The organism is Streptomyces sp. NPDC056224 (assembly GCF_042267665.1).
In the GTDB taxonomy this organism is placed as follows: Bacteria; Actinomycetota; Actinomycetes; order Streptomycetales; family Streptomycetaceae; genus Streptomyces.
Window position 1 is genome coordinate 708,864 of record NZ_JBHJTK010000001.1, and the last position, 46,869, is coordinate 755,732.

Consider the following 46,869-nt stretch of genomic DNA (forward strand, 5'->3'; position numbering starts at 1 on the left):
ACCCGCCGGACCCGTCGCTCCCCCATCCGGGCGGGGCGGTGACCCCGTCCGGCATGGCGCCGGGACCCGCGACGCCGCACGGTGGATGCTGAGAAGTGCGAACGTCAGTACGGCGGCGAGTCCGATGCCGATGACCCCGGCCTGGCCGGCGGAGCCGTTGTCTGCTCCGGTGGCTGCCGGCCTTCGGATTCCTCGCGGGCTGGAGTCGCTCACGGGCCTCTCCTCCGGGGTTGGAGGCTGCCCGTGCGTGGCGATCGCACTGGCCCCCATGCTGCAGCGCTGGGATTGGTTGTTCCCGATGCCGGACACGCGGAGCGGGTGCGACGGGCCGGGCAGGTACGAGGCCATCCGGACGAGGGCCGCGGTGGCGGACCTGGCCGGCCGCGACGCCGCTGCTGTGGCGTACGCGCAGGAGACCCAGAGCCGTAAGGCCGTTGCCGAGTGCCTGGCGGCCACGACGACCCTGTGGCTGCCCGTGTACGGAACCGGGGCAGCCGTGCTGGTGGGTGCGGGTGCGTGGTACCGCGACCGGAGCCGGGCGGGGAAGGGTCCTCGGTCGCAGTCCTCCGCGCCGGGGCCCGTGCCCGCGGCAACGCGACTGACCGGCACGGAGTAGCCGACGCCCGCCGGGGGCCGCCCGGTGAAGGCGCGCGCGAAAGACGGCCGGACCGATCAGGAATCGAGAAGCGCCGGCCCCCGGGCCGAACTAACGTGGCGGCCATGGACATCACCATTCACACGACCGCCCTCCCGCACGACGATCCGGACGCCTCCCTGGTGTTCTACCGCGACATCCTCGGCTTCGAGGTCCGCAGCGACGTCGGCCAGGGCAAGATGCGCTGGATCACGGTCGGTCCCGTCGATCAGCCGGGTACGTCCATCCTCCTGGCACCGCCGGCCGCCGACCCCGGGGTCACGGAGGACGAGCGCCGGACCATCGTCGAGATGATGGCCAAGGGCACCTACGGCTGGATCCTGCTGGCCACCCCGGACCTCGACGGCACCTTCGAGAAGGTCCAGGCCGCCGACGCCGAGGTCGTCCAGGAGCCGACCGACCAGCCGTACGGCGTCCGGGACTGCGCCTTCCGCGATCCCGCGGGCAACCTGATCCGCATCCAAGAGCTTCGCTGAGCCGTCCGGCACCCGCACCCGATCCGCCCCCGATGGCCGGTGGCCGGTGGCCGCCCGGCCGTCGGCCGTCCGGGCATCAGCCCGTACCCGGGTGATCCGCGAGCATCGATGAAAGGAGTCCTCTCATGTGCCATCCCGCGTGGGGGCGCGCGCTCACCGCCGCGCAGCACCTGAACGACCTCGCGCGGCTGCGCCGCGTCCGCGACCGGATCGACCGGGAGTACGCGCAGCCGCTGAACGTCGAGGCACTGGCCCGGGGCGCGAACATGCCGGCCGGGGACCTCGGCCGGCAGTTCCGGCTCGCCTACGGCGCTTCGCCGTACGCCTATCTGACGGCGCGCCGCATCGAGCGCGCGACGGCGCTCCTGCACCGCGGGGACCTCAGCGTCACCGAGGTCCGTCTGACGGTCGGCTGTCCGTCGCCGGGGATCTTCAGCACCCGCTTCACGGAGCGGGTCGGCATCCCGCCCGGCACCTACCGGCTCCGCACGGCGGCCGCCGCGGCGGGGACGCCGCCGTACCCGACGGAAGGGCGGAGCGGACCGGTCAGGAATCGAGAAGCGCCGGCGACCGAGCCGCAACTAGCGTGACGGACATGAACCCGGCGCAAGAGAGGAAACCTGCCATGAAGAGCACGCAGACGTCCGCCGAGAGCACCAGCGCGGCCGACAAGGAGCACGACGGGTTCACGGACGAGGAACGGGGCGCGATGAAGGCGCGCGCGCAGGAGCTGAGGACGGCCGCGCGCCGCGGCCCGCGCGCGGCCAAGGCGGACGCGGAGGGCGAGGTGCTCGCGAAGATCGCCGAAATGCCGGAAGCGGACCGCGTCCTTGCCGAGCGGGTCCACCGCATCGTCAGAGCCACTGCGCCGGACCTCGCGCCGAAGCTCTGGTACGCAATGCCCGCCTATGCCAGGAACGGCAAGGTCGTCTGCTTCTTCCAGAGCGCGCAGAAGTTCAAGACGCGGTACGCCACGCTCGGCTTCAGCGACCTGGCGGATCTCGATGAAGGCGCCATGTGGCCGACGAGCTACGCCCTGACGGGGCTGACGGCCGCGGACGAGGCACGCATCGGCGCGCTCATCGGGAAAGCGGCCGGCTGAGGCCGGTGCGCGGCGCCCGCGGCCCGGCCCGCGGCCCGGCCGGCTGCGATCAACCGACGGGCCACCGGGCGTCCCGGCCCCGCATCCCCTCGCTCGGCCGTCCCCTCGTACGGCCGTCCCGTCGCTCGGACGGCTCCGCCGCTCCGGGCAGGGCGCCCGGAACCCGAGGCCCTGCTCGGCCCCCCTTCAGTCCACGAGCACGCCCGGGTTGAGGATCCCCCGCGGATCGAGCGCCCCCTTCGCGGCCCGCAGCGCGAGGGCGAAGGGCTCGGGGCGCTGGCGGTCGTAGCCCGGACGGTGGTCCCGGCCGACGGCGTGGTGGTGGGTGATGGTGGCCCGGTGGCGGTGCAGGACCTCGCTCGCGACGGCCTTGAGGTCGTCCCAGAGCGCGACCTCGTCACCGGGGCGGCCTGCGGCGAGGACGGTGAAGTACGGTGCCGCCCCGTCCGGATACACGTGCGTCAGGCGGCAGTTGACGGTCGCGGCATGACCCGTCGCCTTGCGGGCCGCTTCGCCGACCTCCGTGCGCACCGCGTCGATCAGGCCGGGGATCCGGTCCCAGGTGGCCGCCGTCTCGAAGGTCTCCGCGACGGCGCCCATCCTGGCCAGGCCGTCGCGGAGGTAGGGCATCCGCAGGAAGGCCGAGCGCCAGGCGCTCACGGCCGTGTCGCCGGCCGTGTCGCCGACCGCGTCGCCGGCCGGGTCCCCGCCCGGGGTCTCGTCCGGTCGGGCGGTTCCGTCGTAGCGGCCACCGTACGAGCGGGCCAGGCCGACGGCCTGTTCGAGCCGGGCGGCCACCGGCTCGTCCGCCGACTCGAACCCCAGGACCAGCACGGCGCAGCCGTCCCGGGCCGCGCCCGACAGTGCGGCCTCACCGGCGTCCAGCAGGCGGCAGTTGGCGGGGGAGAGATCGGACTGGGCGAGGGCGCGCACCGCACGGAGCGCGTCGTGGAAGCCGGCGAAGGCCACTGCGGCGGACGCCTTGTGGCGGGGGCGTACCTGCAGGCGGACCCATGCCTCGGTGATGATGCCGAGGGCCCCTTCGGAGCCCAGGAACAGACGGTCGGGGGAGGGGCCCGCTCCGGAGGCGGGCAACCGCCAGGAGCTGCTCGTACCGGCTGGGGTGACGACACGCAGGGACTGGACGAAGTCGTCGATGCGGGTGCGGCCGGTGGCGTAGTGGCCGCCGGCCCGGGTGGCGAGCCAGCCCCCCAGGGTGGAGAATTCGAAGCTCTGCGGGAAATGCCGCAGCGTGAGGCCGTGGGGCCGCAACTGGCCCTCCAGGCTCGGCCCGAGGGTGCCGGCCTGGATGCGCGCGGCCCGGCCCTCGGCGTCGACTTCCAGGACGCGGCCCATGGCGGTCAGATCGAGGGACATCACGGCCCGGTGGGCGTCGCCGCGGTACTCCACGCCCCCGGTGACCGAGGAACCCCCGCCGTACGGGACGACGGCGATCTGCCGGTCACCGGCCCAGTCCAGGAGGTCGGCCACGCCGCGTTCGTCCGTCGGGCGGGCGACGAGGTCGGGGATGCGGCCGGGGCGCCCGCGCAGGGCGCGCACCACGTCGCGGTACGCCTTTCCCATGGCATGGGCGGCGCGGTCCGCGGGGTCGGCGGTGACCAGGTGGCCGAGACTCCGCGGGGGTTCGGCGGCGGGGCTCCCGATGCCCAGGTCACGGACGCGGGGCACGGGGAGCGGGTGGCTGAGGGTGCCGGGGAGCAGGGCGCCCATCGCGGCGCATTCCGCGTCGTCGGGATGCGCGTCGGTCCAGCCCCAGCCCCACCAGGAGCGGGTACGGGACGTCGGCTGCGGGGTGGTGCCGGCCATGGGTGCGCTCCAGGGGTCGCAGTAATTTACCTACAGGTAAATTACCTACTGATAATATCCATGCATGGCAACCCCTTCTGCAAGAGCCGGTACCAAGGGAGTCCCCAGGCACCACCGTCGGCAGCAGATGCTGGACGCTGCCACGGAGGAGTTCGGCACCCGCGGCTACGCGGCCGCGTCGCTCCCCGCGATCGCCGCCCGCGTGGGCGTCACCAAGACGCTGCTGCACCAGTACTGCGGCACCAAGGAGGACCTGTACATCGCCTGCCTGGTCCCCGTCGCGGACCGGCTCCTGGACGCGATCCGCACGGCCATGGGCCCGGACGGGACGGCGCCGGACACGCCGCTGCGCGTGCTCCACGGCATCTTCGCCGCCCTGGAGGGGCAGCGGGAGGCGTGGTTCGTGCTGTACGACACCACCCTGCCGCCCGGCGGGGAAGCCGCGCGCCGGGCCGCGGAGTACTGGTCGGCCATCGACCGGCTCGCCGCCGGCGGCACCGCCGAACTGCTGCGTGCGGCCGGATCCGACGACCCGCTGGACGCCGACGCGCTCAAGTACGTCTGGCGGGACCTGGTCGCCACCCTCGTCCGCTGGTGGGTCAAGCATCCGGAGCAGACCCCGCGGGCCATGACGCAGCGCTGCGCCCGCCTCTTCGCGGCCGCCGCCACCCTCACCCCCGACGGCCGCCCCGGCTGAAAGCGGGCTCGTGGCGGGCCCCCGCACAATCGGACCGCGGCCGCGGGCGCTCCGCGTGGAACCGGGTCATCATGGCCGTGTCCGAGTCGGAAGGTGAGTCGTGCGCATGGACGAATCCCGCGGAGCCTGGGTCACGATCGGCGTCGTCGTCGCCGTCATCCTCTTGGACCTCCTGGCCATCGTCCTGATGAACACCGTGGGGCGATGACCGTGTGACCTCGATCCTCGACCCTCGGCCCCTCGGGGGCCACGGTGCGGCGGCCCCTGCCCGCAGGGCCGTCACGCCGACGGTTCGGGTCGCCCCCGGCTCCCACCCCACCCACCCCGCCCGGCCCATCGGACCGCGCGGCGGCGGGCCCTCGTAGCCGACCGCCCTGCTCCCGCCCCGGGGCCGGGTGCCGCACCTGCCCGCCGTGCACGGCCGTGGCGAGCCGCTCCCTGCGCCGGCTCCGCGCCTGCGGAGCCCCGACCCGAGCTGCGGTCCGCCCCTCGCCTACCCCTGACGCTCTGTCAATCATCCTTGCACAAGTGGCTGTTCATGATGCCCGCACCGGAATGAGGGGTGCTCGGGCCCTTGCTGTGCCGCCGCCGTTCGCGAATGATGCTCCCGGCGTGTCGGTCGATGGTGGTCGCGATCCGTCCCGCCCCCTGATTCCGACCGGCCAGGAGGCCTGTTTTGCGGACGAACCGTCACATCCGGAGATCCATCGTGGTGGCCGGCACCACGCTCGCGCTGGTCGTCGGCGTTTCCCAGGTGGCCTTCGCGGCGCCGCCCCCGGCCCTGCCCGCCCAGGCCGACGCCATCGAGCGGACCTTCCAGCCGGCCTACGACTACGACACCGACGGCTGCTACCCGACACCCGCCATAGGCCCGGACGGGGTTCTGAACGGCGGACTCAAACCCACCGGCGCCCTCAACGGCAGCTGCCGGGACGCCTGGGACCTCGACAACACCAACGGCTACTCCCGCTGGACCTGCAACAACGGCTGGTGCGCCGTGATGTACGCGCTGTACTTCGAGAAGGACCAGGCCGTCCCCGGCAGCAGCATCGGAGGCCACCGCCACGACTGGGAGCACGTGGTGGTGTGGATCCAGGGCGACGAAGCCAAGTACGTCGCCACCTCGGCCCACGGCGACTTCAACATCCACACGCGCGACCAGATCCGCTGGGACGGCACCCACCCCAAGATCGTCTACCACAAGGACGGCATCGGCACGCACTGCTTCCGCGCGGCGAACACCAACGACGAACCGCCCGAGAACCACCGCCGCGCCTGGCAGTTCCCCGCGCTCGTCGGGTGGTCGGGCTACCCCGCGACGGTGCGGGACAAGCTCATCCAGGCCGATTTCGGCAGCGCCCACTTCGGCCTGAAGGACGGTTCCTTCGCGTCCCACCTGGCCGAGGCCAAGCCGGCGGGCATCGCCTTCGACCCGTACCTGTAGGAGGACGGGCACCGGCCGCCGGTCCGGGCGGCCGGCGGCCCGCTTCACCGTGGCGGCGGTTCGTGGCTCCCCGCGTGCACCGTGCCCCGGCCGCTCCCGTCCTCCGCGAGGAATTCCGCCACAGCCATCGCGAAGAGGAGTACGAGTGCGATGACGATGATGACCAGGCCGGTCGGGTAGCTCCACAGGACGAAGGTCAGTACGGCCGCGGCGACCAGGATCCAGGTGATCGGGCCGCGGTTGTGTTGGACGAACGGGCCGACCGGGCCGGTGCGCAGGCCCGCCCGGTCCGCCGTGGAGCGGGCGGCGCCGATGCCCGAGTGCCACACCTGCCGTACGAGAGTGGCCCAGCGGCCGGGGCCGGTCAGCCAGGCGGCCAGCGCGATCACCACGCCGAGCACCACGGTCATCCGGACCGTCGTGCGGAGGTAGCGGGTCATCGCGTCGTAGATGCTCTCCGCCGCGGGCTGCGAGACGCTGTCCGGCAGTGCGTTCAGGTACACCACGCGGAAGACCGTCAGGGCCACGCCCAGCATGAGGGTGGCGAAGGCGAAGGCCAGGGCCGCCGCCACGAGAACGCGGCGGCGGTGGCGGGAGAGGAGCACACCGGCGGCGACCAGCAGCACCGAGAGCACCGGCAGCCAGGTGCCGGCGATCTGCAGCAGGCGGAAGTAGGTCTTGACCTTGCCGATGTCGTCCGACCGCAGGACCGTGAAGTCGGTGTGCACCTCGGGGATCTTCGCGGCCACCGTCATGCCGTCGTCGACGAGGCGCTGCTTGACCTGAGCGACGACCGGCCCCAGGTCGACGGTCACCGAGTCGTTCTTGATCTTCACCGCGCCGTCGCCGCTGCCCGTGAGGGCGTCCTCCACCGCCGTGTGGACGTGGCGGTTAGCGGCGGTCCAGATCCGCGCGAAGGTGTCGGAGGCGATGATGGCCTCCGTCTTGTCGTGGACGAAGCTGCGGACCGCGCTCTCGAGTGAGTCGCCGAGCTTGCCGAGTGCCTTCTCCAGGAGCGGCCGGTCGGCGGGCGCCGCGCCTTCCAGCAGGGCCGGGAGGTCGATGTGTTCCATGACCGCGTTGGTCACCCGGGTGGCCGCCGCCGCCTGGATGTCCGGGTCGGACGCGAGCGGGGCGACTGTCTGTACGTACCGGTCCGTGTCGCCGATCTCGCTCGACGCCCACGCCGCCACGGCTGCGAGCGGGGCGAGGACACAGCCGAGGACGATGAGCAGAGCGGCGAAGAAGGATTTCCACCGGTGATGGGTCTCCCGGTCCGCCTTGGCCGCCTCCAGCGCCGCCACCCGGGTGCGCAGCTGCTCCAGTTCGGAGCGCTCCGGGTCCGCGCCGGGGAGTCCCTCAGCACCTTCGTGCGTCATGGCGCGTCCTTTCCTGGCGGTGGGGTTCACCTTGCAGGGGATCGCGCCGGGCGGGTGGACGCGAGCGATCCGCGTCCCAATGGGTGAACGGGTGAACGAGGGGATCGGCCGGAGAGCCGACGGGTGGACGGCTGGACGGGTGAACGGCTCACCGGGAGGGCTCGCTCCGAGGGCGCCGCCCACCGCCGATGCCCTGCCGGTCGGCCGTCTGCGCGCCGGCGCGGCGGGCGGGGTCGGTGAACGCCCGCCGGACCGATTCGTCGAGGAGGACGAGTTCCGCGCGAACCGCCGGCAGGCGCTCGGCCGGCTGCGTCTCCAGCAGGTCCTCCAACAGCGCGCGGAGCCGCCTGCACACCTGGAGGGACGTGGCCCCGTACTCGCGGATCTCGGTCACGCCGAGCTGGAGGTAGTCCTCCCAGCCGCGGCCCGGCACCACCAGCCGCGGCCGGCCCCGGCCGTCGGCGAGCACGTACCGGCCGCGGAGCCGGGCCCGGCCGACCATGTGCAGGAACGTGTCGATGTGATTGAGCACCTGCACCGCGGTCGTGGGGTCGTTCACGGCGGGGGAGAGGGCGCGGATGGCGATGTCGACGAGGATGCGCAGGGCGAAGGCGGGATCCTGTTCGATGGTCCGCTCGGTCCCGAGGGCGACGAGACCGGTCACCCGCCGCGGGTCGGGAGGCCGTGCTGAGCCGTGGGCCTCGACGAGGGTGGTGCCGGGCGGCACGAAGTCGCCCACCTGGTGGGCCAGTACGAGGACGCAGTCGTGGCGGACGGCGGCGGCGATCAGCCCCGCCGCGTCGAACGCCTGGATGACCCCGCCCCGTTCGGACCGGATGCGGGTCACCGGGCCGGCCGGCGGCACGGACGCCTCGTCGCGTGCCGAGGAGCGGTGGATGCGTTCCGTCGCGCGGATGAGCACCTTGCCGCCCATGCGCCCGACCAGATCGGCGATGGCCACGGGCCGGAGGTTGTGGGTGAACCGGTTGAGGTAGATCAGCAGCAGTACGAGGCTCAGGGAGACGGCCACGCCGGACAGGGTCACCCCCAAGTCGGGGACGGAGTCCGCCTCGATCCTGCGCAACAGGGAAAAGGCGTACGCGAACGTCCCGGTGAACGTGGCCAGCACGGCCTTCTGCAGCCGGTCGCGGTACCACAGGCGCATGTAGCGCGGGGACAGCGTTCCCGTGGCCTGCTGGACGACGAGCACACCGATGGTCACGACGAACCCCAGCAGCGCGACCATGGATCCGACGACCGAGCTGAGCACGCTGCTCGCCGTCGTCGCGGAGTACTGCCAGTTGTCCGGCACCCAGCCCGCCGGCTCCACGTCGGCGAGCCACTCGGCGAGCAGCGCGCCCAGGACGAGTCCGATCAGGGGAACGATCCACAGGCTCGCCTTGGCGTACTGCCGCAACCGGAAGCGCGCCGCCCAGGACAACATCATCGGCTCCCGTCCGGTCCGCACCGCGCACCGCCGTCGGTTCCGGGAGCCGGCGCAAGGACCGGCGGCACGGGCGACCTCCGGATCCGGCGGTGCGATGCGGCCTGATCATCCGGTTCGCGCCGTTCCATGCTAGAGCCGATTCCAGGCGCCTGCCGGGCGGGCCCGGGACCGCCCGGCAGGCCCGCCGGGAATTCCGTGCCTAAGCTGACTGGGTGGCGTCGGAAGGGGTCCTCCCATGGCTGACTACCCGCTGATCGAAGATCACGGCCTGATCGGTGATCTGCAGACCGCTGCATTGGTGACCACGGACGGAACGATCGACTGGTTCTGCTGCCCGCGATTCGATTCCCCCAGCGTGTTCGGGGCGCTGCTCGACTGGGAGAAGGGCGGGCACTTCACCGTCAGACCGGCGGAGGGGACCTACACCACCAAGCAGTTGTACCTGCCGGACACCGCGATCCTCGTGACGCGGTTCATGACCGAGTCCGGAGCCGGCGAGGTGGTCGACTTCATGCCGGTGACCGGAGGGACGGCGACGGACCGCCACCGCCTGGTCCGCATGCTGCGCTGCGTGCGCGGCAGCATGACCTTCCAGATCGACATCGCCCCGCGGTTCGACTACGGCCGCAAGCCGCACACGCTGCACCTCACCCAGTACGGGGCGGTGTTCGCCTCGGACGACCTTGAGCTCACCCTCAGCGTGGTACGGGAGCCGGAGGACGAACGGTTGGTGCACAGGCTCACCGGCGAGCACGACCTGCAGGTCTCGCTCGCCCTCGAGGCCGGACAGCAGCGCGGTCTGGTCATGGAGTCGGCCGCGGAGGGCCCGCCGCGGGAGATCCGCGTCGCAGAGTTCCAGGAGCTCTTCGCCGACACCAGGCAGTACTGGCGGTCGTGGCTGCGCCAGTCCCGGTACAGGGGCCGGTGGCGCGAGACGGTGGAGCGCTCCGCAGTGACGCTGAAGCTGATGACGTACGCCCCCACCGGCGCCCTGGTGGCCGCTCCCACGGCCGGTCTGCCGGAGCAGTTGGGAGGCGAGCGCAACTGGGACTACCGCTTCACCTGGATCCGCGACGCCTCCTTCTCCGTGTACGCCCTGCTGGGGCTGGGGTTCACGGAGGAGGCGAGGGCGTTCATCGGCTGGCTGGGCGACCGGGTGAAGGAGAAGGCCGGCGGCGACACCGACACGGGACCGCTGAACATCATGTACCGGGTGGACGGTTCCTCCGACCTCTACGAAGAGACCCTGGAGCACTGGGAGGGGTACCAGGGATCCGCGCCGGTGCGCATAGGCAACGGCGCGGCGACGCAGTTGCAGCTGGACATCTACGGCGAGGCACTTGACAGCATCTCCTTCGCCCACCAGCACGGCATCCACCTGGACATCAAGGGCTGGACGTCGCTGCGCAGGCTGCTCGACTGGCTCGTGGACCACTGGGACCAGGCCGGTGAGGGGCTGTGGGAGACCCGCGGCGGGCGCCAGCACTTCACCTACGGCCGGGTCATGTCCTGGGTGGCCTTCGACCGTGCGCTGCGGCTGGCGGTCGCCCACGGCCGGCCGGCCGAGAGCGGCCGTTGGGCCGCCGAACGCGACAGCATCTACGAGCAGATCCTGGCCAAGGGCTGGCACCCGGAGCGCCAGGCGTTCGTCCAGCACTACGGCAGCGACGTGCTCGACTCGTCGCTGCTGCGGATGCCGACGGTGGGCTTCATCACCCCCGAAGACCCGATGTGGACGACCACCTTGGACGCGATGGACCGGGAGCTGGTCACCGACAGCCTGGTCTACCGCTACAACCCCGAGGCCTCGCCCGACGGCCTGCGCGGCTCCGAGGGAACCTTCTCCCTGTGCACCTTCATGTACGTCGACGCCCTGGCACGGGCCGGGCGGGCCGATCAGGCCAGGCTCGTGCTGGAGAAGATGATGACGTACGCCAACCACCTCGGCCTGTACTCCGAGGAGATCGCCCTCACGGGCCGCCAGCTCGGCAACTTCCCCCAGGCATTCACCCACCTGGCCCTCATCGACGCGGCCATCACGCTGGACGAGACGCTGAACCGGATGCGGCAGAACAGCCCTTAGGTCTTGATGTCCAAGACGGTACAGGGTCTGACGGGTTGCGGGCGGAACCCGCTGGGGAAAGGAGCGGCAGCGTCCCAAGTCCCCTTGGTACGGTGCACCGATGTCGTCGATCAAGAAGTTTCAGGTCACCTTCGACTGCGCAGAACCCGAGCGTCTCGCTCGTTTCTGGTGCGAGGTGTTGGGGTACGTCGTACCGCCGCCACCAGAGGGGTTCGCCACTTGGGATGACTTCAAGGGTTCGCAGCCACCTGAGCAGCGGGATTCATGGTTCGCCTGCATCGATCCCTCAGGTGTGGGCCCGCGGCTGTACTTCCAGCGCGTCCCCGAAGGGAGGACCGCCAAGAACCGGCTGCATCTTGATGTGCGGGTCGGCACCGGACTTGTGGGTGAAGAACGCCTCGCCGTACTCGAGGCCGAATGCGTACGCCTGGTCCCGCTCGGCGCGGTACACGTGCGAACGCTCTATGACGGCAACGATTCGTGCATCCCGATGCTGGACATCGAGGGCAACGAGTTCTGTATCGACTGAGCGTCTGGTGCGGGAGTCATCCCGTGAGGCCAGCGCCGGTCGGGCCACGGTCCTTGCGGACGGCGGGCGCCCCTCCGCCTTGCGATGCACGGCACCTGGGGGCCCCTCCCAGCGCTAGGGGGTGTCCGGCGGATCACGGCCGGGCCTTCGTGGGCCTCGACGAGGCGGCAGCGCTGCTGCCTGGCTTCGACCGGGCCTCCCCCGCCGGGATGACGATGATCGATCCGCTCCACGGCTGATCCACGGCGGACGCGGCCGGGGCGGCGGGCGTGGCGTCGGGATTTGTGCGGGTGGTCGGGTGATGATGGCGCAGTGCGACTTGATCATGTGTCCTATGCGGTGGCCCGCGACAGCTTCGTCTCGACCGTCCAGTGGATCGGATCGGCCCTAGGCGCCGGGTTCGTCGACGGGGGCGTGCACCCGCGATTCGGCACCCGCAATTTTGTTCTCCCGCTGAGCGGCGGCACCTACGTCGAGGTCGTCACCACACTCGACCACCCCGCCGCCGACCGCGCACCCTTCGGCCAGGCGGTCGCGCGCCGCGCCGCCGAGGGCGGCGGCTGGCTCGGTTGGGTGGTCTCCGTCGACGACATCGCCCCGGTCGAGGCCCGCCTCGGCCGCACCTCGGCCGAGGGCCACCGTGTCCGCCCCGACGGGTTCGACCTGAGGTGGAAGCAGATCGGCCTGCTGGAACTGCTGGAGGACCCGCAACTGCCCTACTTCCTTCAGTGGTTGGTCCCCATCGAGGAGCGCCCGAGCGCCGACCCGCGCACCTCCACCACCATCCACGGGGTCTCCATCGCCGGCGACGCCGCCTCCATCGCCGAATTCCTCGGCGAACCGGCCGACCACCCCCTCGACCAGATCGACGTCACCTGGGTCGAGGATGAGGAACCGGGCCTGGTCTCGGTCGAGTTCGCCACCGCCCACGGCCCCGTCACGATCTGACCAGGGCCCGACTGTCAACGGTCAAGGAATTTCCCGCTTTCGGCCGGTTCCGCGTCACGGAATTCCCCCACCTTCGCGGTCACGGTTCCCCAGGGGGACGGCGGTCGCGGACCTGGGCGCCATGCAGCCGTCGGGGCGGGCAGCCGTCTCCTGCTGGCGATCGGACTGACCACACCGGCGGAGGGCACCCGAAGCACCCCTGTTGGTGTGCGGGTGGTGCTCTCACGGGTGCTGTGGCGTGGCACGCAGCCCTTCGAGGAGTACGGCCAAGTAGCGGTGTGCGGTGTCGAGCCGGTCGGCGGGTGTGCCGCCGTGGACGTTTACGGAGTAGGCGATACCGCACATGAGCGGGACGAGGTCGGTGGCGGCCAGGTCACGTCGGACCGCCCCGGCGTTGCGCGCCCGGTCGAGGAGTGCGGTGCCGACCGACTGAAGCGTCTCTTTGAGTTCCGTGGTGCGTGGCAAGGTGTCGGTGGCTGCGGCGGCGACCGGGGCCAGGGACGCGTCGGTGACCTGTGCTTCGACGGTGCGGAACAAGAAGGCTTCGAGCGCGTGCCAGGGGTCGGTGTCGGCCAGCGCCTGCTGGCCGTGGGCGGTCAGTGCTTCTAGGCAGGGAGTGGCGACGGTCTCCAGCAGCGCCTCGGGGGTGGCGAAGTGGCGGTAGACGGTGCCGACTCCGAGTCCGGCGCGGCTGGCGACGTCGTTCAGTTGCAGGGGTGTGCCCTGGTCGATGAGGGCACGGGCGACAGCGACGATGCGGTCCCAGTTGCGGGCTGCGTCCTTGCGAAGGGGCGTCGTCATGGGGACATGCTAATCGGATGGCTCATCCGGATGATGCCGCCGCTGGTACCCGTGCCGCTTGGCGGGTCAGGTTGTCGTGAGGGGTGCGTGCCGTTCGCTGAGCCGGCGCACGTCCTGGGCGACGCGGGGGTCTGTGGCTGCGCGCAGAGGTTTCACCGGGTGGGTCTGGGCTCCGATGACGATGCCGGTCCGGCCCGTAAGGGTGGCGTCGGTGGCGGCGACGATCGAGGGCCGGGCAGCCAGGGACGCCGGACCCGAAGTGGAGCGCTCGAACTTGCGGCGTACCAGGGGCCACAGCAGCCGCAGGGCTGGTGAGACGATCTTCGGGTCGGTCATGGTGCCGTTGGTCATGTCGGTTGCGGCGCCTCCGGGGTCGGCGGCGAAGACAGAGACGGCCGTGCCTTGGAGTCGGGTGGCAAGGTCGAGCGTGTAGGCGAGGTTGGCGAGCTTGGCGCGGGCGTACCAGTGGAAGCCGTAGTAGCCGCCGGGCGGCTCAAGGGTGTCGAAGGACCGCTGCGCGAGCCCGACTGCACTCGATGTCACGTTCACGATCCTGCTGGGCGCGTCGGCCGTCAGCGTGGGCAGTAGCAGTTCCGTCAGCAGGTACGGCGAAAGGTGGTTGACGAGGAACGACGCTTCGATCCCGTCCAGGGTCTGTGGCTCCGGGAACATCGCGCCGACGTTGTTGACCAGCACGGTCAGGGGGTCGCCAGAGGTGGCGTGTTCGGCGGCGATCTGGTCGGCGAGCGCGCGCACCTGGTCGAGCGAGCCGAGGTCGGCGGGCAGGAACCGCGCGGGATGGGACGGGTTCATCGCGTTGATTCGGTCGACCGCCTGGGCACCCCTGTCGGCGTTGCGTCCGACCACGGTGACGAAGAACCCGGCGTCGGCCAGCCCCAGGGCTGTCTCCAGTCCGATGCCGGCTGTCCCCGCCGTGACCACAGCTGTCTTCTTCATGCGCTCCTCCACCCGGTTATGCGGATAGTTCATCCGTTTACCCGGACCGTAGCACACAATCGGATGACCTATCCGGTTACGGTTGCTGGGCAGCGGATCAGGCGCTGCCGAACGGCATGAAGCCGCTCCGATCCGAGCGCGCCGGACGACCTGGGCGCCCATCGGTCAATGCCCCCACCGGACACCTGGGGAATTGCGTGACGTTTGCCCTGGGGGATTACGTGACCGTCCACACCCCGACTGTCCGCGGGAGCAGCCGACTGGGGTTTCCTGGCTAGCTAGGCCAACGTCGCGGGTGTCGTGCCCCGGCCAGCGAGGAAGTCGGCCAGGGCATGGCACTGCTCGCCCTCGTGGGCGAGCTGCCGGGTAAGGACGTCGCGGTCGGCCTGAGCCAGACTCCTGCCCCCAAGGCCGCATCCGCACCATCCCCCACCCGGCCGATGGCCGGCGCCGGCGACAGCGTCAGTGACGAGGGACATGTCACCCGCTTCACTCCCTGGGTGCGGCCGCAGCCCCACCTCGTGGCCGTGTAGGTGAAATCAAGCTCTGGTCCACTCTCTGTGGAAGTCACGGAAAGAGACGTCAGTGGGGTGTGGTGGTGTGGCCGGACTCTGCCGTTGACCTGCTGGGAGTCCACTGTGATGCCCGTACATCCATCTCTGCCCCACGCCCTGGCCGAGGCTTTGGCCCGTGCCCTGTGGTTCATCGAGGATGCCGATGACAAACAGAGGTGGCCGTCGAGGTGAAGGCCTGGCACTCGGACCACGAGGTGCCGCGCCCACCTCGGCATCGACTCAGCATGGTGAGAGCGGTCGGGGCCGCCTGGCGAGTGTCGTCAAAGTAGCGTCGGCCGCCCGACGGGTGGGCGGAGCCGTAGCGCAGAGGTCGACGCGCGCGGTCTCCAAAACCGCGAGGACGCCGGTTCAAATCCGGTCGGCTCCGTCCGCGACCGGCCGAAAGGCCAGGCCATTGCGCGACTCGCGGCGACCGTCCGTTCCACGGCCGGTTAATCTCGGGGCATGCGGATCTCCGTTTCCTCGGACATGGACGAACCCGTGGCTCGCGCACTCCTCGGGCAACTGCGCGATCGCGGACACGACGTGGTGACGTACGGGGCGCTGAGCCCCGGCGACGATCCGCAGTGGGCAGCCTGCTCGGAGGCGGCGGCCCGCGAGGTGGCCGCCGGGAACGCCGACCAGGCCGTCGTGTGCTGTTGGACGGGTACGGGCGCCTCGATCGCCGCGAACAAGGTTCCCGGCGTACGCGCGGCCCTGTGCACGGATGCCTACACGGCGGACGGTGCGCGCCGCTGGAATGACGCCAACGTGCTCGCGCTCAGCCTGCGCCTGACCTCGGAACCGCTGCTCAAGGAGATCCTCGACGCCTGGTTCGCCGCCGAGGCGAGCGCGGACGCCGAGGACCGGGAGAACGTAGCGCGCGTCGAACGGCTCGACAACACCAGAACCGCACCCTGAACGCCCATCGAGCACCTCCCGGACGGGAACGGGGCACCGTGCGGGCGTCTGAATCACCAGCCAAGGCGCCGGCCGCGACCGCCTCGACCACGCCCACCCCTCCGCTCTCGCCCACCTCGGAGTGCAATGGGCGCAGTAGCGGACTGGCCTGCGATGATGACGGCGTGGCAGAGTCAGGGACCACTGCCGTCGTCATTGTCTTGCCCGATGCCGCCCCGCTCCTCGATGCGGCGTGGCGTATCGACCCGGCTCTGGTGCGTCGTGGGGTGCCGGCGCACGTCTCGCTCCTCTACCCGTTCGTGCCGGAATCGGCGCTGACGGTTCAGGACGAGAAGGGCGTGCGTTCCCTGGCGGCGAGTTTTCCGGCAGCTGATCTGCTCGTGGAGGAGGTCGTGACGGCGCCCGGCTTCGTCGCCGTCACCGTTCCGGGACTCCAACCGATCGTCGATGCGTTCCGCGCCCGGTGGCCTGGGTTGCGCGCGTACAGGGGCCGCTTCGGGGCGCGGCCCGCCGCCCATGTCACGGTCGCCATGGGCGCGGACAACCCGACGGCTGCCGCCCATGTCCGCGCTGCGATCGGCAGCCTGCTGCCGTTGCGTACCCGGGCGGCGGCGGTCGAGCTGGTGGTGCTGACGGAGGATGGCTGGCAGTCAAGGTTCACCGCACCGCTCGGCGACCCGGACGGACGGTGAACACCGCCCGCCACTCCCCTCGGCCGCGACTACAGCCAGAAGCCGGCACCCCACACTTGGCCTCATCCCGAGGACCGGCGGAACTGCGCAACGACCAAACAACCTGCACAGCCACACCCCGGACCGAGAATCACCCGGGCCGGACGGCCGACGCCGCCCGCCCCTGCACAGGTTCGACGGGTGGAGTGGGCGCGGTGAGCCCTTGATCCCCGCTCACGGCCCGGCGACGCCCTACGGCAAAGCCTGAACACCCAGCCGGTCCCGCGTGCACGACGCACCGCGGCGGTGGGTGTGGTGGAGCGGGAGCGGGCCGCTACCGGGGAGACCCACAGCCGGGACGCGGGCGCGGGTGGCACGGTCAGGGAGTGGAGGGTCGCGTTCACGAGTTCTCGTGTGGCGCGGCGGCGAGGAGTTCACGCTTCACGTGCTCGTAGTCAGCCAGGGCCCGCGGGTCACCATGGGCGTAGTCGGTCCAGAATCCGGGGCGCTGCCAGCGGGCGTCCGTGAGGCGGGTGCGGCCGTCGGCGATGACCAGGGTCCAGCCGGGTGGTATTCGGGGGTCCACTGTCTCGAAGTCGGCGGGGTTCCACAGCAGTCCGGGGTCTGGGGTACCGGGGCCGAGGACGCGGATCTGGCAATCGATGTCGTAGGCGACCATCTCCAGGACGGGGTAGATGCCGCCCACCCGGATCCCGGCGTACTCAGCGACCGGGATGTCGGCGGCGGGGTGGATGATCTGCAGGCATCTGACTCTCATGGGAGAAGTCCCGGGCGTCGACCGCCGACCGCCGGGTGCGTCCAGCGGCCGGCGGGCCGGGCTCACTTGTGGACGCCCGTCACATTCTGGCTGTTGACGTTGACCTCGTTGTGGACGTCCCCGACGTTGAAGTCGATCAGCCCGCACAGCAGGCAGCCCGGGGCGTTGGCCGGGGGAGCCGGGGCTTGGGACACGGTGACGGTAGTCGTGTCGCTCGAAGCGCTGCAACCGTCGTCGCCGTTGTAGGCGGCGGTGATGGTGTGTGTTCCGGTGGTCGTGAAACCGGTGGTCAGTGAGGAGTGTCCGTCGGCGGAGACGGGTGCGGTCGCAAGGAGGTCCGGGCCGTCGAAGAAGGACACGCCAAGGCCGCCGCTCGGGTCCGAGCTGCAGGTCACCGTCGCGTCGAGGGTCACCAGTTGCCCGGTCGTGGCCGAGGAGGGCGTGGCCTGGACCGTGGTCGACGACGGATCGGCAGCCGCAGCCGACGGAGCGATGGACAGCACTGTCGCCGCCGCTACGGCGACCATGAGTCCGGCTTTGCCTGCACGCCACACTTTCACTGAGGGGCCTCCTCGGTCCGATCGTCAGGCGGGGGTTCGCCGTAACCGTTCGGAGTGTGACCTTAGGCCGCTTTTGATGGCATGTGCGGGAGGCGCGGGTGCCGGCGGACCCACCTGAGTCATCGGCTCGTTCGAATGGCTTCATTGGCCGGTGGCCGGTGGCCGGTGGCCGGTGGTCGGTGCAGGCGCGGGCCGTTGGCGCCGGGGTGGTGGCACCAGCTAGATCGCGGGAGGCGCGACGCGCTGGTAGGCGAGCGAGTTGCTGGTGCCGCCCGACGTCGTGACGCTCACCGGCACCGAACCCGCCGGACCCGCCGGGGCGATCGCGATCGCGGTCGTGTCCGACACCACGGTGAAGGCCGCCGGTGCTGCGCCGAAGTGGACCGCGAACGTCGTGGTCAGCCCGGTACCTGTCAGGGTCACGGCGGCGCCCGCGTCCGTCGGCCCCTGCGCGGGCGAGAGCGCGGTGAGCGCCGGCGCCGCCAGATAGGTGTAGATGACGGAGTTGCTGGTGCCGCCGGGACCAGTGACGGTGCACGCGACGGAGCCGGTTCCGGGCGGGGTGACCGCGGTGATCTGGGTGGCGGAGTTGACGGTGAAGGAGGTCGCGGGGGTGCCGCCGAAGGTGACGGCGGTGGTCCCGGTGAGGCCGGCGCCGGCGAGGACCACGCTGGTCCCGCCGGTCGCCGGGCCCTCGGCGGGCGAGACGGACAGCAGCGAGGGCGCGTTGAGGTAGTAGAAGAACACCGGCCCCGAGGTGCCGCCGACGGTGGTCGCGGTGACCGCCACCGCGCCGGTGCCGGCCGGTGTGACGGCGGTGATCTGGGTGGCGGAGTTGACGGTGAAGGAGGTCGCGGGGGTGCCGCCGAAGGTGACGGCGGTGGTCCCGGTGAGGCCGGTGCCGGTGAGGACCACGTTGGTCCCGCCGGACGTCGGGCCCTGGTTCGGCGCGATCGCGCTGAGGGTCGGCGTGGGCGCGTAGGTGTAGGCGACCGTGTTGCTGAGCCCGGCGGGTGTGCGCACGGTGACGTTGACCGTGCCGGTTCCGGGCGGGACGGTCGCCTTGATCGTCGACGGGGTGTTGACCGTGTACGACAGGGCGGCCGCGGATCCGAACATGACCGCGGTGGCGCCGGTGAACTGGCTTCCGTTCAGGGTCACGGGATTGGTGCCCGCCGCCGGACCCGTGTTGGGTACGACCGAAGTGAGGACGGGAGGGGCCACGGTGACTCCAAGGGGTGTGGTCGGCCTGGCCGGGCCGCAAGCTGGGGGCACGGAAGCGGTGCGGGCGGGCGCACCCGTGCCCGCACCGCTTCCGCTGGGCACGGGCCGGTGGACCGCAGAGGGCCGGAGCCCGTGCGCGGCCGTGTGCCCGAGACACCGTCAGATGCCGGGGCCGGACATGTAGGTGAAGCCGTCGCTGAGGGTGGCGCTACCGCCCCCTGTGGTCACGACGACATCGACGGAACCTGCGGTGCCGGGCGGTGTGACGGCCACCAGCGTGGCGCTGTTCAGCACTGCGAAGGACGCGGCGGTGGCGCCGAAGGTGACGGCCGTGGTGGACGCCAGGCCGCTGCCGTTGACGGTCACCGAGGTGCCGCCGGACGTCGTCCCCGAGGTGGGTGTGAGCGAGACCAGTGTCGGCGCGTCGACGTAGGCGTAGGTGAGCGGAGCGGTCGTGCCCCCGGTGGTGGTGACGGTGACGTCGACGGAGCCGCTGGAGCTGCCGGCAGGCACGACCACCGACAGCTGGCTGTCCGAGACGACCGTCGGGGTCGCGCTGTTGGAGCCGAAGGACACGGTGGTGGCAGTGGAGAGGCCGTAGCCGTTGATGGTGACCGTGTTGGTGCCCGCGGTCGGACCCGAGCCCGGGTCGAGGGACACCGCGATCGGCGGGCTGATGTAGAAGAAGGAGAGCGAGTTGCTCGTCCCTCCCGCCGTCGTCACGTTGACGTCGACGACTCCGCAGCCCGCGGGGTCGATGACGCTGATCATGGTCGGGGTGTTCGCGGTGATCGTGGCCGTCCGGGACCCGAAGTGGACGGCGGTGGCACCGGCCAGGTTCACGCCGGTGATGGTGACGGATGTTCCGCCGCTGGTGGAGCCTTGGTTGGGACTGATGGGCACGAGGGTTCCTCCTCACTCGGAAGTCTTCTCCGAGCAGCGACTGGGTGTTCCGATCCACCGACGTCCGAACCGACCCAGGCCGCGCGTCCGGCCGCCGGCAGATGGGGATGTGCGGAGGCCCGTCCGGACGGGATGAGTTCAGTCCCGGGAGGGAGGCTTGTCCGCGGGGGCTCGATGGATCATCACCCCATTGATGCAGACACCTGAATTGACCCATCAGAGTGACTCCCTCACCAAGGAGATTGATACGATATCAACCGTTTGGCGGAGCGCTCTGGGCGTGCGGCGGCGCGTTCCGGTGGTGCGCGGTCACCTGCCGGGCCATCACGAACACGGAGGGCTTGGGCAACGGCCGCGCATGGATTCCCGGCGGCCGGGGGCTCTCTTACGGGTTTCCGGAACAGCACCGGGTGCTGCCGGCCGCGCGCTCTCCCCGCTGGGCGCGGCCTGTTGCCGGTGTGCGGGGACAGCGGCTTCGGCCGGGGCCGGCTGCCCGGGGGCCGCAGCGGTGGGGGAGTTCCTTGGCCGCGTCGCATGACCTCGCGCACGCCGGATCGTCGCAGCGCCAATGACCGGCTTTACCGGCGCCGTCGAAGGGAATCTGCGCGGCGAGGCTGGGCGTGCGGCCCAGAGCGAGAAGCCGCAGACACTCGGCGCGGTCGGTGATGCCTGTGGCGCCGACTCCGTCAGGCCGGTGCCCGCCAAGAGCAGCGCGAGGGCCGTGTCAGTACGGGCCGCGGTGAACACTGCCCGCACGTCGAGGGCCGCGGCCAGTGGCGCGGCGGCGACGTCCTGCCCGTTCCGCAAACCGGTCGAAGAGCGTTGACCGCTTCCGAGCGGACAGAACATCAGGCATGACCGCACGCTACGGGCACCCGCACGGGTCCACCCCCGCGACAGCCCGGGCACGGCGCGGGGCGCCACGATCTGCGTAACCAGGTCAGCCGTAGACGTTCCGGCCTCCGAAACGGGCGAGGTGCGCGCGGGTGTCGAGGTTATGGCTGAGGCGCGGCGGCCACCTTCCCCGGATCCTGGCCGCACGCAGGCCAGCCAGTGGGCAGTGGCCTCATGGCCGAGGGACTGTCCAACAGGCCATCGGGCGAGGCCTCTTCTTCAGCAAGGGAGCGATCAGCACACGACCGCCCTGCAGGTCAGGCCGTGTCCTTTGATCAGGCCGGACGCCGCGGGCCCGGCAGATCCGAAAGACACGGCCTAGAAGGCTGATGAAAATGTTGGGTTCTGGCCCCGCCGCGGGAGCGGCGGGGCCAGACTCGTTTTCGTGGTTCAAGGGGAGTGGGTCGGGGAGACGGCCGGGCCGGATGTGTGGGCTACGTGCCGGGAGTTAATCCCGGTCGGGAGCGTGTTCGCGTTCCTGGCCGAGCACCGTGGGCAGCTATTTCCCGCGGTGATGTTCGAGGACATGTATCCGTCGGCGAACGGCCGTCCGTCAATGCCTCCGCAGGTTCTGGCCGCAGCGATCACTTTGCAGGCCCTGCATGGGATGTCGGACTTCGAGACGGTCCAGGAATTACGCTGTGACCTGCGGTGGAAGGCCGCGTGTGGGCTCGGCTTGCACGATATGGCGTTCGATCCTTCGCTGCTGGCCTACTTCCGCCGCCGCCTGGCCCGCTCGGCCCGCCCGAACCGGGTCTTCGAGGCGGTGCGCGAGGTCGTGAAGGCCACTGGCGTGCTGAAGGGAAAGCACCGGCGGGCACTGGACTCCACCGTCCTCGACGATGCGGTGGCCACCCAGGACACCGTCACCCAGCTGATTTCCGCCGTGCGGGCAGTGATCCGTGAGGTCCCCGGCGCCGGACCTGTCGCGGCCGTGCAGTGCACCGCCCACGACTACGGCGACCCGGGCAAACCGAGGATCGCCTGGAACGACCAGCAGGCCAGGGCGGACCTGGTGGACGCCCTCGTTGGTGACGCGCTGCGGCTGCTGGGCCACCTGCCCGAACAAGAACTCGGCGAGAAGGCCGCGAACGCGGCCGGCCTGCTGGCCCTGGTCGCAGGCCAGGACGTCGAACCGGCCCAGGAGTCCGACGGCCGTGACGGACGCTGGCGCATCACCCGGGGGACCGCACCCGACCGCGTGGTGTCCACGATTGATCCCGAGGCCCGGCACATCCACAAGAACCGAACCCGCCATCAGGAGGGCTTCCGTGCGCATGCCGTGTTCGAGCCCGAGGCGGGACTGTTCACCGAGGTCGCTCTCACCGCCGGCAGCGGAGCCGACAACCACGAGGCCGCCGTCGCCCCAGACCTCCTCGCCGACGAGGACCAGGAACTGACCGTCCTCGGCGACACGGCCTACGGCACCGGCGACCTCCGCCAGAGCCTCGAAGCCGACGGCCACACCCTGGTGATCAAGCCGCCGCCACTGCGGCAGGCAGTCCCCGGCGGATTCAGCACGGACGATTTCCAGGTCGACACCCAGGCCGGGACCGTCACCTGCCCGGCCGGCCACACCAAGCCCCTCGGCCGCCCCCTCGCAGGAGGCAACCGCCAGGCCCAGTTCAAGAAGCTCTGCCTCGATTGCCCTTTGCGCGACCGCTGCACCAGGTCCAAGACCGGACGCGTCTTCAGTGTCCATCCCCAGTACGACCTCCTCAAAGCCGCCCGGGACCAGGCCGCCACCAGCCAGGAATGGCAGGACGAATACCGCCGCTGGCGACCACCCGTCGAACGCGCCATCGCCTGGCTCGTCGCCAGAGGCAACCGCCGCGTCCCCTACCGCGGCGTCCTCAAGAACAACACCTGGCTCCACAATCGGGCAGCCGCCCTCAACCTCCGCCGCCTCATCAACCTCGGACTCACCCACACCGGCACCACCTGGGCCCTCACCCCCGCCACCACATAGACCCAGGGGCCACCCGGCCTACGGCCGGACAGCCCCACAACAGGATCTTCATCAGCCTTCTAGGCCGGCGGCGACGGCACGGGGCCGAGCAGGACGAGGAGGTCGCCCTGTTCCGGGAGGACGGGCTGCGTCTCGTCGACCGGCTCCAGCCGACCGTCACCGCGGACCACGAACAGCGTCTCGTGTCCCGGCGGGAGCGGATCGGACGCGGGCTGCACCAGGAACCGGGCGCCCTGCTCGTACCGTGCCGCCAGGACGTGCCGGACGAGCGAGCGGCCGAACAGGACGGTGCTGCCCGTGTAGGGCGCGACGACGCCATGGCTCTCGTGGGGCGGTGCCACCCGGTAGACGGGGCCCTCGACGTTGCCCTCGACCAGCACCGAGGCGAGCGCGTTGAAGTCGTCGTCGTCGGTGAGGAGGTAGACGGCGTTGACTCCCTCCAGCCGCGCCCGGGGGTTGGTCGCCGTCGCCAGCAGATCCCCTCTCGCCAAGGTGATTCCGGCGTCCCTGATCCGTTCGCGCTCCTCGTCCAGTCCCGCCCACATCTGCACGTCGAGCCCCGCCGACCGCAGGGTCGTTCCCAGTGCGATCACCCACGGAGCGCCTCCCACCAGGAGGGGCCGGGTGCGGTTCGGCGTGGCGACGCCGAGCCGCCGGGCGACGGGGCCCGCGGTCAGGGCGTACAGCACGACCGTCGAGACGATCACCAGGAAGGTGATGGGCAGGATCTTGGACGCCCCGTGCAGCCCCACTTCGACGAGGGTTGCGGAGAAGGCCGCCGCGGTGGACGCCGCGACGATGCCGCGCGGGGCCATCCATCCCGCGAACGCCCGTTCTCCCATGGTCATGTTCTTGCCCATGGTGGCGATGAAGGCCACGAGCGGCCGCACCACGAGGACGAGGAGCACGACGAGGACGAGCGTGGGAAGGAGCACGGGCATCAGGGAGGCCGGGGTGACGCTGGCCGAGATGGAGATGAACAACAGCCCGATGATCAGCTGGACCAGTGTCTCGAAGAAGGGCCGACGGGCGGGCATGTCGAAGCCGCGGATGTTGGCCGCGGCCATACCGGTGACGATCGCTGCGATGAGCCCGGTGTCGTCGCGGATGATGTCGCATCCTGCCGACACGGCGATCACCGTGGCCAGTTGTGCCAGCGTACCGAGCACCTCGCCGAGCCGTAGCAGGCGCAGGGTCAGCCACAGCAGCGCCACCCCGACGCATCCGCCGACGAGGCCCACGGCCATGCTGATGAGGAACTGGCCGATCTGATACCCGCGCCCGATGTCGATCTGGTGCGTCGTCGCGATGGCGTGGAAGACGATGGCCCCGAGGATGGCGCCGATCGGGTCGGTCAGCGTCCCCTCCCAGATCAGCAGGCGCCGTACCCTGTCCGTCGGCCGCACGTACTGGAGCAGGGGCCCGACGACCGTGGGCCCCGACACGACGAGGATCATGCCCACCATCGCGGCCACCCTGAGCGACATGCTGAACAGGGCCGGACCGACGGCACAGACGGAGAAGAAGGTGAAAGCCACTCCGAAGAGCAGCAGCCTGCCCACGACCGCGCGGGTGTGGCCGGTGAGGTTGCGCAGGTCGAGGCCGAGACCGGCGTCGTAGAGGATCACCGCCACGGACAGGGACACCAGGGCGGAGAAGTCCTCCCCGACCAGCTGGTCCGGATGCACGATGTCGGTCAGGGCGCCCGCGGTGAAACCGGCCGGCAGCAGCAGGATCAGCGCGGGGACGCGCAGTTTGCTAGCGAGGATCTGGCAGGTCGTCGCCAGGGTCACGACCAGGGCGATGCCGAGGAGGATGTCGTTCTCGCTCACAGCGCCTTCCTTCCTCGCTTCACGCGTGCGACGGGGGAGTCGACGGGGGTGCGGGAGCCGCCGGCCCGGGCCGGCGGGACGGGGCGGCGCCCACCGGGCCGGTGCGGCGCCGCCGGGTCGGTCGCCGCCGGGTCAGTCGCCGTCGGCCGCGTCCCCCCGCGAGGGACGGGTCCGGCGCAGGTCGGACTCGGTGAGGGGTTCCAGTTCGCCGTGGGTGTCCATCCAGTAGAGGAAGAAGACGGCCGGGGCGACGAGCAGCAGCGCGACGAGGCTGACCACCGACAGCCAGGCCAGGGTCTGGGAATCGCCCGCGGCGTCCGCCACGGTCAGGGACGTGGGGATGAGGTAGGGGCGCTGGGCGAGCCCCCAGGCGAAGACGGCCGCGCCGACGATGCCGACGGCGCTGAATCGGGCCCGGTGGACCCGGCCCCGCAGCACGAACAGCGCCGTCGCGGCGAAGAACAGCGCGGACACGATCGCGAGGGCGAGCCCCGCACCGTGGGTGAGCCCGTGCCAGACGTGGGGCGCGTCGCCGTGGGTGACGAGGAGCACGCCCACGGCCGTCAGGGCGACCGCGACGAGGCTGAGGAGGGCGCGGAACCGGAAGTAGCCCACGAGGTCGGGGGCGTCGAAGCGCACGGCGTCGGCGGTCAGGAAGACGGCGCCGAGGAGCGCGGTCGCGGCGACGGTGAGCAGCCCGAACAGGAGCGACGTGGGGTTGGCCCACGCGTCCGCCGAGGCTTCGGTACCGGGCGCGACGCGGCCGGAGGCGACGCCGCCGACGGCCGCCCCGAGGAAGAACGGGGTGAGCAGGGAGGCGACGGCGAACACGGCGCCGTACAGACGCCGCCGGGCCAGCCGGCGGCTGGGTTTGCGCAGGGCGAATCCGGCGCCCCGCAGGACCGTGCCCAGGACGGCCAGGGCCAGGGGGAGCCACATCGCGGTGAACACGGTCTGGAACATCACGGGGAACCCGGTCCACATGAGGACGAGGACGAAGATCAGCCAGACGTTGTTGACCTCCCACACGGGAGCCATGGCGTGGTCGATCAGCCATCGGGGGCGCTTGCCGCGTTCGGCCCCGCCGGCCGTCAGGTCCCAGAAGCCCGCCCCGTAGTCGGTGCCGCCGGCGCAGGCGTAGGCGGCCACGGCGAGCAGCATCACGAAGGCGACGAGGTCGGCCATCACGTTCCACCGCCCCCGGACGTCGGGGAGCCGCCGTCTTCCGGAGACCGGGCCTCGCCGGCCGGGACCGGCGGACGCGGGCCGTAGGGGGTGACGGCCTCCGGCGCCTCCACCGGCCGCCCGTCCGTCAGTTCGTCGGCCAGGCGCCAGCGGTCACGCATTTTCAGCAGCACCATGAGGAACGCCCCGAAGATGAACACGTACACCACGATCACCAGGCCGAACATGGTCCACAGGGTGGCGGACCGGGTCGAGGTCACGGCCTCGGCCACACGCATGTTCTGGTAGACGATCCAGGGCTGGCGTCCCACCTCGGTCGTGATCCAGCCGCATTCGACGGCGACGACGGAGCCGACACCGGCGCAGGCGGCGCTGCGGTAGAACCACTTGGAGCGGGGCAGCCGGCGTTGGCGCCACCAGACCAGGCCGTACCAGAGGGCGAGGACCGCCAGCAGCGTGCCGATTCCCACCATGGTGTCGAAGGCCCAGTGGGCGATGGTGGCCTGAGTGGCGTTCGGCCGGTCGCTCGCCGGTACGGAGGTCAGCCCGGTCACCTTGGTGTCCGGGCTGAACCCGGCCAGGATCGAGTCGAGCTGGGGGATCTTGATGCCGCCGGAGACGGTGCCGTCCGGATGGAGCCGGCCGAACAGGTACTCGGGGACGTGGGTGTCGGTGTCCCAGACGATCTCCATCGCCGCGAACTTCACCGGCTGCTTGTGGAACACCTGCCGGGCGATCGAGTCCCCCAGTACGAACTGCACCGGAGTTGCCACCGCGGCGATGGTGAAGGGGACCGTGAAGCCGAGCCGGTGATAGCGGTCCCGCCGCCCGCGCAGCCATCCGACGGCGTACACGCCCGCCACGACGTAGCCCGCCGTCACCAGCATCGCCACCACGAAGTGCCAGTACTGGGGCCCGAACATCGGGGTGAAGACGGCCTTCCAGACGTCCACGTCGACCGGGTTGCCCTGGGAGTCGAGCGAGAACCCCTGCGGGGTGTTCATCCACGAGTTGGCGGCCAGGATGCCGAAGGCCCCGAGCAGAGCCGCGGCCGGGAGCGGCAGGCCGAGCAGGAAGTGGGTGCGCGGCTTCAGCCTGCGCCAGCCGTACAGGTAGATGGCGATGAGCACCGCTTCGAGGAAGAAGGCCCAGGCCTCGACGCCGAACCCGATGCCGAAGACATCGCCCCACTTGCCCATCAGGCCCGGCCAGAGGAGGCCGAACTCGAACGACAGCACGGTGCCGGTGACGACGCCGATCGCGAACTGCACCGCCATCACGGCCGACCAGCGCCGGGCCAGCAACAGGGCCGTGGCGTCGTTGTGGCGCAGGCCGCGGTAGTGCATGACGAGGGTGATGAACGGCAGCGCCACGCCCATCGGCACCAGGATGATGTGGGAGGCGAGGGTGAACGCCATGAGCTCCCTGGCCGGGAGCAGTTGGGCGGGGGCGTCTGCCGCCAGCAGATGGACCGTGGGGTGCATACGTTCCTTTGCCGCTCGGGATGACGGGTCGGGCGCGGGATCAGCCGCCGGTGGCGAAGCCGGGGAAGAGGGTCATCCCGCCGTCCACGTACAGCGTGGTGCCCACGACGTAGTCCATGAGGTCGGAGGCGAGCGCCACGGCCGCGTGCGCGATGTCCTCGGGGTCGCCGATCCGCTCGTAGGGGATCAGCCGGAGCAGATCCTCCCGGGCGTCCGCCGTCTCCCACGCGTCCCGGTTGATCGGGGTCTTGATGGCTCCCGGAGCGATCGCGTTCACCCGGATCTTCTTGGGCGCGAGTTCCTGGGCCAGGGTCGTCATCAGCATGTGCACGCCCCCCTTGGAGGAGGCGTAGTTCGCGTGGCCCGCCCAGGGAATGATCTGGTGGACGGAGCTCATGCAGATGATCTTTCCGGCCGCACGGGACACCTCCGGGACGACGCCGCGCCGCAGGAACTCCTTCGTCGCTTCACGCGCGCACAGGAACTGGCCCGTGAGGTTGACGTCGAGCACCTTCTGCCACTGGGCGAGCGTCATCTCCTCGAACGGGGCGTCGCGCTGCAGCCCGGCGTTGGCGACCAGGATGTCGATCGTGCCGAACTCCTGGACCATCCGGTCCATCATGGCCACGACCTGGTCCTCCTGGGACACGTCCGCCTCGTACGCGGCGGCGCGTACGCCGAACGAGCTGATCTCCTCGACCACCTTCTCGGCCTCTTCCCTGCCGGCCACGAAGTTGACGACCACATCGGCGCCGGCCCGGCCCAGGCCGATGGCCGTTGCCTTCCCGATTCCGCTGTTGGCGCCGGTGACCAGCGCTTTCTGGCCCTTGAGCAGGTGAGCGGGGATCATTGCCTGCGGTACGCCCTCGGTGGAACTCACGATCGACTGCCTCCTCGACTGCCCGGTCCGGATCCGGACCGGATCCGGTCCACCGGACCGCGGCCCGACAGGGTCCGAACGCCACGGAAGCACCCTCCGCGCGGATCGGCAGCCCGGGCGAGGCGTCCTTGGGCCACGCGGCGGAGCATCAACCCCCGGTCGGAGCAGACTCTCGGTCAGCCCAGCCGTTCCACCAGGTGGTCGCCCACCCGAAGGGCGTTCGCGATCGCCGTCAAGGACGGATTGACCGCGCCGATGCTCGGGAAGAAGCTCGTGTCCACCACGTACAGGTTGTCGAGGTCGTGGGCCTTGCAGTTCACGTCCAGCGCGGACGTGGCAGGGTCGTCGCCGAACCGTACGGTGCCGGCCTGGTGCGCCGTGGCGCCGATCGGCATGCCCTTGTGGAGGTAGATGCTGCGCGACAGGAGCTGGTGCTCGTGCATCCCCAGATGGCTGAGCATGCCCTGGAGCTTGTGCCGCAGGCGTTTCAGCCCCTCGACGTTGTTCTTCTCGTCGAGCACGAGGCGGATGGTGCCGTCGCCCTCGACGGTGACCCGGTTGTCGGGGAGGGGAAGGTCCTCGCCGCACAGCCAGAAGTCGACCGCATGGTGGGCCATGACTTCGAAGGGCATGTCCGGGGTCACCGCGCCCGCCCAGCGGGGCGCCTCGCCGTGGATCTGGTCGGCGTCCGACTTGCCGAGCATCTGGATGCCGCCCAGCGGGTAGTCCCAGTCATCGGCGCCGAGGTACCAGTCGTGCAGGGCCAGGGTCTTCTGGAACTTGGTGTCGTTCGGTTCCTTCGAAATGGCCATCAGGGCCAGGTTGTTGTGGCGCATGTAGTGCCGGCCGACCACGTCGGAGCTGTTCGCCAGCCCGCGGGGGTGGCGGTCGTCGGCCGAGGCCAGAAGGAGCGCGGCCGAGTTGACCGCACCGCAGGCGACGACCACGATGTCCCCGGTGTAGGAGGCCAGGGACCCGTCCTCACCCCGGGTCACGACCGCGCTGACGCTCCGCCCGGTCGGATCGGTCTCCAGACGGACCACCCGTGCGTTGGTGATCATTTCCACGTTCGGGTGTCGCAGCGCGGGCTCCACGCAGATCACCTGGGCGTCCGACTTGCCGCGTACCAGGCAGGGGAAGCCGTCCACGCGGTCGCAGCGGATGCAGACGCTGGAGCGGGTCGCCCGCCCGTTCTCGTCCTGGCTCAGGTCGACGCCGATGGGCAGGTGGAACGGGTGCAGGCCCCGCTTCTCCAGGTCGTCGCTCAACTGCTGGATGCGCGGCTCGTGTTCGACCGGCGGGTAGGCGTACTGGGCGCTGTACGGCCCCTCCCACGGGTCCTCGCCGTGGCGTCCGTGGACCTTGTAGAGGTGCTCGGCCTCGGTGTAGTAGGGCTCCATGTCCTCGTACCGGATCGGCCAGGCGGGCGACAGCCCGCCGTGGTGGCGGAGTTCTCCGAAGTCCTCGGGCCGCAGCCGGAAGAGGGCGGCGCCGTAGAACTTGGTGTTTCCCCCGACGTAGTAATTGACCTCGGGCGGGAACTGCTCGCCGTGCTTGTCCAGCCAGAACTCCGGGGCACGGTACTTGCCCTTCACGAACACGGCGGTGGAGTCCCAGTTGTCCCGCTCACGGGGGAGGTAGTCGCCGCGTTCCAGGATGAGTACCCGCTTGCCGGTCGGGGCGAGCCGGTGGGCGAGCGTACCGCCGCCGGCGCCCGTGCCGATGATGACGACGTCGTAGTGCGGGGAGTCGCCCACGGCGACCACCGTCCTCGGGCTCGTGGGCCCCGCCCTGTCACCGGGCCCTCTCTGTGCGCGCTGCCGGGACACGGCAGCCACCCCCACCTCTTCGAACGTATCCCCCCTTTCCGTGCGCGGCGACCGGACGGGACTCCCGCGCGCGGCGTCACAGAACGGCGATCGGGTTCACCGGCGAGCCGGTGGCCGACGGAAGCCGGAGCGGCGCGACCACGCACAGGAAGGACCACCGGCCCGCGCGTTCGCACGCCTCGGTCAAGCCCTCGAACTGCAGGTAGTCCATCAGATGCAGTCCCATGGCGTGCATCGCCAGCACGTGCACGGGAAAGTCGATCCCGGCCACCGCGCTGGGGGCGGTGTCGTGGTTGCCGTCCGCGCCCAGCACGGAGACCTGCCGCTCTGCCAGGAACGGCACGGCCGTGGGATGAAGGCCGGCCCGGGCCCGGGCCGCGTTCCACGCCCCGTGCTCCCGGCGCCGCAGGCGGTGCCCCACTCGTACGAACAGCACGTCCCCCGGCCCGACCCTGACGCCTTGGGCCTCCTCCGCCGCGGTCAGGTCGTCGGTGGTCACGTGATCCCCGGGCTCCAGCCAGGGCACGCCCCGCAGCCGCGGGATGTCCAGGAGCACGCCACGTCCGACGATGCCGTCCCGGACGGTCTCGACACAGAGCGCACGGGCTCCCCCGGGCGTCACGCTGCTCGCCGGCACGCCGTTGTAGAGCTCCCCGTCGAACAGCACGTGGCACAGCGCGTCGAGATGACTGTCCGCGTCCCCGTGCACGTTCATCGAGAACCGGTCGCGCGCGAAGTGCAGCCCCTCGGCCACGGCCTCACCGGCCACGGGCGCGATCATCCGGTGGCGCGCGGGTTCGGGATTGTCCGGGCCGGCCCTGGTCTCGATGGGCGCGGCGAGCGACACCGTGAGTCCGGAGCGGACCTCGGAGGAGGCGGCCACCACGCGCTCGGGCGTCAGGTGGCCGAGCGTGCCGCGCCGGTCGTCGGGCGTGCGCGGGCTCATGCCGCGCAGCTCCTCGTGCAGCGCGCGGAAGGCGTCAGCGGTCATCGGCCCCGGCGTCGGCGGCCCGGCCCGCGGGGTCACCAGGACCCCCACGGAGCAAGGACCCAGCGGAAGACGTGGCTGCCGCCCGGTTCGAGGACGGTGAGCGCCGTGCCACTGCGCAACGCGTCGGCCGGGCAGGACATCGGCTCGACGGCGACACCGCGCCGGCGCCGCCCGGGCTCCGGCAGCGTGTCCCCGGTGTACACCTGCACGTACCGGATGCCCTCGACGAGCCGTACGTCGATGCCGTGCCGCCCCGAAGGGTGCGCCAGCCGTACCGTGCAGTGGCCTGCCGGGTCCCGGTCGAGCTCCGTGTACGCGGTGTCCAGCCGCTCCTCGCCGATGGGCCGGGCGGTGCGGAAGTCGTACGCCGTGCCCTCTACCGGTTCCTCACCGGTCGGCAGGCCGTGTTCGTCGGTGACGAGCCGGGTGCCTGCCGGCACGGTCAGCAGCGCGGTGTCCACCAGGCCGGTGCCGACGGTCAGATAGGGGTGCTGGCCCACGCCGTAGGGTGCGGCGGTGTCACCCGCGTTGGTGGTGGTGACGGTGGTCTCGAGCCCCTCCGGGCCCAGCCGGTACGCGGCGGAGACCTCCAGCCGGTACGGGTAACCGGGCTGCGGGAAGAGGGTGGTGCCCACCGTGACCGTGTCCTCGCTGCGGCCGTGCAGCCGCCACGGGACCCATCTCAGGAGCCCGTGGATCGCATTGCCGTTCTCCGGTTCGGTCAGCGGGAGTTGCAGGTCCTCGCCCCCGAACCGGTACCGCCCTCCGGCGACCCGGTTCGGCCAGGGCACGAGCAGCTGCCCGCGTCCGCCGGTGATCCGCTCGTCGGCGGCGAATCCGTCGAGCAGCGGCTGACCGCCCACCTCGTAGTGGCGCAGCGCGCCGCCCAGCTCGACCACCACCGCCTCGTGCGCTCCGTGGCGCAGCCGCCATTGTTCTCCTGATGCTGTGGGGGGCACGCGCGGCTCCTCGGTCGGTGCGGCAAGGGGGAGAGCCTCGTCGGTGCCGGTGCCGGTGCCGGTGCCGGTGCCGGTGCCGGTGCCGGTGCCGAGCAGGGCGATGACGGCATCGGCGACGGCCTCCGGGGGCTGGTCGACGTCCACCACGCAGGCGTGCTCGTCCGGCTCCGGCTCCTGGAGATCGGCGAACTGGCTGTCCAGCAGTTGTGCGGGGAAGAAGTGGCCGTGCCTGGACATCAGCCGGGACCGGACGAGCTGCCGTGAACCGTGCAGATGGACCAGACGTACCTCGGGCCGTCCCCGGGTCAGTTGGTCCCGATAGGCGCGCTTGAGTGCCGAGACGGCGAGGACGGCGGGTTCCCGCGCTGCGATCCGCCGGTCGATCCATGCCGCGACGTCGGCCAGCCACGGGCGCCTGTCCTCGTCGGTCAGCGGCTCGCCGGCCGCCATCTTGGCCCGGTTCGCCGGAGTGTGGAAGTCGTCGGCGTCCTCCTGCGCCCAGCCGAGCCGGTCGGCCATCAGCCGCGCCACCGTGGACTTCCCCGATCCCGCCACGCCCGTCACGAGCACCACGGCTGCGGGCACGTGGTGACGCGCCATACGGCCTCCTCGGTGCGGTGCGGTGCGGTGCGACCGGCCCCTCCGGCCCGTCCGGTGCGGGCCCGGGTACTTCCACTCTCGGCGCGCGCCGTCCGCGGCGCACCTCGGCGACCGGGCGACGCAGATACGGAGGTACGGGTACGGAGGCACGGGTACGGAGGCACGGGCACGGGCACGGAGGACCGGAGCCGTGGGCACACGGCGGTGACCTCAAGCGGTGCCGGACGCGCCGGGGGCGACGGCAGGGGTGGCCGCCGGTTCCGCGGATTTGCCCACGGGCGGGACGGCGGGCCCGGGTGGCAGCAACTGGGTCGTCACGAAGGACACGACGGCCGCCAGCATCACCACGGGGGTCATGGCGACGCTGCCGAGCACCACGACGACGAGCACGATGCTGCTGACCGGCAGCCGCAAGGCACTGGTCGTCGCGGCCGCCATGCCCGCGGCCATTCCCGGTACGACCCCCAGGCCCGGCAGCGGCGCGAGCAGCACACCGATCGCACAGCCCAGGAACAGGGACGGGAACACGGGGCCGCCTCGCAGGCTGCCCAGGCACAGGGTGTAGGCGGCGCTCGTGCAGAGCACCACGGCGATCAGGGCCCCGACCCCCCAGGCATGCGGATCGGCGGCCATCCGGCTCAGCGTCCCCTGGCCGGAGGACGACACATCAGCGGGCGAAAGGCCGGTGATGAGCGCGTACACGGCGGAGCAGACGCCTGCCGCCAGGGCGCACAGGGTCGTGCGGGTGACGGTACGCTTCGCGACGAACCGCGCGGTCAGCCGGCCGCCTCGCATGATCAGATGCAGGAGGGCGCCGATGGCCACTGCCATCGGGACCGCCCAGAGCACGTCCCCGGCATCGAGGTGCGGAACGGGCACGCCCAGCTTCACGGAGAGGCTGGGCGCGTCGAGCCCGGTCCAGCGGCCGAAGCCGGTGAACACGAGCGAGCCCACCCCGCTCGACAGCAGCGCGGGCAGCATGACCGCGAACAGCTGTGGCCCGCCCACCCCGGCCACCTCGATGAGCAGCACCCCCGCGATGAGCGGGCTCCCGAAGATCACCGCGACCGCCGCCGCTGCTCCCGCCGCGCCCAGGAGTGCCGTGCTCTGGGCGGTCGCAGGCGCCCGCGTCAGGTCTCTGAAGAGCAGCGCCAGGCCGCCGCCGAGGGCGATCAACGGGGCCTCCGGGCCGAGCGTGGCGCCGAGGGGAAGGCTGATCATGGCGGCGAGGATCACACTGGGCAGGGCCTTCGCCGAGACACCGCCCGTGTGCAGTCCCCCGGCGGGGATGTGGCCGCCGGCGCCGGGCAGATGGGTGACCACGAGTCCGACGGCCGCGCCGGCCACGAGCAGCAGCGGCAGCGGCCACCACCACGGCGGCGCGTCCCACCCCAGAGCCTCCGGCAGACCGCTCCACATCAGGTGCTCCAGCTCGTGGAGGGCGACCAGGAACCAGAACGCCACCAGCGACACCGGAATACCCATGAGGGCGCAGAACACGAGCGCCTTGAGGTAACCGGGACTGCGCAGCAGCGCACGCAGCCGGTCCGCCTCTTCGGGCTGTGTCCCCTCGGCGTGCCCCGAGGGGCGCGGATCCGATGCCGTCATGGGATGTGTCCCGTCTCGGTTCTGGCCGTCCATTTCAGGCGAGGAGCCTGGCCTGCTGAATCGCTGAATCCTCCTCGGTCATTGCAGCATCCGGTTGAAGGCTTCGCATTTCCGGACGGGCAGGGAAGCGGGGTGTGGACGTCAGGCGCCGGCCAGGGTGCTGGGGCCGCCCGACAGGGTGACGTGCAGGCCGTCCGGCCGGACGTCTACGGACGTGGCTTCGAGCCCGAGGGGGTATCACCTCAGCGCACCCGGCTCCGGTCCGAGAACGCCGTTGCCCATTCCCAACCGGCTGGTGGGGACGGAGCGGCCGAAGCGCCGCCACCCGTACATTCCACGAACAATGCGCGGACGGTCCCTCGTACCCGCCGGTGAGGGCCGGGCGGAGCCCCTCCGGCGCCGATCGCCCTGCCGGGCCCGGAGGCCGCCGGGGTTCCACCGCCGTCACGTCCAGTACCCGCTGGTGTGCGGCCCGTTCGCCCGGCCGGCGGCGAGAACGCCGCCGTGGTGTCGCCGGACGAGACTGTCCCTGTCCGCTGTTAGGGTGACGTGCGCCCGTCAAGACGGGCTGTCTTCAGTCACTGATATTTCAACGGGGTTGAACGTGAAGCTTCGCCATGTCCGTGCGGTCGCCGTGTTCGGAATCGCGATCGTCGCACTCACCGGAGCCCGTGGCTCCCACGGCGGCAGCTGCGGCGGCAGTTCCGGTTCGAGCCACAGCAGCTCCAGCGGGGGCAGCGGCGGCGGTAACCACGACAGCGGTAGCACCGGCACCAGCGGCAGTTCGAGCGGCGGTACCGTCAGCGGCGGTTCCGGCAGCAACAACAAGGCCGAGCGCGACATCAAGATCGACAACTGCAAGCTGGACGCCGCGGGCAAGAACCTGGTCGCCCGGCTCACCGTCACCAACAGCGGTTCCGTGGACTACACCTACAACATCACCATGAAGTTCCGCGGGAGTGCCACCTCGGCCGCGGACCTCGCCCAGGCCAAGGTGACCGCGCTCAAGGTCAAGGCGGGTGCGTCCCAGCAGGCCGAGGCCACGGCCGCGTACACCGGGAAGGGCGACGGCAGCGAGTTCAAGGAGTGCGTCGTCGCGAGTGCGACGAAGAGCGCCCTCTGACGCACCCCGCCTTGGCCCTGCCGGTCCGAAAACGTGATCACGGCCTCGCCGGTGTCACACCGGCGGGGCCGTTCCGCGCCACGGATGTCGTACAGAGTCGGCGACGGCGCCGAGCAGAACTGGTCAATTGCCTGCGCATGCCGGTCAACCGGGGGTGCGATATTCGGCCACGTGGTCGGATGTTCCCTTCTGCGGGATCCGACGAGTGCGAGGCACAGCGTGACAGCGACGACCGAAGAGCTGTTCCGGGCTCTGCTGGAAGCGGCCCCGGACGCGATGGTGATCGTGGACGACGCCGGTGTGATCCGGCTGGTGAACGCCCAGGCGGAGGTCCTGTTCGGCTACCCCCGGGAGGAACTCCTGGGGCGAACCATCGACGTGCTGGTGCCCGAGCGGTTCCGCGGCCACCATCCGGCCCACCGGCTCGGCTACGCGGCGAGCCGCCAGGTCCGGCCCATGGGCGCGGGCCTGGTGCTGTACGGACTGTGCCGCGACGGGCGCGAGTTCCCCGTGGAGATCAGTCTCAGCCCCCTGGAGACCCCGGAGGGACTGCTGATCTCGGCGGCGGTGCGGGACGTCAGCGAACGAAGAGCCGCCGAGGAGCGCTTCCGGGCGCTGCTGGAGGCGGCGCCCGACGCGATGGTGATCGTCGACGAGAGGGGCATCATCCAGCTCGTCAACGCCCAGACCGAGGCGCTCTTCGGGTACGCCCGCGAGGAGCTGCTGGGGCGGCCCGTCGAAGTGCTCGTCCCGCCGCGGTTCCGCGGCCACCACTCCGACTTCCGGCACAGCTACTCCGTCAACCGCCAGGTCCGGCCCATGGGTGCGGGGCTGGAGCTGTACGGACTGTGCCGCGACGGGCGCGAGTTCCCGGTCGAGATCAGCCTCAGTCCCCTGGAGACCCCGGACGGCACCCTGGTCTCCGCGGCCATCCGCGACGTGACGGACCGCAAGGCCGCCGAGGAGATGCTCGCCCAGCTATACGAGCAGCAGCGCCACGTCGCCCTCACCCTCCAGCGGAGCCTCATGGGGTCGCCGCCGGACGTGCCGGGAATGCCGACGGCGAGCCGCTACTTCCCTGCCCGGCAGGGCGCGGGGGTGGGCGGAGACTGGTTCGACCTGATCCCCCTGGGCGGCGGCCGGGTCGGCGTCATGATCGGCGATGTGATGGGCCGCGGCCTGGACGCCGCAGCCGTCATGGGACAGCTCAGATCCGCCTCCCACGCCCTGGCCAAGACCGGGATGCCGCCCTGGCAGCTCATGCGCGCCCTCGACGCCGTGGTCAGCGAACTCCCGGACCAGTTCGTCACCTGCTGCTACCTGGTCGTCGACGCCGACGCCGCCGAGATCACGGTCTGCTCGGCCGGGCACCTGCCGGTCCTGCTCGTCGCCGCGAGCGGGGAGGTGAGCCGGCTGCCCGCGGAGGTGAGCGTGCCGCTCGGAGTGGGCGAGGTGCCCCACCACGAAAGCCATCACACGGTCGAACCGGGCTCGGTGCTCGCGCTCTACACCGACGGGCTGGTGGAAACCCCCGGCAGCGACATCGAGGGGCAGGTGGACGGGCTCGCCGCGGCGCTGGAGAAGGCCCTCGCCACGGCCGACGGCCTGGAGGCCGCCGCCGACCGGCTGCTGGCCGAGCTGCTGCCGGACGCCGATGACAACCCCGACGACGTCACCCTGCTGCTCGCCCGCATTCCCGACACCCCGGTGACCTCGCGGACCGTGATCCTGGCCGCCGACCCGAGCAGCGTCGGCGAGGGACGGCGCTTCCTGCGCTCCACCCTCGCGTCGTGGGGCAAGGACGACGACCAGCTCCGCGACACCGCCTGCCTGCTCGCCTCGGAGCTGCTCTCCAACGCGGTGAGGTACAGCCGCGGCCCCGTCCGCCTGCGACTGCGTCAGGCCGGCGGGGAACTGGGCGTCGAGGTCTGCGACGGCAGCCCCGTCCTGCCCCAGGCCCGATTCGCCGCCCCCGACGCCGAATCCGGCCGCGGCCTCCTCCTGGTCGACTCCCTCGCCATGTCCTGGGGCACCCTCCCGACGGCCGAGGGCAAGGCCGTCTGGTTCTCCCTGCCGCTCCCCGCCCCACGCCACTGACACCGCGTCGGTGCCCGCGTGCTTCGGGCGGGCGCCCGGCGCTCCTTTCGGCACGGGCCTCAGCGCACGTCGAGCACCTCGGCGGCCGGGCGGCGCGGCGTGCTGGGGCCCTGGGGGCCGTAGCCCAGGCGCAGCACCATGTGGACGTGGCCCATCGGGGCGACCGGGTCACGGACGGCCCAGCGCAGTTCGGGCCATTCGAGGGGCTGCGAGGTCATGGAGGCGACGAGCCCGTCCGCCGTGGCCCGCAGGAGGACGCGTTGCAGCGCCTGGCCGGCCCGGAGCCAGTCCGCCGGAGTGTCTTCGGACGTGCCGAGCAGCGCGATGCGGGGGTTCTGTTCGAAGACGGCCGACTCACGGCCCGGAACGGGGCTCCAGGTGCCGAAGTCCCGTACCGGCGCACGGGATCCCAACTGGCGGGGCCCGAACGCGTAGCCGGGGATGCCCGCGTCGCGCGGCCCGTCGGGCGCCGCGTCCGTGTGGATCCACCGAGCGGCTTCCTCCCGTACTGCCGGATCCATCTCCTCGCTGTGCTCGGAGTCGTGGACGAGCTCCAGTACGGCTTCGGTGTGCCAGGCGTCCGGGAGGACCAGCCGCGCCCCTTCGAGGAGGGCCGCCGCGCACAGGGCGTCCTGTACGGCGGGCGGGATCTCCTCGTCGGTGAAGGGGAAGCGGCTGGTGTGGCGGCGTCGTACGGCGGGGTGCAGGGCCGTGAGGGCGGGGTCCGCGGCCGTGGTCTCCCGCAGCACCGCGTCCGCGAGGTGCAGCGGTCTGTCGTTGTCGGGCAGGAGCGTGACGGCCGTCTCCCAGCCGCTGTCCGCCGCGGCCACCCGGAGGTTGAACAGAGCCGCGGCGCAGCCGAGGTGGAGGGCCCGCAGGTCAGGGTCGGTGTGGAGCATGGCCCGTTCGGGGTCGCCGTGCAGCTCGATTCTGCGGTCGTGGGGCCGCAGGACGAACTTCCACGGCTGGGCGTTGTGCATGGAGGGTGCGGTGACGGCGTCCTCGATGAGGGGGAGCACCGCGGTGGTGTCGAGGGGTGGTGCGGACACGGTCGGATCCTGTCTGTGCGGCGCCTCAGTCGAGCGCTGCGGCGGCCGGGCGCTCGTCGCCGCCCATGTCGAGACGGAACGGGGGATATTCGTCCGTCATCAGCGCGGCGTACGCGCTGACGCGGAGCACCCACCGGTTGAGTCCGGTCAGCAGGTCGAACAGATCGCGGGGGTACTTCCCGGTGAAGGCCAGAGCGACGACCGCGAACAGGGCGAGCAGGGCGATCAGGCCGCCGCTCCAACAGCCCCTGTTGGCCGTCCCGGTGAAGATGGCGATCACGAGGTACTGCGGAATGGCGAGCAGCCACCACTTGACCAGGACCAGGCCCCGGGAGAGCCGCTCGGGGTAGGCGATGTCCAGGCGGGCCGGATAGTCGGGTTCGGGGCCGAGGCTGAAGGGCGGGTACCGGTCCGTTCCGAGCACGGCGTGCGCGTAGTACGAGACCCGCCAGGACCAGCGGAGCACCCCGAGGTTGAAGTCGAAGAGGGCGCGGGGGTAACGCTCGGTGAAGAGGATGGCGAAGAACGCGATCAGGCAGACGACGACGAAGGCGATCCAGAGGAAAGCCAGCACGATGTAGTGCGGAATGGCCAGGAACCACTTGACCAGCCACAGCCAGCGGGACAGCGGCGCGTCGAGCCTGGCCGTCACCGTCACCGGCGGGTAGGAGGTCTGCATGGTCATGGGACTCACCTCATCGGCTCACCTCGCCCTCTCCCATCATCCGGGCTGAGCGCGCCGTGCTCCACTCGGGCGCGCACAACGCCGCCGCGCCGGGGACACCGGGGGGCGTGAGCGCGTACCGCGCGGCCGTGGCCCGCGGCTGTCGCTTGCGGTCGGCCTGCCGGATCTCGGGGGTCGCACGACCGTGGTGACGGGCGCCGGCACGGGCCGGGAGCCGTCAGGTTCCGTGAGCGCTCACGGTCCGTGGCTCGGGCGGGTGACACCGTACGGGAGGGGCCGCGGCGGCCGCGGTGGGCACGGCGGGCACGGCGGGCACGGCGGGCACGGTGAGGTCCGCGGGGCCGACCTGGCCGACTTCTCCTCCGTCCGGGCCTCCGCCGCGCGCAGGACGGCTCCGGGATGCAGCTGGGCACCCACCACCCGGGACCGTTCGCGCTCACCTTCAGGACGTGTCGTCTCCGTCGCCGCCGACGCCCACCGCAGGAGAGCTCGACATCGACGCCGGCCACGCCCGGCCCGTGTCCTGCGGCAGCCACACGGCCCACAGGCCCTAGGCCCGCTCCTCCGGGCCGCCGCGTGCTGACGGCGGCCCCGACCCGATCAGGGGCGAAAGCGCAGCGGATGGTCCGCCGGCACCTCCACGACGGCGATGCGCACGCCGTCAGGATCGGCGATCCACATCTCGATCAGGCCCCAGGGCTCGCGCCGTGGAGGCCGCAGCACCTCGGCGCCCCGGCCGCGCAGTTCCTCGTACGCCGCCTGCGCGTCCGCGACTTGGAGCCACAGCTGCAGCCCGGGCGCGGGCGGCGCCTCTGCGCGGCCCGACACCTCCAGGAATCCCCCGCCGAGGAAGTAGACCGTGCCCCGCTCGGGGCCGGTGCCGAACTCGCGGTAGACGGCGAGCTCCAGGACGTCTCCGTAGAAGGCGCGCGAGCGCTCGGGATCCGTGGGACGCAGCAGCATCCTGCTGCCCAGTACATGCACCATGTCCCCACCTTGGCCTACGCGGCGTCCCGGCGGGCCGGAAACGGACGGGACCGGCCTTATCGTCGGAGCATGGTACGCAAGCGCGTGATCGTGTCGGGGACCGTGCAAGGGGTGTTCTTCCGGGACACGTGCCGCCGTGAGGCACTGGCGCACGGCGTGTCGGGGTGGGTGCGGAATCTGCCCGGCGGTGACGTCGAGGCGGTGTTCGAAGGCGCCGAGGACGCCGTTGCGGCGATGGTGCGATGGGCGCGTACGGGACCGGCCGCGGCCGAGGTCCGTGCCGTCGAGGTCCGCGAGGAGACGGGTACGCCGCAGGACCTGCCCGGCTTCGAGGTGCGGCCCACTCCCCGGGACGCGATCTGATCGGGCGCATTCCGTCTCCGCGGGCGGGCCCGGCAGTCGTCGCCTGCCGTCGCCACATTCGCGTGGTCCGCGTGGTCCGTGCAGGCCCGCAGTGCCGGCGTGCCGCGGCGGCGGGTGCTCGTCCGCGTCGGGTCTACGGCTCTCCGATGGGGGTAGGTGCGCAGCATGAGGCATCAGAAGACCGGCCCGCCCACGCACCCCCGCCCGCGTGATCCGTCGGAGCCCAGCCCGGCCCCTCCCACGCATCCGAGGCCCGGCGATCCGCAGGCCCCCCGACCGGCACCGAGCCCCGGCCCGGGCCCCGAACCCGCACCCGGGGGCCCGCGGCCTCCGTCGCTGTAGGGCGAGCACGCACGGGCACCGCGCCGGTCCGTCCGGTGACGTCCAGGCCCGGCTCCGGCGCCCGGCCCGGGCAGCGGGGCGACGCGCCGACGCGCACTCCTTCTCCGCGGGAGGAAGCCGTGAAGCTGCAGTTCCTCACTCCGCTCTACGCCCATCCCGGCCCCATCGCCTCGGCGTACCTCGACACCTCCCGTGACCGGGACGACCCCGACCGGGCCGTGGAATCGCGATGGCGCAAGCTCCGCAGGAGCCTGCTGGCCCACGACGCCGAGCAGGCCACGGTCGAAGCGATCGCCGATGCCGTCGGTACGGACCGCGAGGTGGCCGGCCCGCATGGCCAGGCCGTCTTCGCCGCCCACGGGAAGCTGGTCCTCGCCGAAACCCTCCCCGAGCCGCCGGCGCGTGACACGGCTCTGTACGGGATGCTGCCCGACACGCTGTCGCTCGCTCTTCAGCACGCCCCGGACATCCCGTACACGGTGGTGATCCTGCACCGCGTGCACGTCCCGGAGCGCACCGCCGGGCGCCCCGCCGGGCACGGCGGCCCGGACGAGGAGCTGGAGATCGACTCCGAGAGCGGGCGCTGGCCCACGAGCCGCGTCGCGCCGGGAGCGCGATCCCACCGGCGGATACCGGTGGACGGCTGGCCCGAAGCGGTCGAACGGCTCGTCGGGGAACTGGTGACGGAAATGGACGCCGCCGGTACCGAGATGGTCGTGGTGGCCGGGGACCCGTGGGCCGTCAACAGCCTCATGAGAGCCGCACCGAGCCGACTGCACGGCGCCTTCGTGAAGCTCAAGGACGGGCAGCACCGCCGGCGTGAGCCCGGCCGCGCCCTCCTGGAGGAGGAACTCGCCATCCTGCTCGACGGAAGGCTCTCCGAGCGCGACAGGCACCAGGTCGACACCTTCCTCGCGCAGCGCGCCCGCCACCCCGAGTACGTCGAGGGATGCGCCGCCGGGGTCGCCGCCCTCCAGCGCGGGCAGGCCCAGACCCTGATCCTCAGCCGGCCCGTGCGGCTCCACCGGCACCTGTGGGTCGGCGCCGCACCCGTCCATCTGGCTCTGACGGGCGAAGAGCTGAGCGCCTTCGGCCTGCACTACTACTGGGAGGAGCCCGCACCCGGAGCGGCCTTGATCCGCGCGGCCGCAGGCACCCAGGCCGAGCTGATCTGCGTACCGGACGAGGAACTGCCCATCGAAGACGGTGTCGCGGTGGTCCTCCGTTACACGGGGTCGTGACACGGGTCGCGACGCGTGATCCGTGATCACCGCATGCGTGCCCGGGCCGGGTAAGCGCGCGAAAGCCACGGGCCCGGCCGGGACCCTGCCCCTGCCCGACGTGTGGGGGCACGACCGCGACCCCGTGGTGCGGGAACGGCCCCAGGCGGCGGCTGCGGCGGCGACGCACGCACCGGCCATCGGTCCCCGGGGCGCAGGACCCGTCCCTCCCGCCGAGCCGCATCCCGCTGCGGCCCCGCAGCGGGTCCGTCAGCGAGATCGCGGACGGGTCACGGAGTCAGCGTCCTTCATCCGCCCGCCCCTGATGCGGGCGGACCTGTTCCTCGCGCCCGGTTCCGGGCCGCTGCCGCTTGGCGGTACGGCCTCCACTGTCGCCCCGGCCGGTTTCCCCGACACGGCCGGTGACGGCGTCGTCCGCTGCCCGCCGGGCCTCCTGGTCACCCGCCTCTCCGACCGCTTCCGAGGGCGGGGTGGGCGGGCGTCGACGCCTCGGCTCCTGCTTGCTCATGTCACCCTCCCAGGTGATGAGGCCGCCCCCCGGGCATCGGCCCGGGGGGCGGCCTTCGCGCGAAAGAAGCGGGCTTGCGCAGTCGCAGTCCGTACCCGCTAGTCCTTCAAGACGTCCTTGGCCTTCTCCTTGGCCGCGCGGGCGTCACCCTTGGCCTGCTCCGCGCGTCCCTTGGCGGTGAGGCCCTCGTTGCCGACGGCGCGGCCCGCGGTCTCCTTGGCCTTGCCCTTCGCCTGTTCCTTCTTGGCCCGCATCTTCTCTTCGCCCGACACGATGTCTCACTCCTGTCGTTGGGAACCTGTTCCTCGCTGCGTCTAACCCGTTCCCGCCCCTCCAAACGCCCCCGGCCGCCGATCTGCCGCCCACGCCCCCGGAGGATGTCCGGCCGCTCGGTGGGTAGACGCGGGTGCGACCGGCCCTCCGGTCCACCGCAGCCTCCACCTCTCCAGGACGGAGCCGCCATGGGCACTCCACCGAACGATCCCGTACCGCCGAGCCCCACTCCGGCACCAGGTCCAGGACCCGGTCCGCACCCCGGGCCGCTGCCCGGACCCGTACCCGCGCCCGGCGGCCCGGACCCGGTGCCCCCTGCACCCCCGCAGCCCGAGCCCGACCCACAGCCGCCGCCGGCACCGCGGCCGGAACCGCACCCCGGGCCGGGGCCGCTGCCGGGTCCCTTACCGGCGCCGGAACCCGTCACGTGAAGGAGGGGCGGCGACGGGCCTAAGGGGCGAGGGGCGGACGCGGAAGGCTCTGGTGGCGTACCGGCGACGGCGCGACGTCCCTCGCCGCGGAGGAGGAGGTGGCCGCCCCGCGCGGAGCCCGGCTCATGGCCGAGGCCGCCGGGCGCCATCCGGACGGCCTGGACGGCGGCCGGGGCTCCGCACCGCCGTCCGTCCAACGCCGACCGCCCCGATCACCCGGGCAGGCGCTCGCCGTAGTGCGACGCGGGGGTTTCGGTCGGGCGGCCGCAGCGCCGCGGTGCTCCTACGCTCGGAACGTGACCGAGAACGAGATCAAGCTCAAGGCCATCGCCGCCCTCACAGCCCTGCGGGGAGGCGCCGAGGAGGGCTTCGTGTCCGATCTCCTCGGCGAGGTGATCCCCGACGAGTTCATCGTCCCGGCTTCCGCGGGACCCGAGGAGGCCGGACTGTCGGTGCTGAGTCAGCTCTCCGCGCCCCTGAGCGCACTGATCAGCGGATTCATCCTCGCCTTCGAGTCGGTGGCCGACGCCTACGACGAGATCGACCCGGAGCGGCCCACCGAGCAGATCCTCCAAGAAGTGGCGCTCGAACTCGCCCGGGACGACACCGGGTGAGCACCGCCGCAACCACCTCCGGCTGCTCCAGCCGCGGCTGGTGTCCGACGGCCGCGGCCCGGCGAGCTCGACGACGTGAGCACGCGGCAGGCGCGCCCGGATCCGGGCGCGTACGCGCGCACCGCTGATCGGGCCGGCGGGCCCCACACGAACAGCCCGGGTCCGCAATGGCCGCGGTGCCGGCGAACGGCGGGCCGGCGGCGCGGGCCGGCAGCTCCCGGCCGGCGCTCACCCCGTGGTCGTGCGCCACCAGCGCGGTGGGGCCGAGCCCGTGCCGGCGCCACACCTCCGCGACGCGAGAGGCCCGGCCGCGCCCGGCCGCGTCGGGGCCGCCGGTGGGGCAGGTGCCGGGATGTTGCGGTGGTCAGCTGACCCCGTACCGCGCCCCGATGCCCGCGATCACCAGGCGCAGGCCTTCCTCGAAGCCCGCGCCGAAGTCCTGGAAGAGATCGGCGCCCGCGGCCGCGGCGAGGGGGAAGTCGCCCATGCGGGCGGCGCGTTCGTCGATGTCGTAACCCTCCCTGCGCTCGCCGGGGAGCGACTCGACGCCCTGTTCCTCGGTGACGAAGCCGAGGGTGAAGAAGTAGGCAGTGGAGGTGGCCCGGACGGCCTGGGAGGGTTCGAAGCCGGCCTCGACCAGGGCGCGGAGGTTCTCTTCCATCTGGACCGCGTGTTCGGTGCCGGTGAAGCGGGAGCCGCTGAAGACCTTCGCGCCGTCGCGGTAGCCGAGCAGAGCGGTGCGCAGGCCGCGGTTGACGTCCAGGAGCCGCTGCTGCCAGGTGGCGCCCGGAGTGGGCCGCGAGTCCGCGACCATCCGGCGGTACATCTCCGTCGCCATCTCGTCGAGCAGTTCCTGCTTGTTCTTGAAGTGCCAGTAGAGGGCGGGCGCCTGGACGTCCAGCTCCTTGGCGATCGCCCGCAGGGTGAGCCCGTCGAGTCCGGCGTCGTTGAGCAGCCTCAGGCCCGTCGCGACGGCCTGCTTCTTGTCCAGCTTCGGGGTTTTCCGGGTAGCCACGCTTGACAGCTTAACACCGTTAAGTGCAGGCTCTGGGGGCAGGCAACTTAACGCTGTTAAGGAGAGTGTCGTGGACACGGATGTACTGATCGTCGGAGCGGGCCCCGCCGGCCTCACGCTCGCCGTCGACCTCGCCCGGCGCGGGGTACGGGCCCTGCTGGTGGAACGGGCCGCCGGGCTCTTCCCCGGTTCGCGCGGCAAGGGCCTCCAGCCCCGCACCCTGGAGGTCTTCGACGACCTCGGCGTGCACCAGGCGATTCGGTCCGCGGGCGCGCCCTACCCCGTCGGGATGATCTGGCAGGACGGCAACCGGCAGGGCGAGCACCGGATGTTCGACGAGACCGGGTCGAGCGAGGGCTCGCCGTACGGTGAGCCCTGGATGGTGCCGCAGTGGCGCACCCAGGAGATCCTCTTCGAGCGGCTGACGGAGCTGGGCGCGGAGGTCGCCTTCGGCCGGGAACTGGTGGGGATCGCGCAGGACCAGGACGGGGTGACGGCCGAGTTCGCTTCCGGCGCACCCGTCCGCGCACGCTACGCCGTCGCCGCCGACGGCGGCCGCTCCACCGTGCGGCGCGCCCTGCGGATCGGTATGTCCGGCGAGACCGTGGACCCGAATCCGATGCTGGTGGCCGACGTCCGGATCACGGGGCTCGACCGGGACAACTGGCACGTCTTCCCGCCCGCCGACGGCAGGGGCTTCCTCGCGATCTGCCCGCTGGCCGGCACGGCGGACTTCCAGGTCGCGGCGCAGCTCCCGGAGGGATCGGAGGTCGACCTCTCCCTCGACGGCATCCGCACGCTCGTCGCCGCGTACTCGCACCTCGCGCCCGACGCCGTGACCGAGGTGCGCTGGGCCTCGGACTTCCGGCCGCGGGCCGCGATGGCCGACCGGTTCCGCGAAGGCCGCGTCTTCCTCATCGGCGACTGCGCGCACGTCCACTCACCCGCGGGCGGCCAGGGGCTCAACACCAGCGTCCAGGACGCGTACAACCTGGGCTGGAAGCTGGACGGGGTGCTGCGCGCCGCGGCTCCCGAGTCCCTCCTCGACTCCTACGAGGAGGAACGGCTGCCCGTCGCCGCGCAGATGCTCGGCCTGTCCACCCGGGTCCACCGGGGCGAGGTCCGGCGCGGCGCGGCCACCCAGCAGCTCGGCCTGGGCTACCGGGGCTCTTCCCTCGCGGTGGAGACCCGCACCGGCCTGTCCGAGGATGCCCTGCGCGCAGGCGACCGGGCGCCGGACGGGGTTCGCGGCGGCGTGCGGCTCTTCGACGTGTTCCGGGGGCCGCACTGGACCCTGCTGGCGGTCGGTGCGGCGCCCGACCTGCCGCGGCTCTCCACTGTCCGCACCGCGCGGATCCCGTCGTACGAGGCCTACGGGGACGGGGTGTTCCTCGTCCGGCCCGACGGTTATGTCGGCTGGGCGGGCGAGACGGCCGAAGGCGCGGCACGGTACGCGGCCGGGGTGGGCGTCCAGGCGTGCTGACCGCGAGCGGCGGATTCCCCCGTCCACCCCCACCCAGGACGTCGAGGGGTACGGCGGCCGCGGCATCGGCGGCAGAGCGGCGGGGGAGGACCCGGGCCTGTGCGTTCCGCGGGGCGCTGCGGACTGCTCGGCTGGTGACGGTCGCTGTGGCGACGACCGTCGCGACCGTACCGGAGTGCGCCCCCGGGCAGCTCCTGGCCCGCCGCCGAACGGCATGACGGCGCAATGCCCCGGTGGCGGCCGGGCGGGGCAGACGGGCGGCGGCCGAAAGCCGGCTCCCGGCCGCCCCGAAGCCGGTCGACCCCAAGCCCGCGCCCGGCGCCCGCACCCGCACCCGGGCCCGTACCGGCGCCCGCACCCGGGCCCGTACCGGCGCCCGCACCCGGGCCCGTACCGGCGCCCGCACCCGGGCCCGTACCGGCGCCCGCACCCGGGCCCGTACCGGCGCCCGCACCCGGGCCCGTACCGGCG

At 71.8% G+C, this 46,869-nt stretch carries 41 protein-coding genes, 1 tRNA gene and 1 pseudogene; 21 read left to right on the forward strand and 22 right to left on the reverse strand.

All coding sequences use genetic code 11. The features are described from left to right. Positions 1–247: 247 nt before the first annotated feature. The 4 genes from ACFCZ1_RS03250 (at position 248) to ACFCZ1_RS03265 (ending at position 2,233) form a co-directional block, all read left to right on the forward strand. Positions 248–616, forward strand: a complete 369-nt coding sequence (locus tag ACFCZ1_RS03250) for a hypothetical protein (RefSeq protein WP_376676595.1) — start codon at positions 248–250, stop codon at positions 614–616. Positions 617–720: 104 nt separating this feature from the next. Next, positions 721–1,131, forward strand: coding sequence for a VOC family protein (locus tag ACFCZ1_RS03255; protein WP_376676596.1), 411 nt, complete (start codon positions 721–723; stop codon positions 1,129–1,131). Between the two features lie 125 nt (positions 1,132–1,256). Beyond that, entirely contained in the window at positions 1,257–1,721 is a 465-nt protein-coding gene (locus ACFCZ1_RS03260) for a helix-turn-helix transcriptional regulator (RefSeq protein WP_376676597.1), read from the forward strand. Between the two features lie 35 nt (positions 1,722–1,756). Then, complete coding sequence (locus ACFCZ1_RS03265; RefSeq protein WP_376676598.1) at positions 1,757–2,233, forward strand: iron chaperone; 477 nt, start codon at positions 1,757–1,759, stop codon at positions 2,231–2,233. A gap of 186 nt (positions 2,234–2,419) precedes the next feature. On the opposite strand, the gene ACFCZ1_RS03270 is transcribed toward ACFCZ1_RS03265, so the two are convergent. Continuing rightward, a complete protein-coding gene (locus ACFCZ1_RS03270) occupies positions 2,420–4,060 on the reverse strand; it encodes an FAD-binding oxidoreductase (protein ID WP_376676599.1) in 1,641 nt (546 codons plus the stop codon). Positions 4,061–4,124: 64 nt separating this feature from the next. Between ACFCZ1_RS03270 and ACFCZ1_RS03275 the strand changes: the two genes are divergently transcribed. After that, positions 4,125–4,757, forward strand: coding sequence for a TetR/AcrR family transcriptional regulator (locus ACFCZ1_RS03275; RefSeq protein ID WP_376676600.1), 633 nt, complete (start codon positions 4,125–4,127; stop codon positions 4,755–4,757). 676 nt (positions 4,758–5,433) lie between these two features. Beyond that, positions 5,434–6,201, forward strand: coding sequence for an NPP1 family protein (locus ACFCZ1_RS03280; RefSeq protein ID WP_376676601.1), 768 nt, complete (start codon positions 5,434–5,436; stop codon positions 6,199–6,201). Positions 6,202–6,245: 44 nt separating this feature from the next. Here the strand turns inward: ACFCZ1_RS03280 and ACFCZ1_RS03285 are convergent, their stop codons facing one another. Next, positions 6,246–7,580: a hypothetical protein gene (locus ACFCZ1_RS03285; RefSeq protein WP_376676602.1), complete on the reverse strand. Its 1,335-nt coding sequence runs from the start codon at positions 7,578–7,580 to the stop codon at positions 6,246–6,248. A gap of 148 nt (positions 7,581–7,728) precedes the next feature. Beyond that, positions 7,729–9,027, reverse strand: a complete 1,299-nt coding sequence (locus ACFCZ1_RS03290) for a DUF2254 domain-containing protein (RefSeq protein WP_376676603.1) — start codon at positions 9,025–9,027, stop codon at positions 7,729–7,731. A 235-nt stretch (positions 9,028–9,262) separates the two neighbouring features. Between ACFCZ1_RS03290 and ACFCZ1_RS03295 the strand changes: the two genes are divergently transcribed. From ACFCZ1_RS03295 to ACFCZ1_RS03305, 3 genes are all read left to right on the forward strand, one after another. After that, positions 9,263–11,110 carry a glycoside hydrolase family 15 protein gene (locus tag ACFCZ1_RS03295; RefSeq protein ID WP_376676604.1) on the forward strand — a complete coding sequence of 616 codons (1,848 nt, stop codon included), beginning with the start codon at positions 9,263–9,265 and terminating at the stop codon, positions 11,108–11,110. Positions 11,111–11,210: 100 nt separating this feature from the next. Beyond that, on the forward strand, positions 11,211–11,639 hold the full coding sequence (locus ACFCZ1_RS03300; RefSeq protein WP_376676605.1) for a VOC family protein: 429 nt from the start codon (positions 11,211–11,213) through the stop codon (positions 11,637–11,639). 312 nt (positions 11,640–11,951) lie between these two features. Continuing rightward, on the forward strand, positions 11,952–12,587 hold the full coding sequence (locus ACFCZ1_RS03305; protein ID WP_376676606.1) for a VOC family protein: 636 nt from the start codon (positions 11,952–11,954) through the stop codon (positions 12,585–12,587). Between the two features lie 222 nt (positions 12,588–12,809). Here the strand turns inward: ACFCZ1_RS03305 and ACFCZ1_RS03310 are convergent, their stop codons facing one another. After that, a complete protein-coding gene (locus tag ACFCZ1_RS03310; protein ID WP_376676607.1) occupies positions 12,810–13,388 on the reverse strand; it encodes a TetR/AcrR family transcriptional regulator in 579 nt (192 codons plus the stop codon). Positions 13,389–13,454: 66 nt separating this feature from the next. Then, complete coding sequence (locus ACFCZ1_RS03315) at positions 13,455–14,345, reverse strand: SDR family NAD(P)-dependent oxidoreductase (protein ID WP_376676608.1); 891 nt, start codon at positions 14,343–14,345, stop codon at positions 13,455–13,457. A 332-nt stretch (positions 14,346–14,677) separates the two neighbouring features. Here ACFCZ1_RS03315 and ACFCZ1_RS03320 point away from each other — a divergent pair, with 332 nt between their 5' ends. The 4 genes from ACFCZ1_RS03320 to ACFCZ1_RS03335 all read left to right on the forward strand — a co-directional run bounded on the left by ACFCZ1_RS03320 (position 14,678) and on the right by ACFCZ1_RS03335 (position 16,512). After that, positions 14,678–14,878 carry a hypothetical protein gene (locus ACFCZ1_RS03320; protein ID WP_376676609.1) on the forward strand — a complete coding sequence of 67 codons (201 nt, stop codon included), beginning with the start codon at positions 14,678–14,680 and terminating at the stop codon, positions 14,876–14,878. 334 nt (positions 14,879–15,212) lie between these two features. After that, positions 15,213–15,287, forward strand: a tRNA-Trp gene (locus ACFCZ1_RS03325). Positions 15,288–15,364: 77 nt separating this feature from the next. Further along, positions 15,365–15,820 (forward strand): RpiB/LacA/LacB family sugar-phosphate isomerase, encoded by a 456-nt coding sequence (locus ACFCZ1_RS03330; protein WP_327280375.1) that lies wholly within the window; start codon positions 15,365–15,367, stop codon positions 15,818–15,820. 164 nt (positions 15,821–15,984) lie between these two features. Next, the gene (locus ACFCZ1_RS03335) at positions 15,985–16,512 is read left to right on the forward strand and encodes a 2'-5' RNA ligase family protein (RefSeq protein WP_376676610.1); all 528 of its coding nucleotides are present in this window, start codon (positions 15,985–15,987) and stop codon (positions 16,510–16,512) included. A 379-nt stretch (positions 16,513–16,891) separates the two neighbouring features. Here the strand turns inward: ACFCZ1_RS03335 and ACFCZ1_RS03340 are convergent, their stop codons facing one another. The 4 genes from ACFCZ1_RS03340 to ACFCZ1_RS03355 form a co-directional block, all read right to left on the reverse strand. Next, positions 16,892–17,269, reverse strand: a complete 378-nt coding sequence (locus tag ACFCZ1_RS03340; RefSeq protein ID WP_376676611.1) for a hypothetical protein — start codon at positions 17,267–17,269, stop codon at positions 16,892–16,894. Positions 17,270–17,331: 62 nt separating this feature from the next. Further along, a complete protein-coding gene (locus ACFCZ1_RS03345; RefSeq protein WP_376676612.1) occupies positions 17,332–17,796 on the reverse strand; it encodes an Ig-like domain repeat protein in 465 nt (154 codons plus the stop codon). 252 nt (positions 17,797–18,048) lie between these two features. Next, complete coding sequence (locus tag ACFCZ1_RS03350) at positions 18,049–19,053, reverse strand: IPT/TIG domain-containing protein (protein WP_376676613.1); 1,005 nt, start codon at positions 19,051–19,053, stop codon at positions 18,049–18,051. Between the two features lie 159 nt (positions 19,054–19,212). After that, positions 19,213–19,956 carry an IPT/TIG domain-containing protein gene (locus tag ACFCZ1_RS03355; protein ID WP_376676614.1) on the reverse strand — a complete coding sequence of 248 codons (744 nt, stop codon included), beginning with the start codon at positions 19,954–19,956 and terminating at the stop codon, positions 19,213–19,215. A 1,321-nt stretch (positions 19,957–21,277) separates the two neighbouring features. Here ACFCZ1_RS03355 and ACFCZ1_RS03360 point away from each other — a divergent pair. Further along, positions 21,278–22,819, forward strand: a complete 1,542-nt coding sequence (locus tag ACFCZ1_RS03360) for an IS1182 family transposase (protein ID WP_376676783.1) — start codon at positions 21,278–21,280, stop codon at positions 22,817–22,819. A 59-nt stretch (positions 22,820–22,878) separates the two neighbouring features. On the opposite strand, the gene ACFCZ1_RS03365 is transcribed toward ACFCZ1_RS03360, so the two are convergent. From ACFCZ1_RS03365 to ACFCZ1_RS03400, 8 genes are all read right to left on the reverse strand, one after another. Further along, entirely contained in the window at positions 22,879–24,651 is a 1,773-nt protein-coding gene (locus tag ACFCZ1_RS03365) for a cation:proton antiporter (RefSeq protein ID WP_376676615.1), read from the reverse strand. Positions 24,652–24,783: 132 nt separating this feature from the next. Further along, positions 24,784–25,836, reverse strand: a complete 1,053-nt coding sequence (locus ACFCZ1_RS03370; protein WP_376676616.1) for a cytochrome d ubiquinol oxidase subunit II — start codon at positions 25,834–25,836, stop codon at positions 24,784–24,786. After that, positions 25,836–27,320: a cytochrome ubiquinol oxidase subunit I gene (locus ACFCZ1_RS03375; RefSeq protein WP_376676617.1), complete on the reverse strand. Its 1,485-nt coding sequence runs from the start codon at positions 27,318–27,320 to the stop codon at positions 25,836–25,838. The genes ACFCZ1_RS03370 and ACFCZ1_RS03375 overlap by 1 nt, the downstream gene beginning before the upstream one ends. Positions 27,321–27,360: 40 nt before the next feature. Then, positions 27,361–28,170: an SDR family oxidoreductase gene (locus ACFCZ1_RS03380; protein WP_376676784.1), complete on the reverse strand. Its 810-nt coding sequence runs from the start codon at positions 28,168–28,170 to the stop codon at positions 27,361–27,363. A 206-nt stretch (positions 28,171–28,376) separates the two neighbouring features. Beyond that, positions 28,377–29,957 carry a GMC oxidoreductase gene (locus ACFCZ1_RS03385; protein ID WP_376676618.1) on the reverse strand — a complete coding sequence of 527 codons (1,581 nt, stop codon included), beginning with the start codon at positions 29,955–29,957 and terminating at the stop codon, positions 28,377–28,379. A 148-nt stretch (positions 29,958–30,105) separates the two neighbouring features. Beyond that, positions 30,106–31,020: a cyclase family protein gene (locus ACFCZ1_RS03390; protein ID WP_376676619.1), complete on the reverse strand. Its 915-nt coding sequence runs from the start codon at positions 31,018–31,020 to the stop codon at positions 30,106–30,108. Between the two features lie 32 nt (positions 31,021–31,052). Beyond that, positions 31,053–32,579: a gluconokinase, GntK/IdnK-type gene (locus ACFCZ1_RS03395; RefSeq protein ID WP_376676620.1), complete on the reverse strand. Its 1,527-nt coding sequence runs from the start codon at positions 32,577–32,579 to the stop codon at positions 31,053–31,055. A gap of 210 nt (positions 32,580–32,789) precedes the next feature. Next, positions 32,790–34,187 carry a chloride channel protein gene (locus ACFCZ1_RS03400; RefSeq protein WP_376676621.1) on the reverse strand — a complete coding sequence of 466 codons (1,398 nt, stop codon included), beginning with the start codon at positions 34,185–34,187 and terminating at the stop codon, positions 32,790–32,792. 604 nt (positions 34,188–34,791) lie between these two features. Here ACFCZ1_RS03400 and ACFCZ1_RS03405 point away from each other — a divergent pair. After that, positions 34,792–35,310: a hypothetical protein gene (locus ACFCZ1_RS03405; protein WP_376676622.1), complete on the forward strand. Its 519-nt coding sequence runs from the start codon at positions 34,792–34,794 to the stop codon at positions 35,308–35,310. Between the two features lie 219 nt (positions 35,311–35,529). Continuing rightward, the gene (locus tag ACFCZ1_RS03410) at positions 35,530–37,407 is read left to right on the forward strand and encodes a PAS domain S-box protein (RefSeq protein WP_376676623.1); all 1,878 of its coding nucleotides are present in this window, start codon (positions 35,530–35,532) and stop codon (positions 37,405–37,407) included. 59 nt (positions 37,408–37,466) lie between these two features. Here the strand turns inward: ACFCZ1_RS03410 and ACFCZ1_RS03415 are convergent, their stop codons facing one another. The 3 genes from ACFCZ1_RS03415 to ACFCZ1_RS03425 all read right to left on the reverse strand — a co-directional run bounded on the left by ACFCZ1_RS03415 (position 37,467) and on the right by ACFCZ1_RS03425 (position 40,128). Next, complete coding sequence (locus tag ACFCZ1_RS03415; RefSeq protein ID WP_376676624.1) at positions 37,467–38,456, reverse strand: Acg family FMN-binding oxidoreductase; 990 nt, start codon at positions 38,454–38,456, stop codon at positions 37,467–37,469. Positions 38,457–38,481: 25 nt separating this feature from the next. Further along, positions 38,482–39,141, reverse strand: a complete 660-nt coding sequence (locus ACFCZ1_RS03420; RefSeq protein WP_376676625.1) for a DUF4389 domain-containing protein — start codon at positions 39,139–39,141, stop codon at positions 38,482–38,484. Positions 39,142–39,741: 600 nt separating this feature from the next. Then, complete coding sequence (locus ACFCZ1_RS03425; RefSeq protein WP_376676626.1) at positions 39,742–40,128, reverse strand: VOC family protein; 387 nt, start codon at positions 40,126–40,128, stop codon at positions 39,742–39,744. A gap of 69 nt (positions 40,129–40,197) precedes the next feature. On the opposite strand from ACFCZ1_RS03425, the gene ACFCZ1_RS03430 reads away from it, so the two are divergent. After that, positions 40,198–40,491 (forward strand): acylphosphatase, encoded by a 294-nt coding sequence (locus ACFCZ1_RS03430; RefSeq protein ID WP_376676627.1) that lies wholly within the window; start codon positions 40,198–40,200, stop codon positions 40,489–40,491. A 461-nt stretch (positions 40,492–40,952) separates the two neighbouring features. Further along, positions 40,953–42,074 carry a hypothetical protein gene (locus ACFCZ1_RS03435; RefSeq protein WP_376676628.1) on the forward strand — a complete coding sequence of 374 codons (1,122 nt, stop codon included), beginning with the start codon at positions 40,953–40,955 and terminating at the stop codon, positions 42,072–42,074. 606 nt (positions 42,075–42,680) lie between these two features. On the opposite strand, the gene ACFCZ1_RS03440 is transcribed toward ACFCZ1_RS03435, so the two are convergent. Next, positions 42,681–42,854: a CsbD family protein gene (locus ACFCZ1_RS03440; RefSeq protein WP_376676629.1), complete on the reverse strand. Its 174-nt coding sequence runs from the start codon at positions 42,852–42,854 to the stop codon at positions 42,681–42,683. Positions 42,855–43,582: 728 nt separating this feature from the next. Between ACFCZ1_RS03440 and ACFCZ1_RS03445 the strand changes: the two genes are divergently transcribed. Further along, a complete protein-coding gene (locus ACFCZ1_RS03445; RefSeq protein WP_376676630.1) occupies positions 43,583–43,900 on the forward strand; it encodes a hypothetical protein in 318 nt (105 codons plus the stop codon). A gap of 364 nt (positions 43,901–44,264) precedes the next feature. On the opposite strand, the gene ACFCZ1_RS03450 is transcribed toward ACFCZ1_RS03445, so the two are convergent. After that, entirely contained in the window at positions 44,265–44,915 is a 651-nt protein-coding gene (locus ACFCZ1_RS03450; protein ID WP_376676631.1) for a TetR/AcrR family transcriptional regulator C-terminal domain-containing protein, read from the reverse strand. A 70-nt stretch (positions 44,916–44,985) separates the two neighbouring features. On the opposite strand from ACFCZ1_RS03450, the gene ACFCZ1_RS03455 reads away from it, so the two are divergent. Together ACFCZ1_RS03455 and ACFCZ1_RS03460 are read left to right on the forward strand one after the other, a co-directional pair. Further along, positions 44,986–46,398, forward strand: a complete 1,413-nt coding sequence (locus tag ACFCZ1_RS03455) for an FAD-dependent oxidoreductase (protein ID WP_376676632.1) — start codon at positions 44,986–44,988, stop codon at positions 46,396–46,398. A 233-nt stretch (positions 46,399–46,631) separates the two neighbouring features. Continuing rightward, positions 46,632–46,869, forward strand: a pseudogene (locus ACFCZ1_RS03460) (hypothetical protein); the annotation flags it as partial.

Excerpts from the sequence above, each read along its gene's own strand:
- ACFCZ1_RS03255 (WP_376676596.1), top strand. The coding sequence starts at position 721 with ATGGACATCACCATTCACACGACCGCCCTCCCGCACGACGATCCGGAC.
- ACFCZ1_RS03260 (WP_376676597.1), top strand. The coding sequence starts at position 1,257 with ATGTGCCATCCCGCGTGGGGGCGCGCGCTCACCGCCGCGCAGCACCTG.
- ACFCZ1_RS03265 (WP_376676598.1), top strand. The coding sequence starts at position 1,757 with ATGAAGAGCACGCAGACGTCCGCCGAGAGCACCAGCGCGGCCGACAAG.
- ACFCZ1_RS03270 (WP_376676599.1), bottom strand. The coding sequence starts at position 4,060 with ATGGCCGGCACCACCCCGCAGCCGACGTCCCGTACCCGCTCCTGGTGG.
- ACFCZ1_RS03275 (WP_376676600.1), top strand. The coding sequence starts at position 4,125 with ATGGCAACCCCTTCTGCAAGAGCCGGTACCAAGGGAGTCCCCAGGCAC.
- ACFCZ1_RS03285 (WP_376676602.1), bottom strand. The coding sequence starts at position 7,580 with ATGACGCACGAAGGTGCTGAGGGACTCCCCGGCGCGGACCCGGAGCGC.
- ACFCZ1_RS03290 (WP_376676603.1), bottom strand. The coding sequence starts at position 9,027 with ATGATGTTGTCCTGGGCGGCGCGCTTCCGGTTGCGGCAGTACGCCAAG.
- ACFCZ1_RS03295 (WP_376676604.1), top strand. The coding sequence starts at position 9,263 with ATGGCTGACTACCCGCTGATCGAAGATCACGGCCTGATCGGTGATCTG.
- ACFCZ1_RS03300 (WP_376676605.1), top strand. The coding sequence starts at position 11,211 with ATGTCGTCGATCAAGAAGTTTCAGGTCACCTTCGACTGCGCAGAACCC.
- ACFCZ1_RS03310 (WP_376676607.1), bottom strand. The coding sequence starts at position 13,388 with ATGACGACGCCCCTTCGCAAGGACGCAGCCCGCAACTGGGACCGCATC.
- ACFCZ1_RS03315 (WP_376676608.1), bottom strand. The coding sequence starts at position 14,345 with ATGAAGAAGACAGCTGTGGTCACGGCGGGGACAGCCGGCATCGGACTG.
- ACFCZ1_RS03320 (WP_376676609.1), top strand. The coding sequence starts at position 14,678 with ATGGCACTGCTCGCCCTCGTGGGCGAGCTGCCGGGTAAGGACGTCGCG.
- ACFCZ1_RS03330 (WP_327280375.1), top strand. The coding sequence starts at position 15,365 with ATGCGGATCTCCGTTTCCTCGGACATGGACGAACCCGTGGCTCGCGCA.
- ACFCZ1_RS03340 (WP_376676611.1), bottom strand. The coding sequence starts at position 17,269 with ATGAGAGTCAGATGCCTGCAGATCATCCACCCCGCCGCCGACATCCCG.
- ACFCZ1_RS03345 (WP_376676612.1), bottom strand. The coding sequence starts at position 17,796 with ATGGTCGCCGTAGCGGCGGCGACAGTGCTGTCCATCGCTCCGTCGGCT.
- ACFCZ1_RS03370 (WP_376676616.1), bottom strand. The coding sequence starts at position 25,836 with ATGGCCGACCTCGTCGCCTTCGTGATGCTGCTCGCCGTGGCCGCCTAC.
- ACFCZ1_RS03375 (WP_376676617.1), bottom strand. The coding sequence starts at position 27,320 with ATGCACCCCACGGTCCATCTGCTGGCGGCAGACGCCCCCGCCCAACTG.
- ACFCZ1_RS03380 (WP_376676784.1), bottom strand. The coding sequence starts at position 28,170 with ATGATCCCCGCTCACCTGCTCAAGGGCCAGAAAGCGCTGGTCACCGGC.
- ACFCZ1_RS03390 (WP_376676619.1), bottom strand. The coding sequence starts at position 31,020 with ATGACCGCTGACGCCTTCCGCGCGCTGCACGAGGAGCTGCGCGGCATG.
- ACFCZ1_RS03395 (WP_376676620.1), bottom strand. The coding sequence starts at position 32,579 with ATGGCGCGTCACCACGTGCCCGCAGCCGTGGTGCTCGTGACGGGCGTG.
- ACFCZ1_RS03400 (WP_376676621.1), bottom strand. The coding sequence starts at position 34,187 with ATGACGGCATCGGATCCGCGCCCCTCGGGGCACGCCGAGGGGACACAG.
- ACFCZ1_RS03420 (WP_376676625.1), bottom strand. The coding sequence starts at position 39,141 with ATGACCATGCAGACCTCCTACCCGCCGGTGACGGTGACGGCCAGGCTC.
- ACFCZ1_RS03425 (WP_376676626.1), bottom strand. The coding sequence starts at position 40,128 with ATGGTGCATGTACTGGGCAGCAGGATGCTGCTGCGTCCCACGGATCCC.
- ACFCZ1_RS03430 (WP_376676627.1), top strand. The coding sequence starts at position 40,198 with ATGGTACGCAAGCGCGTGATCGTGTCGGGGACCGTGCAAGGGGTGTTC.